The sequence below is a fragment of the Mesorhizobium sp. WSM4850 genome (assembly GCF_055811735.1).
The window spans coordinates 1-40547 of record NZ_JBVVPV010000053.1 but is presented as its reverse complement, the minus strand read 5'-3'; the positions used below and the strand labels follow the sequence as shown (position 1 = coordinate 40547).

Sequence of the window (40547 nt, the reverse complement as noted above, 5' to 3'; positions counted from 1 at the left end):
CTCCTTCCTCGTCAGCTCCCGATTCTCATAACAGTGGGCAGTGGGCAGTGGGCAGTGGGCAGTGGGCAGTGGGCAGTGGGCAGTGGGCAGTGGGCAGTGGGCAAGAAGGGGCCATTCCAAGGGCCATTCCCCTATTCCCCTACTCCCCTACAGTTCCTTCTCGGCCAACTCGCGAAACGCGTCAGGAACCGATCGCGACTGCCCGAGCGTGACCGAGGCGTAGCCGACCGCCTCCCAGCCAAAACGGTCGCGGATCTTGTCGACGGCGCGGTCGGCGATCCAGCGCGCCGCGCCCTTGCTGGTGCCGGGGCGGTGGCTGTCGTCATCGAGGCCGAGCGGCAGTTCCAACTGCAGGGCCGGTTGCTTCTCCAGATGCGACACGGCGATCGCCAGCAGCGAAATGGTCTTTTCGTGCGGATGGTCGACAAGCACCTTGCGCACCAGCGTCTCGGCGATCTCGGCCAGCATCGCGGTTGCCGAAATCGGCTGGTCGAGCGTGATCGAACGCGTCACCGAGCGCAGATCGGCAAAGCGGACGCGGACCGTCACCGTGCGGCCGGGCCGGGATTTCGCCCGCAGCCTGGTGGCGACCCTGTCGGCCAGATGCAGGAGGGTGGGCACGAAGATTTTTGCCTCGGCCGGTTTCCTGCCGAGCGCCGATTGCGCGCCGGCCGATCGTGCCCGACGCTGCGTCTCGAGTTTTCGTGGATCGCGGTTCCAGGCCAGCGCGTTGAGCTTTTCGCCCGCCGCCGGCCCGAGCAGGCGCTCCAGCGATTTGGCGTTAAACTTCGCCAACTCGCCTATGGTGCGCACGCCAATGCCGGCCAGCCGCTCCCTGGTGACCGGACCGACGCCCCACATCAGCTCGACCGGCAACTCGTGAAGAAACTCCAGCTCGTGGCGCGGATCGACCACCACCAGCCCGTCGGGCTTGGCCACCTGCGAAGCGATCTTGGCCAGATGCTTGGTGCGCGCCACGCCGACCGAGATCGGCAAGCCAAGCTCAGCCCGCACGCGGCGGCGGATGGTTGTCGCGATCTCGGTCGGCGGGCCGAACAGATGGGTGCAGCCGGCTACGTCGGCAAAGGCCTCGTCGATGGAAATCCGCTCGACCACCGGCGTGAAATCGCCGAGCACTTGAATAGCCGCATCGCCGAGCCGCTGATAATCCTTGAAATGGCCGCCGACGAAAATCAGCCGGGGGCAGAGCTCACGCGCGCGCCGGCCCGGCATGCCGCCACGCACGCCAAAAGCCCTGGCCTCGTAGGACGCGGCCAAGACGACGCCGCCGCCGACGGCGATCGGCTTGCCGCGCAGGGCGGGGTCGAGCAACTGTTCGACCGAGGCATAGAAAGCGTCCAGATCAGCGTGGAGGATGTTGGCTTCCATCCGGCCCGTTCGCCCGCGGCGGTTCGAACGCCGCATTGTCTTGAGGGTGGGTTTTTGTGGAACATAAAGAGAACAAACAGGGCGGATTGTCAAGGAGGTGGAGGGTAGTCGCTTCAGGTTTGCGCTGCCCCTCATCGCCCTGCCGGGCACTTCTCCCCGTATAGGGACGTATAGGGACGGGGAGAAGGACAGTCTTCGCAAAGGGTTTCGCCAATCTCCAGCGATGCAGAAAAGGTGCCGAGGTTGCGGCCAGCCACCTTCGCCCCGTCACTATACGGGGAGAAGGTGCCGGCAGGCGGATGAGGGGCGGCGCCGACTTCGGCAATCAGCCCAATCGAGCGCTACAGCGCCATCTTGTAGCCGAGATGGCTGGCGATGAAACCGAGGCCCTCGTAGAAAGCGTGCGCCTTCCGTCGACTCTTGTCGGTCGTGAGCTGAACGAAGCTGCAGTTGCGCGAACGGCATTCTTCAACCGCCCATTCGATCATCTGCTTGCCGACGCCGCGAGACCGCCATTGCTGCGCGACGCGAACGCCTTCGATCTGGCCGCGCCAGGCGCCTCTCCTGGATATACCCGGAACGAAGCTGAGCTGCAGGGTTCCAATCACTTGCCCGGCTTCGACGGCCACGGCCAGCAGTTGGTTGGGATCGGAATCGATTGCGCTGAATGCATCGAGGTAGGACGGCACGAGCGGCGTCGACGGGTCTTCGCGGCCGGCGCCGAGCGCATCGTCGGCAAGCAGTGCGACAATTGCCGGCAGATCGGGCGCTTGCGCGCGACGGAATTTGATCTCGCTCATCGAGTGGACATACGGTGTGGATTAGTGACGGCACGTGCGGTCCAGCCATTCGCGATATGTGCGTCGCGGTGCGGGCGACCGGCGCTAGGCATTCCCAGCTGATGGCCTCGCCGACCTCCAGCTTACGCCGCCTGCCGTGACCAGAGGCGGTGGCCGTAGCGGCGGAAGAAGCGCGCCAGCAGAAGCTGCTGCCTGGCGCGGGCGAGATCGGCGCCGCGCCTTTCCTGGCGCCAGCGCGGCATATTGCGATAACAGGCAATGAAGCGGGCGGCGTCCTCGAGCGCCTCCTCAGCCGACTGCGCCGGGCGGATCGCCGCTAGGAACAAGGCCTCGCCGAGCTTCAGCCGGTCGACCAGCGCCTTGCTGGCCATGGCCGAGGCGCGCCCGGCCTATGCCGTCGAGGCGGATAGCCGCGAGGGCGGCGAGCATGGCCGGGCTGTCGCCGGTATAGCCGCAATCGCGGGCGAACTGGGCGGAGAGGGCGTCCATCTTCGTCTCCTTGGCTGGCGGCGGCGCGACGGAGACCCGGTCCCGTCGCCCATTCATCTGGGATACCGCATGTAAGCATAACTCAAAAAATGGCACAAGTTAAACTTTTTCATGGGTTGAACGGAACCGACTCGACTCTTCGGGAAAAACCCCTAATGTTGTGAACAAAACAGGAACTGAGGCATCAGGGACGATGGCATTGCCGGGCAAGGAAGCAACGATCGCCGAGGTCGTCTCGATCGCGGTCGAGTGTATCGCTTGCGGTCGAAACAGATGGTGGAAGCCGGCGGAGCTGAGGCGATTCGGGGTGAGCGCGCAGACGCCGCTGGCGGCGCTCTCGGGGCGGCTTCGCTGCTCGGCCTGTCGCGCCGATGGCCTGCCGGGCGCGGCGGTCTCGATCCAGGCGGCGTTCATCGACGAGCGGCAGCAGCGCCGCGCCGAGGCGCGGATGCTTGGCGAGCGCGAGGTTCCGCTGGAGAGATCCAGGCGGGCTTGATGGGGAGTGGCGATTCCTTCTCCCCTTGTGGGAGAAGGTGGCCTCGCGAAGCGAGGTCGGATGAGGGGTGTTGGACGGATCGCCAACGCCTGCCTTTGCTCCAGGGAAGTGAAGCGAAGGCGACGGATTGCCGATGCCTCATTCCGTCCAGCACCCCTCATCCGGCTCGGCGCTACGCGCCGATCCACCTTCTCCCACAAGGGGAGAAGGGCGCGCTCCGCCGCCGCCCTAGTACCCCAGCAGTTCCTTGAGCGGGATGACGCGCCAGACGTGTTTTATCGCGTAGCGGTTGAAGGTCAGCGACTTCGGCGGATTGTACTGCTCGACGACCAACTCGGCGGCGGTCCGCTTGACCAGCTTTTTGATGAAGGCCTTACCGTTGCGCTCGTTTTCCTCGGGAAACATCTCGATCACCACGTGGTCGCCGGGCACAGCGTCGCGGCCGCCGCAATAGAGCATCTCGCCGGGCTCGTAGCGCGGCACCATCGAGTCGGAGAGCACGTGCAGCGCGAACACCTTGCGCAGATGGGCGATGCCGGGCGGGCGCTGGACATAGCCGGCGACCTCGCCGTTGAAGGTGAAGTCACCGTCGTCGCCGCCGACCGCGGCACCCAGAAGCTCGATGTCCATCGGGCCGGCGGGCAGGGGGGCGGCGTCGGTGACGATCTCGGCGTCGGCGACATTGTCGGCGTCGTCGAGGAAGACGACCTCGCCCTTGCCGAGCGCCACCGGGTCGACGCGCAGGAAGGCGGCGGTCTTCAAAAGGTTCTCGGTTTTCGGGAGGTTGCGGCCGGTTTCCCAATTGCCGACAGCGGCGACGTCGGTGTCGTTGTGCTCGGCAATATGGCGCATCACCAGGCCGCGCTGCTTGCGCGCCTTGCGGATCGCCGCCCCGACCTTGATCGACAATGAGGTTTTCGCCATGGCGCCATCTGAAACATAAGAATCGGTTTCGTCCATGAAAGAATGGCTTGCATATTTCTTGAGTTATGCTTACATATAGCCATGCACAAGCCACGCTCCATCTCGCTTTCCCATCCGTCCCGGCTGTCCTCCTCCCCGGCCGGGACGAAGCCCGAGGCTCGCGCCTCGGATCCGGTGGCCCTGCCGTCAGCGGCGGCGACCGGAACGGCCGGAGCCGTCCCCTCACGGCTCCGGCCCCGAATTTCGGCGCGTGCAATGCGGCCTTTCGTGCAGCCGCACCGAGGACGGCACGGTCATCGTCTTCGACCGGCGCACGGGCAGGGCGGTTTCCCCTGGGAGAGGTAATCGGCGACGCCGCGCCGCCCCTCACCTGCCTGCCGGCATCGTCTCCCCGTGAACGGGGAGAGGGGGCAGCTTCGGCATCTACGCAACCCTTTCGATCTCGATGGAAGAACATCATGCCCGCCTATACCGACACAAAATTGCAAAGCATCGCCCGCACGCCGGCCAGGCTGGCGCCGCCGGTCTGGCTGCCGCAGCGCCCGTTGGTGCGCGAGATCCAAGGGCCCGACGGCGAGGCCCTCAAGCTGCCGTCGCCGCGCCCCGCTGCCGCCGTCGGGCGCCAGCCGCATGTCGCGGCCATGCGCTTCATCGACTGCCTGTTCAACCGCTGCCGCGCACCGCTCGACCTGACGCTCGAGCAAAATCCCGAAAACGACGCGCCCGGCAGCCGGCCGGCACTGGCGATGCTGTGCTGCGGCTTGCGCACGCGGCCGCTGAAAAGCTACTGCGCCTATCACGCGGCGCGGTTCTGCGACCATCGCCGTACGGCTCTCGCGGACGCAGCGTGAGCGGCATCGGTCGAGAGTCTTCTCGCCAAGCACGGCGGCCCGGTTCCTCGCCCCCGCTGAGCGGAGGAGCCCAGCGAGGAGCCACAGATGAGCAAGAAGACCGCCCAAAAGGCCAAACCGCCCAAATTACCCACGGGCGAGGCCGAGCAGGTGCGCATCCGCAAGCAGGTCGGTCATGATTTCGCGCTGAAGGACGATGCCTTTGGCCGCAAGCGGCTGGCGACCGGCACGCTGGAGGCGAGGCGCGTCTATGAGGTGTCCAATAACGGCCACACCGCGACCGGCGGGATTGTGCGGGTGCGCAATGTCGACCCGCTGACCGGCATCACCTCGCTGTCGCGCCAGCAGCGCGAGGCGGGCATGCGCTACCGCGAGGATTTTCGCGTCTCGGCACAGGACGGCGTCAAGCCGATGGCGCTGATCGAGCGCGTCGACGGCGGACGCATCGGCGGCGGCGTTGCCGACCGCATCCTGTCCGCCGGCCGCGCCTATGCCGACGCCACCAGGGCGCTTGCGCATTGGGAGGTGTCGGTCGTGGTGCAAAAAGTCTGCTGCGCCGGCGAAACGGTGAAGAGCCTGGCCGAACAGACCGGCGAGCCGCGGGATGTGCTGTCGAAACTGCTCAAAATCGGGCTGGACTTGCTGGCGGTGCATTACGGCATGATGCTGATGCGGCGGCCGTGGTGAAGGGGCAAACGGGGCGTTTGGCAATGCGTTTTGGCCAGCGTCCTCCAATTGAAGGGCGCGGGTTTCCCGACGGCCTGTTACGCTGCGCCATTGCTGGTAGATCACAATGCCAAAGATGCCGCAAAACGCTCATTTCGCAGATACGGCGCCGACGTCTTCGGCGCTGACCGCGTATGACGAGCACTGCATGCTGACTTACATCCGGCTGCTCGATGCTTCGGCGGACAGCGCCGATTGGCGTGAGGTCGCCCACACCGTCCTGCACATTGACCCGGAGCAGGAGCCAGAACGGGCATTCCGCGCCTGGGCGACGCATCTGGCGCGTGCCCGCTGGATGACCGAGGTTCGTGTCGATCGGCATGATCGTGGCACGGAATGACGCGGGAGATTTTTCGTGGAACTGCCATCCCGGTCTGACCGTTTAGACAGGAAACCAACTGGGAAGCGCCCGATGAACTCTTGGCAAATCAACACCTTGGAGGCCTGCTGCCTGCTTGCCGTCCCGCTGTCGATGATCCTTACGGTTCTGGTGGCGGGTTTCATCCTTGGCTGAATCTGCACTGTTCAGTGAAGGAGACGGCACGCATGGCGGCACCGGCGTGAGTTGCGCCTTGGCATTCATCGCGCGCGACACCTTCAGCGACGACAAAAATGATCCTGCCTCTCAGTCCTTGGCGCGCTCCACATAGGCGCCATCAGCCGTCATCACCACCACGCGGGTGCCGGCGGTGATGTGCGGCGGAACCAGCGTGCGCACGCCGTTGGACAGCGTCGCCGGCTTGTAGGACGAGGACGCCGTCTGGCCCTTGGTCACCGGCTCGGTCTCGACCACCTCGAAGGTGGCGCGCTGCGGCAGCACCAGCGAGATGGCGATGCCGTTGTACTGTGAAATCTGCACCGCCATGCCTTCCTTGAGATAGGGCGCCATCTCGCCGACCACGCTTTCCGGCACCGCGACCTGGTCATAGCTTTCCGGGTTCATGAAATGATAGCCTTCGGCGTCGTGGTAGAGGAAGGTATGCTCGCGCTCCTCGACATAGGCGCGCTCGACCTGCTCGGTGGTGCGGTAGCGCTCCGAAACCTTCACCCCGTCGGAGATGCGGCGCATGTCGAGCTGGGTCACCGGCGTGCCCTTGCCCGGATGGATGTTTTCGGCAAAGAGGATCACATAGAGCTTGCCGTCCTTTTCGACGACATTGCCTTTGCGTAGGGAACTGGCGATGACCTTCACGGGCTTTATTCCTAACAGCGTTGACTGGCCTGGGAGCGCCGAATGGCGCAAATCGGCTGCGGGAGCCGTTCGGTGCGGCCTAGCGCATCTTGGCGGCAATCGCCAGTCCTCGATGCAAATCCTGTCGCCATGACCGCCGCCTCGCCCTGGTGGACGCCTGATGTTCACGCCGACCGGCGGCCGCGGTTGATCCTGCGCAACGCCATCACCGCGGCCGTGCGCGACTGGTTTGCCCGCCGCGACTTCGTCGAAGTCGAGACCGCGGCGCTGCAGGTCTCGCCCGGCAACGAGGCGCATCTGTCGGCCTTCGCCACCGAGGCGCTCGGCCCAGATGGGCGGCACCAGCCGCTCTATTTGCACACCTCGCCGGAATTCGCCTGCAAGAAGCTGCTCGCCGCCGGCGAGAAACGCATCTTCAGCCTGAGTGCCGTCTATCGCAACCGCGAGCGCGGCCCATTGCACCATCCGTCCTTCACCATGCTCGAATGGTACCGGGCCGATGAGACCTACGACAGCCTGATGCAGGATTGCGCCGGGCTTGTCGCGCTGGCCGCCGAGCGCGCCGGCACGAAACGCTTCGCCTTTCGCGGCCGCGAGGCCGATCCGTTCGCCGAGCCGGAACGGTTGAGCGTCGCCGAGGCTTTTATCCGCTATGCCGGTATCGATCTGTTGGTCACGGTCGCCGCCGACGGCAGCACCGATCGCGAGGCGCTGCATGCGGCTCTGGTCCAGGCGGGCTTGCGCACCGCGCCCGACGACAATTGGGCCGATCTGTTCAGCCGGGTGATGGTGGAAAAGATCGAGCCGGCGCTGGGGCAGGGGCGCGCCACCATTCTTTACGGCTATCCGATCTCGGAGGCCGCCCTTGCCCGGCCGAGCGCCGATGACCCGAGGACCGCCGAGCGCTTCGAGCTCTATTGCTGCGGCGTCGAGCTGGCCAATGCGTTCGGCGAGCTGACCGACGCCGACGAGCAGCGCCGGCGCTTCATCCTCGAAATGGACGAGAAGCAGCGCATCTACGGCGAACGCTATCCGATCGACGAGGATTTCCTCGCCGCACTGGCCATCATGCCGCAGGCAAGCGGCGCCGCACTCGGCTTCGACCGGCTGGTGATGCTGGCGACGGGGGCGATGCGGGTCGAGGATGTGATGTGGACGCCGGTGACGGGGTGAGGCGAGGCCTGCACTCTACGGCGCCCCCTCTGTCCTGCCGGGCATCTCCCCCTCAAAGGGGGAGATTGGCTGACCGCAACGCCGCACCTCGTCCTTCAACATCGGCGATTGAGGCCGGAGCGACGCGAAGGCGCAATCTCCCCCCTTGAGGGGGAGATGCCCGGCAGGGCAGAGGGGGGTGCCTCGCTCAGGCGTCACAATACTACCGCCCCATCAGCAAAGCGACGATCAGCCGCTGCAGATTGCCGCGCGGGGCGAATTCTACCCGGTCGAAATCGCGGCTTGCCTGCCGCTGCGCCTGGGAGAGTTCGGCAAGCCGCGTGGTCATTTCGGTCCTGATCTTTTTGCAGCCGGGATCGTCGGCGACGGACAGGCCGATGGTCGCCGTCTCGATCTTGCGGACCATGTCGACGATGATGTCGCCATGCACCTTTTCGTGGGCGGCGAGGCCAGCGGCGAAAACGTCCCAGCTCTTCTGCACGGCGGCCGGCACCGGCCCGGACGCTTTGGGCAAGGTATAGGTTATGATGAGTTTTGGGCGCGCCGACACCAGCACACAGGCATTGCCTTGCCGCTGATAGTCCCTGACCCAGGTCAGCTTGAAGTTGGTATAGGCCATGGCGCGGACCCTGCTTTTGCCGATCGTCGGCCCGCGTTCGCCCATCGAGGCATGGAGCTGGGGACCGGTCTGCCCTGAAACGGCGTAGGTCTCGACCTTCTCGACCGGCTTCCAGCCCGCCTGCGCCGGCGACGCCAGCAAAATGGCCAGGAGCAGGTAGGTCAGAACGGCTGTTTTCATGCGAATCCTCCGGGGCGATGCCTTTGGTGTGAGATCATCAACGCATGGCCGGAATGCGGTCAAGGCGCCGTTGCCGAACTCGCCGTTCGCATTTCGCGTCGAAAGAACCAATCAACGGCGATGTGCCGCAAACTCAATCCGCTTGGCGGGCTCGTTTTGAAATCTTCTTTCTCATTAAACTCTATAAACTTAGTAGAGTTAATGCACACAAGCGTTTTGCGAGGAGCCCAAATGTCGAAAAATCTGGTGGTGGGGCTGTCGGGCAACCTGACCCGTCCGTCGAAGACCAAGGCGTTCATCAGCCACATCGTTGCGGAGGTGGCGAGCAGCACCGGTGCAGCCTCGACCGTTTTCGACATCGAGGATCTCGGTCGGTCGTTTCCGCTGGCAAGGCGCATTGGCGATCTGGATCCATCGGCCAGGAACATCGTCGAGCGATTGCTGGGCGCCGACGTTCTGGTGGTTGGCTCGCCGACTTTCAAAGGCAGCTACACCGGGCTTTTCAAGCATTTCTTCGACCTGCTCGACCCGTCATCCCTGCGGGGAAAGCCGGTGATCCTTGCTGCAACCGGCGGCGGCGATCGTCATTCGCTGGTGGTCGAACATCAGCTGCGGCCGCTGTTCGGCTTCTTCGAGGCTTTGACCCTGCCGACCGCGATCTACGCCTCCGACAAGGACTTCGCCAACGGCGTGCTGGTGTCCGAAGCCATCCATGCTCGCGCCAGCCAAGCGGTCGCCGAAGCATGCCGTGCGGTGCCACGCAGCGTCGGTCTTGCCGCCTGAATACCGGCCCCGTGTCCTCAATTCGCTTCCCGCACAGCTCAGAAGGAGCCCGCAATGACCAGACCCAGCAAGTCGAGGCAGATCAAGCTTGGTGCTTTCCTGCCCGGTGGCGGACAGCATATCGCAGCCTGGCGCCATCCTGACGCGCCGGCCGACGGCGCGACGAATTTCGAGTTCCACAGGCAGCTCGCGCTGACCGCCGAGCGCGGCCTGTTCGACGCCTATTTCCTGGCCGACAATCTGACCGTCGGCCTCGGCGCCCGCGAAGGCGGCAATGCCAAGATCGCCGGGTTCGAGCCGGTGACGCTGTTTGCCGCATTGGCGCCGCTCACCACGCATCTGGGCTTCATCGCCACCGCCTCCACCACCTATGAGGAGCCCTATACGCTCGCCCGCAAGTTCGCCTCGCTCGACCTGCTGTCGAACGGCCGGGCCGGCTGGAATGTGGTGACCTCGGCGGGTGACGAGACCGCGCGCAATTTCAATCGCGAGACGCAGCCTGCCCACGCCGAGCGTTATGCCCGCGCGCATGAACATGTCGAGACGGTCAAGGCGCTATGGGACAGCTGGGAAGACGATGCCTTCATCCGCGACAAGAAGTCGGGGCGCTTCTACGACAAGGACAAGCTTCACGACATCGACCACAAGGGCCGGCATTTCAGCATCAAAGGTCCGCTCAATGTGCCGCGCCCGGTTCAGGGCCACCCGGTGGTGGTGCAGGCCGGGCAGTCGGAGGACGGACGCAAGCTCGCCGCCCAGTCGGCTGAGGTCATCTTCACCGCCCATCAGAACCTGGCCTCGGCGCAAGAATTCTACCGCGATATCAAGGCGCGCGTGGCGGCAGTCCGCCGCGATCCCGGGCAGGTGCTGATCATGCCGGGCGTAGCCCCCTTCGTCGGCCGCACCGAAGAGGAAGCCCGCGCCAAGTACCAGCAGCTGAACGAGCTGATCCTGCCCGAGGATGGCGTGGCCCTGCTCAATGGGCTGGCCGGCCAGACGCTCGACATCAGGGGTTACCCGCTCGACGGACCGCTGCCGCCGAGCCGGGAAACCGAAGGCATGAAGAGCCGCCAGGCGCTGATCCGCCAGATTGCCGACGAGCACAACTTCACCATCCGCCAGCTCTACCAGTGGGTGGCGACGGCCCGCGGCCACTACACCGTGATCGGCAGCGCGGCGCAGGTTGCCGATCAGCTGGAGGAATGGTTCGGCAATGACGCCGCCGACGGCTTCAACATCCTGCCGCCGTGGCTGCCCGGCGGGCTCGACGATTTCGTCGACCTGGTGATCCCCGAGCTGCAGCGTCGCGGCCTGTTCCGCACCGCCTACGAGGGCAGGACGCTGCGCGAGAATCTCGGCCTCAGGCGGCCGGAAAACCCCTGGACCGCCGCCCGCTCCAAGGTGCTGGCCGCCGAATAGATTCTCTTGAAGCAAAGGGCAAGACGATGAGTTTGCAACACATCGAGCAGCGGGTGACGATCGATGCACATGACGGCAGAACCGGCCTTGGCGCCGATTTCCCGCGCCTGGCCAACCGCACTGTCATCCGCTTCCTGTCCCGCTACGGCATCCTGATCGGCTTCCTCGCGATCTGGCAGGTGTCGAGCAGCGCGGGATGGGTCAACGCCGCGGTGCTGCCGCCGGTCGACACGATCGTCTCCGCACTGTGGAATGGTCTGGCCGGCGGCACCTTGCTTGGCGATATCGCCATCAGCCTGCAGCGCGCCGGCCTCGCCTTCGCGGCGGCGGGGGCGGTTGCCATCCCGCTTGGTCTGTTCATGGGCCAGGTGCGCGCCGTCGAAACCGCGCTTGACCCGATCCTGCAGGTTTTCCGGCAGACCTCGGCGCTTGCGCTCTATCCGGTGTTCATCCTGCTGCTCGGGTTGGGGGAGGCATCAAAGGTCTTCGTCATCTTCTGGGCGACGCTGTTTCCGCTGCTGCTCAACACCATCAGCGGCGTCAAGCAAGTCGATCCGAAACTGCTCGAGATGGCCCGGGTCTACGGCGCCACGCGGGTCACCGCGTTTCGCCGGGTCGTGCTTCCGGGGGCCGTCCCTTCGATCTTCGTCGGCTTGAGGCTGAGTGCGACCACGGCGCTCTTGTTGCTGATCGCATCCGAAATGATCGGCGCCAACAAGGGCATCGGCTTCCAGGTGATGAACGCGCAGTACAACTTCCAGATCCCGCTGATGTTTGCAGCGATCGTCATCCTTGCCGGCCTCGGCCTGATCGCCAACCAGGCGCTGGTCGGCCTGCAGCGGCGGCTCTGCCGCTGGAGCAATCCCATCGACTGACCAGCTTTCAACCATCCTCTCCAACAGGCCCGATCCTCCAACACGAAAGTCCGGACCATGCCAATCACTCGCCGTTCCCTGCTTGCAGGCGCTCCCTTTGCCGCCGGCATCATCGCCTCCGGCCTGCCTCGCTTTGCCGTTGCGCAAGCCGCGCCGGTCACGTTGCGCTACCTCGCCAGCCGTGGCAGCATCTCGCCGCATGAGCTGGCGGACGCGCTCGGCTATTTCAAGGACGTCGGCGTCAAGCTTGAGAATGTCGGGTACTCCAGCGGCGGCCCGGAATCGCTGTTCGCGCTCGCCTCCGGCAGCGTCGATCTCGGCTCGGCCGCAACCGCTGCGGTGATCAATTCGATCTCCGGCGGCAACGACTTCGTCGCTGCCTATCCAAGCAACGGCATCAACGGCCAAGTGCGCAGCATCTTCTACGTGCTGGAAGACAGCCCGATCAAATCGATTGCCGACATCGCCGGCAACACCATTGCGGTCAACACGCTCGGCGCCCATCTCGACTATACCGTCCGCGAGGCGCTGCACGGCGTCGGCCTGCCGCCTGATGCCGCCAACCTCGTCGTCGTGCCCGGGCCGCAGCTTGAACAGACCTTGCGGTCACGCCAGGTCGATATCGCGGCACTGGGCTACTGGCAGGCGACGTTTGCCGGCGCGCTGGTCGACAAGGGCGGTGTGCGCGGCGTGTTCAACGACACCGACGTGCTGGGCGAACTGGCCGGCGGCTTCATTGTCCTGCGGCGCGACTTCATCGCGGCGCATCCGGATGGCGCCCGCAATTTCGTCGAACAGTCGGCCCGCGCCGCCGACTGGTCGCGCCAGAACCCGAACGAGGCGCGCAAGGTGCTTGCGGAGATCCTCGATAAACGCGGCGAAAATGGCGAGCTGGCGCGCTACTGGACCGGCTTCGGGCTGCGCGAAGGGGCGAAGGCCGACGACCGCGACATAGACTTCTGGATCGGCGTGCTCGAGCGCGACGGCCGGCTGCCCAAGGGCAGGCTGAAAGCCGCGGATATTCTTTACGGGCGCGGCGAAACGAAAACCAATTGATCGGGAGACGGCCATGGCCAGCACAAGCGGCGGCGAGGGTCACGATACGCGACCTCTCCAAATCCTTCACCCTCGGCGGGCGCCTGCTTGCCGTGCTGAGGGCGCCATGGACCGGCCTGCCGTCGATCGCGACACCGCCGCTGTCGGCGGCCTCAAGACCGGCAAGGATGCGCAGCAGCGTGGTCTTGCCCGATCCGCTGACGCCGACGATGACGAGACATTCGCCGGAGCGGATGTCGAGGTTGAGCGTCGGCGCCGAGCGCGCGGTCATCTTCCAGGAACCGCGCCTGCTGCCCTGGCTGACGGTGCTCGGCAACGTCGCCTTTGGCCTCGAAGTGCGGGGCGTGCCCAAGGCGGAGGCCGAGGACAAGGCCCGCTTCTATACCGCGCTCGTCGGCCTGGCCGAATTCAGCGATGCCTATCCCAGGCAGCTTTCGGGCGGCATGGCACAGCGCGTCGGCATTGCCCGGGCCTTGACCGTGCAACCTGAAATCCTGCTGCTCGACGAGCCGCTAGGCGCGCTCGACGCCATGACCAAGATCGGCATGCAGGAGGAACTGGCACGCATCTGGAGCGAGGAGAACGTCACCATGGTCATGGTCACCCATGATCTGGAAGAAGCGATCTATCTTGCCGACAGGGTGCTGATCCTGCCCAGGGAGAAGGGCGGCACAGCACGGCTGGTCGAGGTTGAACTGCCGCGCCCCCGCGATCGCAGCGAGAGCCGGTTCGTGCGCTACCGCGAAGAACTGCTGCGCGAGTTTGGCTTGCACTGAGACTGGGGGCACCGAGACGCTGGTGAAAGGCGCGTCTTGCGCGCCTTACTTCCCGGCCGCCCCGGTCGAGAACAGCGCGCGCTCGACCGTCGGCTCCAGTGTTTGCGCAAAGGGCGTCGCCATGTGGTGGCGGTCGCGATAGGCCAGCTTGCCATCGATGAAGACATGGCAGGTCTTGGCGTCGCAGAACCGGTCGGTCATGTCGATGTAGGTCGCGTTGGGGACGGCGCGCACGATGTCACGCTCCACCGCGGCCATGGCGTCGTTGGCGGCGTCGGTTCGCGGCGCGTCACATACCGATGGCGTCTGTCCACGCCACAGCGCGCGGGCCACGCAGGTGTCGACAAACAGGGTGTTGAACGGCACATCGCGGATGAAGGCGACTTTCAGCCCGGCCTGGCTGAACGCCTCCAGCGTTGCGCGCAGGCCGCCCTGCCAGTCCTGATCGAGGCTTTCGGATTGCCGGGCGTCGGGCGACAGTTTGCGCGAACTGGTCAGCGAGATTTCCGAGATCACCACCAAGCTCGGGCGCAGGGCGATGATCTCCTTGATCGATTGCTCGCGCCATTGATCGCACTCGGTGTAGTCACGCTTCAGCTTCGAGCTCCAGACCGTCAGCCGCGATGCCCGGCAGGCGGCTTTGAGCCAGGTGACGACCTTGTAGTCGTTCTTCTTCGCCGCCTCGATCAGCGGCGTCGACCAGTGATCGGCATGCGAATCGCCGAACAGCGCGATCGAGCGCTCGGCATTCTTGGCGCCGAACTCGCAGGCCCTCGGCGTCACTGTCTCGTAGTCGACAACGCAGCCTACCTTGGCGCGCGCGGTAGAGGGCTGCGCGGCAGTTTCGGCAACGATGCGTTGCGAGGGGTCGAGGCCGTCCACGGCAAGGCGCGCATTGGCGTAAGTCGCCACGACGCCGGCGCCGGTCAGCATTGCGGCGGGGATTAGCGCGCGCGCCGCGTTCGCCATCAGCCAGCCATTGCGACGGATCGGGTTTTCGATGAAATTATAGGTGAAGAGCGACATCGCCAGCGTCAATGCGGCGCAGGCAAGCCGCCCCGGCCAGGCCAGGTCGGGCACCATCATCGTCGCATAGACGATGACCGGCCAGTGCCAGAGGTAAAGTGAGTAGGAAAGTTTCCCCACCCATTGCAGGGGCGGCAGCGCCAGCATGGCGCTCGGCCCTCTTTGGACATTGCCGGAGCCGCTGAGCAGCAGGAGCACGGTGCCGGCCACCGGCACCACCGCCGCAAAGCCGGGGAAGGGGGTGTCCTGCTCGCTGAAGGTCAGATAGGCACCGGCGATCAGCGCCAGGCCAAGCCATGCCAGTGCTGCGCCCAGTTGCGGGCGCTCTCGCCAGAATTTTACCGGTGCCATCGTCGCCAGGCCGCCGGCGGCGAATTCCCAGGCCCTGAGCGGCGAGAAATAGAAGGCCCAGGGCTGCGCCACGGTGGTGAGCCAGGCGCAGACGGCGAACGACACCGCGCCGGTGAGGCCGATCACCAGGATCGCCGTGCGCTTGCCCGGGCGCAGCCATGCCGCCAGCAGAAGCAGCCCCGGCCATACGAAATAGAACTGCTCCTCGACCGAGAGCGACCAGAAGTGGATGAAGGGGTTGTTCGCCGCATCGGGGGCGAAATAGTCGAACGACCAGCGTATCAGCCAGAAATTGATCGCATAGGCCGAGGCGAACATGGCGCCTTTCGAATAGAGCGACTGTTCGTCCGGCGACAGGATGAAGTAGCCGGCGACCAGCGTGGCGAAGATGACGAACAGCGAGGCCGGCAGCAGGCGCCGGGCGCGCCTTGCATAGAACCGCCACAGGTCCAGCCTGCCGTCCTCGGCGATTTCCCGCAGCAGCTGGCCGGTGATCAGGTAGCCGGAGATGACGAAGAAGATGTCGACGCCGGTGAAGCCGCCAGGCAGGTCCGACAGACCAAAATGGAACGCGACGACGCCGGACACCGCCAACGCACGCAGCCCTTCGATATCAGGCCGAAACGATGCTGACACGGCAAAACCTCGCGAAGTCGTTGAAAAGCCACCCGTGCGAAGACTCGACGCAATGCATGGATATTGCAATGCAACAAATCTAACGCAGTGCAACATAAGTGGAAGTTTGCCGGGTGCAGTGCGGCATGCTCGTGGGTGCGTCCTCAGCGAACGCCGCGCCAGCGCTGCCATCCGCATCCGCGGCGGCGGACTTTGGGCGGCGGGATTTTGGAGCACAAAAAGACAATTTGGCCGGGATACGGCGGGCGGGAGGCGTGCGAATTTGACTGGCGTCCGCTCTATCTGTTCGTTTTAGCCGCATTTCCGCAACGCCAGATTCCTCCTGGCTGCAAAAACACTCTAGCGGGCCCGATCTCAGGCTTTAGAAGGAGCCCGCCGCTCGCGCGCCGCGCTCCTCCCTTAAGCGCCTCGCGTTCGAAAGGAAATCGACGCGCTTTAAGTCTTTGTTTCTGTGCCTGTCGTTACCCCCAAAACCGCTGCGCACCCTCGGGTCAGGCCCGAGGGCATGCTTTTGGGCGACAAGCATCAGTCGTCACCGATCACGCATGCGCTGGCGGATGATGACGGGAGTCCCAGACTGCCCAGGCCGATGCCGCAACCACCAGCACGCCGAGGACAACGTGGGTCGCCATTGCGTTGCCGTTTGCCACGAAGCCGAGCAGCCAGGGCGACGCGATCAGCCAGAGCCCGACGACAAGGTTCACCCACTCTTCCCATTCGGCGAATACTGAAAGCGCCGCGAGCGCCAAGGCGCCGAGCACGACCGCGGCAATCCAGGCGTTCCAGGCAGCAGCGGTTTCAGCAGCGAAGCCGATAACCCAGGGTGAGATGAACAGGCATGCCGCAAGGATCAGGTTGATCCAATCCTGGGCCTTCTTTCCTTCCATCAGATCGTTTGCCATGACAACCTCCACAGATGAAGCTTGACCAAAGCACTACGTCGCGTGCAACGCACGCTTAGTCATTGATATATCGCAGTTTCGCGCGCTTTCAAGGAGTGGCGCCGGGGGCGGCCGGTTACGCACCTGAGTGCCGGGCGCGATCACGCCTTTTTCAGGAACTCGGTCTTCAGCACCAGGCCCTTGACCTGCTTGGTGCTGCACTCGATCTCGCCGGGATTGGCGGTGAGGCGGATGTTCTTCACCAGCGTGCCGCGCTTGATCGTCTCCGACGTGCCCTTGACCTTCAAATCCTTGATCAGGGTGACGGAATCGCCCTCGTTCAACTGGGCGCCGTTGCTGTCTCTTGCGATCGCGTCTGTCATATCAGGGTCTTTCATCGAAGGGGATAGCGCACTATCCGGCGGATGGGGGCAAGGTCAAGCGTGCTGGCAACTGTGCCATCGCTGGCGCGTGAAGCGGGCAGGGCACCCTTGTTGCTCATGTCAGGAGGCCGTATCGCCCGTCGAAGTCGGCGATGCCTCGTGGTTGAAGCCGATTTCACCGGAAGGTGGAGGATCACAGCCTGGCGCGCCGCCGGCTAAGCCTGTCGATCAAGTGGCCTGTCGAACAAGTGACTTGTCGAACAGGTGACCTGTCGAAATGCAGACCCGTCGATCGCGGACACCGCAAGCGGCGTACGGCCGGTTAAAGATTGAGCCCCACAACGGATGGAGGGACTCTAGAAATTGAAATAGATCGCCGGCGGATACAGACTGGATCCATTGTTGTCGGCTGGCGCCGCCGTCGCATCAGACGACGTGATCCCGCTGGTGGACTTGTTGTCGAGCGGCGGCCGGTTTTTCTCGGCTGAGGACGCTTTGGCATCGGTGGCAACGGCTTTCGTCTTGGCCTCCACGGCTTGCGAAAGTGCGAGCACGGTGAGAAGTGCAGACAGGGCAAGTTTCATGACGAGGTCCCTCCATGGTTAACGTAAGGTTAACCGCGGCCGCCGGCCCGAACACGGCCGCTGTGTGGAAGGACGTGGAATTCTCCGGAATTTCTGGAATATTAGCTTGTGGAAAAGTACAATGTGAGCAGTTGCCGGCACGTGTAGGCTTGCAGCCGCATCAGGCCGAAGCTTGGAGCGGCCGCGACAGAACCCAGACATCCAGTTGCGCTTGGCCGCTCAATGTCGCGGCCAACGCTGGTGTTAAGATCAATCCCTGAAGCCGTTCGAGTCGAGCAGGGCGACCTGCTTGCCGTCGATGAAAAAGCGTATCACGTGCGCGCCGCCGTCGACTTCGATGCGCGTCGGATCGATGACCGGCGCCGCAGGAGCCGCCTTGCCATATGTCGCTGCCGCGCGCGAGCCGGCAGCGGCACGCGACGGTCCATCCGGCCCGAAGGTCAGCAGCAGCAGTGCAGCGGATCCAGCCGCAACCGCGGTGAAAGGGATTTTGGGGGAGGCAATCCAGGACATCGAATTATTCCTTCCTTGTTGAGGCGGCATCTACGCTGGTTTGTGCCGGTGCCGAGAGCTCGGCTTCGCCGTCGTTCAAATGACTGAGGAAGGGTGTTGGTATTCAGGCCTAAATAGCGTGAGTTTCATAACTTGCCCCTGCCCTGCGCGACCTTAGCGCCGCCCGGCGGGGCGAAAAGCGCAGGCGCGTGGAGGGGCGTGGAATTCTCCGGAATTTCTGGAATATTAGCTTGTGGAAAAGTATAGCCGGCGCGTGCTATCCTCGCGGCGGCATAAAGGGGCGGGTAGGATGGCACAGCATATCGCGCAGAAATTGCGGCTGACCGCGGCCGTGCTGGGGACCGTCACCCGCAAGGACCTTGCGGCGGCGTTCCGGGGCGTCAACCCGAAGACGGCGTTCGACCTCGGCCGCGCCGATAAATGGCTGCAGGGGCGCTCCCAGCCACGCGAGCTCAGCGTCTACGACGACTGGACGAAGCTGCTCAAGCTGGAGCAGCCCGGCGCCTGGATCGCCGAGAGCGACCTGCCAGGTTTTACCGCGGCGATCTGTGCCCGCCACGGCATCGACAGGGCCGAACTGGAGCGCCGCGCCAATGCGCATTTCGAAACCGCTGCCGGGCATGAGGAGCGGAGCCCTGGATTGGCCCTTGCCGGAACCTACGCCTGTTATTCGAGCGCCTTGTCGCCCTACTATCGCGGCCAGCTGATCAGGGGCAGCCTGTCGATTGAGGTCGGGCCGGGGGCGAACGGCCTGACCGCCGCCTATCGCGAGGCCTTGCCGACCGGGCAGCTGCTGCTCGGTGGGCAGATGACGTCGGCAAAACGCGGGCTTTATGCGCATCTGAAGGAAGCCAGCGGCGAAGCGCAATTCTTCTTGTGCCTGTTTCCGCACTCGCGGCCGGGAAGCGTGCTTGGCGGCTATTTGTGCGGCACCACCATCATCGGCCCGGAGCCGCAGCCGTCGCTGACCCGAATCCTGATGGTCCGCTTGCGCAATCCGGCGCCCCAGGCATGGGGCGGATATCTGCCGCCCGACGGATCGATCGCCGCCGATCTGGCATCGCTTGGCCTGTCCGTCGAGCAGACGGAAGCGGTTGACCGGCAGCTGGCGCAATTCCTCGTCGGAGACAGCGACGGCGGCGCCAGCCAGATCCCGCCGGCCGAATTCCGCGCCATCGTCGACGTGTTCGACCGTCATTGGCTGAGCCATTCCGCCTGACACCGGGCCGTCTGACCCCGGGCTGAGCGAGAGACGAAGACCGCTTGTCGCTCGCGCGGGGCTCGCTGGCACGAAGGTGGGGACGTTGCATGCCGGCTCAATATGCCCGATCATGGTCATGGCAGGGTGGAGGCATCAAGTGGCGGCCAATCGGCGAAACGGCATGCATCCGTCGGAGCCCGGGCTGGTGGGCGTTGTTTCGGCTGCCATGGCCCTGCCGCGCATGTCGCTGCCCACCGTCGCGACCGTCGTGGCGGCGGTTGCGGCCCTGTATTTCGGGCGCGAGGTTTTCCTGCCGATCGCAATCGCGCTGCTGCTGACCTTTGCGCTTGCACCCTTGGTTTCGGCACTCAAACGGGTCGGCATTCCCCGTCTTCCTGCGGTCATCGCCAGTGTGCTGGGCGCATTCACCGTCCTTGCGCTGTTCTCCTTCATTGTCGCCACGCAGGTCAGCGAACTGGCGCAGAACATCCCGCTTTACCAGTCAAATATCCTGACCAAAGTCCGATCCCTGAAGGAGACCGGCGTCGGCGGCGGCGTCATCGCCAGGCTGAGCGAGGCGATCGAACGCGTTGGCCAGGAACTCGACAGGCAGGAAACCTCACCGCCCGCTGCGGATCAGCCACGGCGCGATCCGGTGCCTGTCGAGATCATCGCACGCGAAAGGCCGCTGCAGGTTCTGCAGAACCTGATCGGCCCGCTGATCAGCCCGCTGGCGTCGGCAGGCCTGATCGTCGTCGTCGTCATATTCATGCTGCTCGAGCGCGAGGACCTGCGCGACCGTTTCATACGCCTCGTCGGCTATGGTGATCTTCATCGAACTACCGAGGCGCTCCAGGATGCCGGCAAGCGGGTCGGCCGGTATCTTCTCATGCAGTTGGTCGTGAATATCGTCTATGCCATACCGGTTACAGCAGGGCTTTGGATTCTGGGGATACCCAATGCGCTGCTGTGGGGCTTGCTGGCGCTGGCGCTGCGCTTTGTTCCCTATATCGGCCCGATCATTGGTGCGCTGCTGCCGCTGTTCCTGGCGCTTGCCGTGGCGCCTGGCTGGTCGCTCGTGCTGTGGACCGCCGGTCTGTTCGTGGTCATGGAATTGATCACCGGCAATGTCGTCGAACCGTGGCTCTACGGTTCACGAACGGGGCTTTCGCCATTGGCCATCATCGTTGCGGCGATCTTCTGGACCTGGCTCTGGGGCCCGCTGGGCCTGGTCCTGTCGACGCCGCTCACGGTCTGCCTCGTCGTGCTCGGCAGGCACGTGCCGCAATTCGAATTCCTCGACGTCCTGTTCGGCAACGAACCGGTGCTCGAACCCCACGCCCGGCTCTACCAACGGCTGCTGGCCGGCGATCCAGAGGAAGCCACGGATCACGCCGAGGAGATGCTGGAGGAAAAATATCTGTTCGAATTCTATGACAAGGTCGCCATTGCCGCACTGCTGCTCGGCGAGCAGGATCGGGTGCGCGGCGTCATGGGCGATGAGCAAAGACGGCGGGTGGCGGCCAGCGCGCAGATGCTGGTGGCGAACCTCGACGACAGCGCACGGGAGGAAGCGGAGGAGGACGATGATCCGGCCACAGCCGAACCTGCGCCGGCGGACAAGGACAAGGACAAGGACAGGGACAGGGACAGGGACAGGGACAGGGATAGGGACAGGGACAGGGACAGGGACAGGGACAGGGACAGGGACAAGCAGGCTCAAGCGGAGGGCGAGGACGACACTGAGCTGCCGGATGGCACTGACATGTCGGTGCTGTGTGCCGGCGGCCGCGGCGAACTCGACGATGCCGCCGCCGCCATGCTGGCGCAGGTGCTCGAAGTCCAGGGGGCGACGGTCTCGAAGGCGAGCTTTGCCGATATGGATCCGACTGGCATTCGCCGGCTCGAGCTCGACGCTGTCGACACCGTTGTGGTCGGATTCCTGAACCGCGACTCGGTCAAGCACGCCCGTTTTCTTGTTCGTCGGCTGAAACGTGCCAGGTCGGCGCTGCGGGTAGGGATCGTGTTCTGGTCGAAGGACGGCGACGACAAAAAGACAGAAGTCGAATGGACCAATGACATCAACGCCGATTTTGTGGCGTTTGGCATGGTCGAAGCCGTTCTGGGCGCATTGTCGAGCGATCCGCCGGTTGCGCTGAAGATCGCTGCCAAGCGCCGCATGCGCCGCCGGCCGCGCCCGGCCAGGAAGGCGCCGCTTGCGGCTGCAAAGTAAGAGACTGTTTGGAAACTCTACTCCGGCGGCCATCTGATGGCGTTTTCTGTGCTTCCGGTGCTCACGGACCCAAATGTCCGCTGCGCTCCGGTTCTCGAAACCACCACCATATGACTCGCCGGAGCGACTTTCGAAACAGCCTCTGAGGTCGTAGCTCGCCCTCACGTCCAGAAATAGCGCACCGTGTGAAAGAAAACCGGGGCGGCGAAGACCAGGCTGTCGGCGCGGTCCATCATGCCGCCATGGCCCTCGATCAGATGGCCCCAGTCCTTCACCCCCTGGTCGCGCTTGATGGCGGAGGCGACCAGCCCGCCGAGGAAGCCCATCAGGCAGGCGATGAAGGCGACACCCGCCGCCTGCAGCGGCGAAAACGGCGTCAGGAACGACAGCAGCGCGCCAAGCAGGCTCGACGTCGCCAGCCCGCCGACCAGCCCTTCCCAGGTCTTCGACGGCGAAACCTTGGGCGACATCAGGTGCCTGCCGAACAGCTTGCCAAAGATGTATTGCAGCACGTCGCTGCCTTGCACGGTGATGATCAGGAAAGCGACCAGCAACAAGTTGCGGCCGTCGAAGCCGGGCACGTCGAGCGTCAGCAGCGCCGGCACGTGGCTGACGCAGTAGACCGAGATCATGACCGCCCATTGCTGCGCCGAGACGCGCTCGAGAAAGCGCTCGGTGTCGCCGTGCAGCGCGGTGATCGCCGGCATCAGCAGGAAGCAGTAGACCGGGATGAAGATGGTGAAGAGGCCGTACCAGGCGGTCCACACCAGCCAGTACTGGAACGGGATGATGAGGCCGAACATGCCGAGCAGCACCCAATGGTCGCTGCGGCGGCTGTGCGTCAGCGTCACGAATTCGCGCAAGGCGGCAAACGAGATCAGCGCGAACAGGATGGTCATGCCGGCGCGGCCGAAGAAGAAGGCGACGGTGATCGCCACCACCATCACCCACCAGGCGTTGATGCGCTGGTTGAGATTGACCAGCGTCGACGACAGCGGCTTCGGCGCGCGCCACGACAGGATGCCGGCGACCAGGCTTGCCGTGGTCAGCACCGCAGTGAGGCCGACAACTATGATAAGGGTCTCGTGCATTGGCATGTTGTGCTAGTCGTCTCTTGGAGCATCGTGGCTGTGAGGATCGTGCCGGATATCGGATCCGGCACGATCTCTAGCTCTTTCGGCTCTACGCTCTTTGGGCTCCACGCTGTTTTGGCCGCATGATGTTTTCCGGAAAACCGGATTCCACTTTTCCGCATCATGCGTTGGCGGGCGGGGGTTCAGCGCCAGCAGCGTTTGGCGGGCGCGGTCGAGAAAGGCGCGGCGTTCCTCGCCGGGCGCAATGGCGATCGGCGCGCCGAAGACCACCCGGCAGAGCAGCGGCACCGGCACGAACTGGCCCTTGGGCAGCACCCGCGACATGTTCTCGATCCAGCACGGGATGAGTTCGACGTCGGGCCGCGCCATCGACAGATTGTAAAGGCCGGAGCGGAACGGCAGCAGCGGCTGGTCGGTCATGTTGCGCGTGCCCTCGGGGAAGATGATCAGCGAATGGCCCTCATCGAGCACCGACAGCATGACCGAGATCGGGTTCTGCGCCTCATCGGTCCACTGCCGGTGGATCAGCACGGAGGACAGCATGTCCTGCGCGATGAACCGGCGCAGCCGCGATTTTCCCCAATAGTCGGCGGCAGCGACCGCATGGGTGCGGGCGCGCTGCTTCTCGCTGAGGCAGGCCGACAGCAGGATGAAATCGCCGTGGCTGGCATGATTGGCGAAGTAGATGCGCTGCCGGTCCGACGGCTGGCTGCCGTTCCAGATCGGCCGGACGCCGGTCACCGCCCAGGCCAGCGCCGACAGGCCGACCGAGGTCACGGTCTGCAGCAGGGTGAAGGTCCTTGTGCCGAGCTTGCTCATCGTCGGGCTCAGAACGACAAGGCGACGAGGGACGCCGCCACGAACAGGCCGAGTGCGATGCGCTGCTTCATCAGCAGGCGTTGCGTGCCCGCGATGCGCCGGTCGAGCGAGCGGATGCCGGCAGCGGCCGGTTTGACGCGCATGCGCGCCAGCACGTCGTCGACCGAGGCACCACCGGCGGCCTCGCTGATGTGGCTGGCCATCAGCCGGAACAGCAACGCGTCGAAGGCAAGCAGGGCCGAGACGGCGAGAGTGACCACGCCGCTCGCTGCCGCGACCAGCCACGCCGCTGCCGCCAGCGTGGTCGCCTGCGGCTGCGCTGCCACGGCAATGACCGGCGCGGCCGCCAACGCGGCCAGCACAAAAAACAGCGGCCACACCGCCTGCGTCATCAGCCCGGCGGCGAACGCTTCGGCTTGGTCTCGATGGGCACTCATGCCGGAATAATCGCTTCAGGTTTGGTGCCGCCCTTTTCCAAGCGCCTGCGCCGCCCCTCATCGCCCTGCCGGGCACTTCTCCCCGTATAGTGACGGGGAGAAGAGGCTGGCCGCGGTGTCGGCGCCATTTCTAAAACGCTGGTGATTGGCGAAACCGCTGATGACGGCGCCCCTCTCCCCGTCACTATACGGGGAGAGGATGCCGGCAGGCAGGTGAGGGGCAGCGCCGACTTTGGCAAGTGGCTTCGTCTATTGCTCGAACTGTTCATGCCGGCTCGTCCATCGCGATCCGAAGATGCACCGGCCGGCCCGATGCTGCGAGCTTGGTTCGCGCTTGCGCCAGCGTGTCGGCGCGGCCGGTGGCAACCAGCCAGGCGGCGACGGCGCCGGCGCTGCGCTGGAAGCCGAGCGCGCAGCAGACAAGCACCGTGCCGTAGCTGCGCGCGTCCTCGATCGCCGCCACCGCTTGCGCCTGCGCCTCGGGCGAGGGCGGCAAAAGATCGACCATGGCGACAGCCGTCCAGCGGCAGGCGACGCCGCGCGGCCGCTCCAACTCGCCGGCAAGGTCGATCACCGTGCCGAATGCGCCAGCCTCGGCGACGGTGGGAAAGCGGCCGAGGAAGACACCGTCGGCAATGGCGACATGCGGCGGCAGCTTGCGCGTCCATATCCATGCATTGATCGTGGCGCCAAGCCGGTGGGGCAGCAGCAAGACACGGCTGGCCAGCGAGACGCTGCCGTCGGCCGTTTTCTGGAACACTTTGGCGCCGGCTCCGGCATAGGCGAAGGCAACGATGGCCAGCGCCAGCGCCGGCCACAGCAGGATGAGCCACAGCGCCAAAACGAAGGCGCCGGCAGCGGCGCCGGCAAGCGCCAGCGCTGCAACCAGCGCGTAGAACAGCGCCAGCCGCCGCGCGCCGGCATCAGCGGTCAGTCGGAAGCCGGCGAACGGCAATTCGCCGTGGCGCGGAAACAGCCACAGGGCGAAGAAGCCGAGCAAAGCGCCGGTCGGGATATCGATGACATGGTGCTGCCACGTCGTCAGCACCGAGGCGCCGATCAGCAAACACCAGGCATGCCAGACGACGCCGGCCATGCCTTTCAGCCGATAGCGCCAATGATCCCAGATGATGACCAGCAGCGCGATGTGCAGCGACGGCGCCTGGTTGAACGGCTTGTCGAAGCCGCCGAGGACCGCGAACATGAAGCCTGGCAGGCCCGATGTCTGCGGCCGCACGAAGGTCGCCGTCAGCGGGAACAGGATGAAACAGGCGACGGCGACGATCTGCGCCGTCAGATAGCGGCCGGCAAGCCGATCGACGCCGCGCTTGGTATCGTTGAGCAGCAGCGACAGGCCGTAGAACAGATTGATCGACCAGTAGGGCACGATCGTCCAGGCGATGAACGGGATGTTGTGCTCCCAGGCGAAGACGATGCTGCCGACATCGTCGCGCTGCGACGCCAGCCAGTTGGCGAAGCCGTAGCTCGCGTAGAAGAACGGCGCCAGAAAGACCAGCCACAGCGCCGCCCGCAGCGCGATTCCAGCGTACGGCTCGCGCGCAGGGGCAGAAGGGGCGGCAGGGCCAAGGACAGGCAAGACCATGCTCAGACGCGCCGCGCGACCGATACGGTGAAGATCCCCCACTGGTCGATGCGCTGGTCGAGCTTCTCGAAGCCGGCCGCCGCCACCAGCTGGTCCATCTCGCCTTGCGTGCGCCGGCGCATCACCCAGGCCTGGCCGCCGCGATGCGAGGTCAGGCTGCGGGCGATCATTTCGAGCTGCGGATGCCAGGGCTGGTTGGTGTAGACAAGCAGGCTGCCGGGCTGCATCGCCCTGGCCAGCCCGCCGAGCGAGCGGATGATCATGGCGTTGTCGGCAAACAATTCGTAAAGCCCGGAGACGATGGCCAGGTCCGGCGCCGGATCGAGCCCGGCAAGCATCTCGGCGTCGAAGGCGTCGGCCTGGTGGAACGAGACATCGGTCGGCAGGGGCCGCTCGGCGATCAGCTTGCAGCCGAGCGAAACGTTGAGCTCGGAAAAATCCTGCAACCGCACGCTGGCCGGCGGCTCGGTGCATTTGGCGACGGCGTCGAGCACGTAGCGGCCGTGGCCGGCAGCGATATCGACGATATGGACCGTGCGGCCGGCGGCCTTCAGCGTGCGAGTGGCGCTGCTGATCAGCTCTTCGAGATGCAGCTTGCGCTGGCGGATGCCGCGCCAGCCGATGGCGTCGAGAAAGGTGCGGTCGATCATGCGGCCGAGCGGACCGGCGCCCCGCGCCTGGTTCTCGTAGACATAGTCGAGGGTCGAGCCGGAATCGAAGCCGGTGGCGATCCCGGTCTTCATGCCTGACGAAAGCCAGGCGCCCCCGCGGATCGAGGCGCGGCTCATTGCCCAGTAGAGGCCTTTCGGTGACAGCAAAGCGAGCGGCGAGGCCAGCCGGTCGGCCTCGTCGCGTGTGTAGCCGGCGCGGTCGGCCGCGGTCAGGTCGACCGGCTTCTGTGGCGTCGAGAACTGTCTTTCGAGGAACGGCTTGATCAGGTCGAGTGCCTTGCGGCGGTCGCGTTCGCCCAGCGTGTCGTGGAAGAAGCCCGGCAGCACATGCCGCTGCTTGGCCGGGCTGGCGAGATTGACGAAGAATTCGTGCTGCGGTCCATGCCGCACAACCCAGTCGCTGCCGGAGATCAGCAATTGCGTCGGCACGGTGATGGCGCGGGCATCCGAGACGATGCGGGCGGCGTGGTCGTAGAGCTCGACCAGGATGTTGGAAGCGATCGGCCGCGTGATCAGCGGGTCGGCCTCGAAGGAGGCGATGCGCTCGGGATCCTGCGTCAGGAACTTGGCCTTGACGTAGGAATTGACGAAGAAGCGGCCCTTGATCTTCTGCCACAGCGCAATGCCTTGCCTGGCGAATGGCACGTAGAGCTTGACCGAGAAGGCCGGCGAGGCCAGTACCAAGGCGCGAATCTGCGGTGCATAATCATGCACCCAGGCGGCCGCGAGCACCGCGCCGAAAGATTGCGCGATCAGCGCGATGTCGCGCTGGGAAAAACCGTCTCTGCCGATCTCGCGCACCAAACAATCGATGTCGCGCACAAGTGCGGCAAAAGACGGCGCATAGCCGCGCTCGCCGGCCGAGCGGCCATTGCCGCGCGCGTCCCAGGCGTAGAAGGCATGGCCGGGCATATCGAGTTCGTCGACCAGATGCGCCATGCGGCCGCCATGCTCGTGGCCGCGGTGGAACAGCACAACCGCGCCCCTGGCGGGTTGCCCGACCGCCGGCCAGTAGCGGTAGAAGATCTCGGTGCCGTCATGGCTGCGGAAGCTGCGCTCCTGCGCCACCCGCTGCTCAATTGCGGAAGCAGCAATCGTCGGTTCGTGAAGCATTTTTTTCCCCAGGCGGATGCGACCGGAATTTCAGTCGCCGCTCCCGTTAAGGCCGCTGCGTATCCGGTTGATGGCGGTCACCAGCGAGAGTGTAGCCATCGCCGGAAACACAAACGGCGTGATGGCTTCCACCCACAGGCCGCAGGCGATGAGAAAGGCGACGATGCCGAGCGCCAGCGCCCGATCGCTCTTGCCGAACGGCCCGGCATAATTGCGCCCGGTGCCTGCCGCGATGCCGAGCACGCCGGCGAACTCCACAAGCATTGCTGTGACGGCAAAGGCGACGACCCCCCAGGCAGGGAAGAGAGCGGCAAAGGCCAGGATCAGCGCCAGGTCGGAGACGGCGTCGCAGAGTTCGTTGAGATACATGCCGAGTGTTGAGGCCTGACCATGTTCGCGCGCAAGCATGCCGTCGATGGCGTTGAGCGCCATGCGCGCAAACAGCACCACCGGCATAAGCAGCAAGACCGCGCGATGGCCGGCAAGGGCTGCGACCACAACGCCGGTGGCAACCGACAGGGCGGCAGCCAGCAGCGTGATCTGGTTGGCGGTGACGCCGGCCGCGGCCAGCCGGTCGGCGAGCGGCCGCAGCCTGGCCTGGAAGGCCGGTTTCAGCGCATAAAGCGTCGGCATGTGCGAACCCCCCGGCCGCGGTGCAACTGCGGCGAGAATGATCAATTGGCGCGCAAGACGCAAGGGCGGCCAGCGGTTGTACAGGGTTGCGATCAGCAGCGCCCGCCCGGAACCTTACCATGCGCAGGCCCTACGGTTTGGCGGCGCCGCCTCAAGGTCGAATTCCCTAGAGCTCTCAAATGAGGACTTTACAAATTCTCGTATACATGTGAAGTTATGTTCACCAAAGGGTCATCCATGACAGCCAATCGTTTCGCCACACGCCTCAATTCCTTTGCCTCGCGGCCGCAGGCCGAATGGCCGGATCTTGTCGGCAAGCCGTCCATGCTGCAGATGGCGGCGCGTGCGGCGAAGGTTGCGGGGCTGACCGACCTCGACCTCAACTTTCCCGATCATGTCGATGAAAAACCTGCGGAAATGGCACAAAACCTCGGCGATCTTGGGCTTTCCATCAATGGTTTTGCCATGCGCTACTACTCCAATCCCGCCTTCAAGCTCGGCGCCTTCACCAATCCGGATCCGGCAGTTCGCCGCGAAGCCATCGACCTGACCAAGGCCGGCATCGACGCCGTGCGTGAGGCGGGCGCCAATCTGATGACGCTGTGGCTCGGCCAGGATGGCTTCGACTATGCCTTCCAGGCCGATTACGCGACGCTGTGGCAACACGAAATAGATGGTATTCGTGAAGTGGCGGCGCATGATCCCGACTGCGAGATCAGCCTGGAATACAAGCCCAACGAGCCGCGTTCCTACAGCCTGATGCCCGACGCGGCGACGACATTGCTGGCGATCCGCGAGATCGGCCTGCCCAATCTCGGCGTGACGCTCGATTTCGCCCATGTGCTCTATGCCGACGAGCAGCCGGCCTTTGCCGCAGCACTGGTGGCGCGCCACAGCAAGCTCCTGGGCGTGCATCTCAACGACGGCTATGCCAAGCGCGACGACGGCCTGATGGTCGGCGCAGTGCACACGCTGCAGACGATCGAGCTGCTCCGCCAGATCCGCCGCGACGGCTACGCCGGCGCCATCTACTTCGACACCTTCCCCGACATGACCGGCCTCGATCCGGTCCACGAATGCGAAGTCAACATCGCCACCGTCAAGCGCATGCTGCGCGTCGTCGACCGTCTGGAGAAGGACAATCGCCTGTCCACCGCCATCGACCGCCAGGACGCGGTCGCGTCGCAAGCCATCATCCAGGAAGCCATGCTCGGGCCGGAGAACTGAGGCCGGCGCCGTTTTCAACAAGGGAGGAAAGACCATGAAATTTCTGCTTGCCACCGCCACCGCTGCGCTGATGGCGCTGTCCATCGGCTCGGCCTTTTCCGCGGAACTCGCGCCGCTCAATTCCGATACCGAGAAGGACCGCATCGACTGGTCGCAGCTCGAGGCCAAGTTCGGCGCGTTGCCCAAGCTGCCCGACGGCACCAGGGCGGGCGCCGTCTCCAAGACGCTGACCAACGAATACTGGCGCTCGCTGGGTGAGGGCTACAAGTCGTTCGGCGATCGCGTCGGCGTGCCGGTCGTCTACCAGGCGGCGCAGAGCGAGGGCGACCAGCTCGGCCAGCTGACAATCGCCGAAGGCCTGGTCACGCAGGGCTACAACGTGCTGCTCGTCTCGCCGCAGACCGACTCCAACCTGCAGCCGATCATGGAACAGGCCAGGGCCGCCAACGTGCCGGTGGTCAACGTCAACGACGCGGTCATCCCGCAGGCCGAGCACTATGTCGGCAATGTCCAGCGCGACAATGGGGTGCGCGTCGCCAAATGGTTCATCAAGAACCGGCCGGATGGCGGCAAGATCGCCATCGTCGAAGGCCAGGCCGGCGTCTATGCCGCCGTCCAGCGCACCGATGGCTTCAAGACCACGATCACCGAAGCCGGCAAGTTCGAGGTCGTCGCCAGCGTGCCCGGCAACTGGGACCGCCAGACCTCCTTCGACGCGGCCAGCAACATCCTGCAGCAGCACCCCGACCTGATCGGCTTCTATGCCAACAATGACGGCATGGCGCTGGGCATCGTCGAGGCGGTCAAGGCCGCCGGCCTGCAGGACAAGGTCGCCGTCTTCGGCACCGACGGCATCTCCGACGCCTATGCCTCGATCCGCGCCGGCGAACTGACCGGCACTGTCGACAGCTTCCCGGTGCTGACCGGCGAGGTGGCGCTGGAATCGGCGCTGCGGCTGGTGGCCGGGCAGAAGCTGCCGCGCGTCGTCGCCACGCCGCAGGCGCTTATCACCAAGGACAATGCCGACCGCTATTCCGGCGCCGGCGACGCCGTGCGCAAGGCGCTGCTCGAGGACGCGGCAGCGGGCAATTAAGGGCAGGACTGCGGGTGCCGGCCGGGCTGGCGCCCTTTGCCTGGAGAATAGAACCAATGTCTGTCCCGCGGCTGCAATTCGAGGGCGTTTCCAAGGTGTTTCCGGCGGTGCGAGCGCTGAGCGATGTGTCCTTTTCCGTCGGCGCCGGCGAAATCCATGGCCTGCTCGGTGAGAACGGCGCCGGCAAATCGACGCTGCTGCGCATCCTGTCGGGGGTCTACAGGCCGACCGCCGGAAGCGTGCTGATCGACGGCAGACCGGTGGCGCTGAACAATCCGGTCGCGGCGCGCGCCGCGGGCGTCGCCATGATCCATCAGGAATTGCAGCAGGTGCCGCATCTCAGCGTCGCCCAGAACATGTTCCTCGGCCATCCGCTGACGCGCGGCGGCATCTTCGTCGCCCGCCGCGAGCAGGAACGCCGCGCCGCGGAAGCCCTTGCCGCCCTCGATCCGACCATCGATCCGGCAGTCCCGCTCGGCAGCCTGAAGGTTGCGCAGCGGCAGATCGTCGAGATCGCCCGGGCGCTGCTCGATCGGGCGCGCGTCGTGGCGATGGACGAGCCGACATCGAGCCTGACGCCGAGCGAGTTCGAGCGGCTGGCCGAAGTCATTGCCGGGCTGGCGCGCGACGGTGTCGCGGTCGTCTATGTCTCGCACAAGCTGGACGAGGTGTTCGGCATCTGCCAGCGCGCCACAATCATGCGCGACGGCGTCGTGGTCGGATCCGTCGATCTGGCGCAAATGTCGGAAAAAGCCGTCGTTTCGATGATGGTCGGCCGCGAGCTCGCCCAGGAACAGCACCGCTCCCACACCTCGAGCGAGGTCAGGCTGAGCGTGCGTGGCCTCGCCTCGGCGACAAAAGTCCGTAACGTCTCGTTCGACCTGCACCGCGGCGAGGTGCTGGGCATTGCCGGCCTGGTCGGCTCGGGCCGTACCGAACTGCTGCGGCTGGTGGCCGGCGCCGACCGCGCCTCGTCGGGCAGGGTCGAGATCGACGGCAAGGCGATAAAACTTTCCGGTCCGCGCGAAGCCATCGCCGCCGGCATCGGCCTGGTGCCGGAGGAGCGCAAGCGCGAAGGCATCGTGCCGCTGCGGTCGATCTCCAGCAATATGGCGTTGGCCTCGATGGGCGTGTTCGCACCGTGCGGCGTCATCGATCACGCCAGGCTGAAACGGGTCGCGGCCGAGAAGATGAAGCGGGTCAATTTGCGCCCGTTCCTGCTCGACCGGCCGATCCGGCTGTTCAGCGGCGGCAACCAGCAGAAGGCGATCATCGGCCGCTGGTTGGCGGCGGGAACGCGCATCCTTTTGTTCGATGAGCCGACGCGCGGCATCGACGTCGGCGCCAAGGCGGAGATCTACCATTTGATCGAGGAGCTCGCCGCCGAAGGGCATTCGGTCGTCGTCGTGTCGTCCGAGCTTCCCGAGGTGATCCGGCTCGCCGACCGCGTGCTGGTCATGCGCGACGGCACGGTCGCCGCCGAACTCGACCGGGCCGATCTCAGCGAACAGGCGATCGCGGCGCACGCCATACCCCAATCGGAGACGCAAGGCCGGCAAGGCGCAAGGCCATCGGGCCGGCAAGGCATAACGGACAGGACCAGCGTATGACTGATGTAACCGAACACACAGCAGCGCGCCCACGGGCTGAATTCCTGCACCGGTTTTCGCTGCGCGATGCCGGCACGCTGATCGGCCTGGTGGTGATCCTCGCCGTCTTCGGCGCGCTGGTCCCGGGCTTCTTTGCCGAGCGCAACTTGATCAACATCCTGCAGCAGTCGAGCATCAACGCCTGCCTGGCGTTGGGCATGACGCTGGTGATCATCTCGGGCGGCATCGATCTGTCGGTCGGGCCGACGGCAGCCCTTTCGGCCGTCATCTCGGCCTCGATGCTGATTGCCGGCGTGCCGTTTCCGCTGGCCATCGCCGCCGGCTTCGCTATCGGCCTCGTCTGCGGCCTGCTCAATGGCGTGCTGGTCGCCTATGTCGGGCTGCAGCCTTTCATCGTCACACTGGGAACGCTCAGCACCTACCGGGCGCTGGCGCTGATCTATACCGGCGGCAATCCGGTGCTCGGCCTGCCTGCCGGCTTCCGCGCCATCTTCAACGGCTCGCTGTTCGGGCTGCCATTGGCGGTCATCATCGTGGCCGTGGTCGCGCTGATCGCCTGGATCATCCTCAAGAAGACGCCTTTCGGCGAATATCTGCTCGCCGTCGGCGGCAATGAGGAGGCAGCCTACATAGCCGGCGTGCCGATCGCTCGCACCAAGATCGCCGCCTACATGATCTCGGGCCTGCTGGCGGCCCTTGCCGCGCAGATCCTGATCGGACGGCTGGGTGCCGCCGAACCCATTCTCGGCAATCTCTGGGAGCTCGATGCCATTGCCGCGGCGGCCATCGGCGGCGCCTCGCTGATGGGCGGCAAGGGCAGCGTCGTCGGCACCATCCTGGGCGCCGTCATCCTCGGCACCATGCGCAACGGCCTGACGCTGATGAATGTCCAGTCCTTCTATCAGCTCTTGGCAACTGGCCTTATAATCCTCGCCGCGATGCTCATCGATCGCGTGACGAGGGGACGTGGATGACCTTGACCAGCCTGGATCTGAAAGCAGTAGGACCGCGGATCCGCATGATGATGCCGCATTTGACGCCGCTCGAGGCGAAGGTGGTGGAAACCGTGTTCGGACGGCGCGGCTTCGACGAGACCATTCCGCTCAAGCAGATCGCCGAAGAAGCCGGCGTGTCGGAGGCGATGGTGGTGAAGATCGCCAAGAAACTGGGCTTTTCCGGCTATCGCGACTTCCGCACCGCGGTTTACGAATACAGCCGCCTGCCGACCGCCGAAATGCACCAGGAACTGTCGGTCGACGACAGTTCGGCCGAGATCGTCCAAAAAGTGTTCCGCACCTCGATCCAGGCGCTGGAGGAGACGCTGGCGATCCTCGACATGGACGATTTCGACCGCGCCGCCGATCTTTTGTACCGCGCCAGGAACCGCGATTTCTATGGCGTCGGCGGTTCGGCGCAGATCGCGCGCGACGTCTCGCACAAATTCCTGCGCATCGGCATCCGCGCATCGGTCTACGACGATTCGCACATGATGCTGATGTCGGCCTCGCTGCTCGGCGCTGACGACATCGCCGTCGGCTTCTCGCATTCCGGCAACACCAGCGCCGTGATCGATGCCATCCATCTCGCCCGCAAGAGCGGTGCGCGGACGCTGGCGATCACCAATTACGACAACTCGCCGCTGGCCGCCGTCGCCGACATCGTGCTGTGCTCGACCGCGCAGGGCTCGCCATTGATGGGCGAGAACGCGGCGGCGCGCATCGCCCAGCTCAACATTCTCGACGCGCTGTTCGTCGCGGTGGCGCAGCGCGACTACCAGGCGGCGGAGCGCAATCTCGGCCGCACGATGTCGGCGGTGACGTCGAAACGCCGGGACAAGGGCGGTTCATGAAAGATTGGGGCGGCTCATGAAAGATCGGGGCACATGACGGCTCCGCTGGTCACCGTGTTCGGCAGCCTGCATTACGACATCATGGTCGAAGCGCCTGACCGCCCGCGCAAGGGCGAAACCGTAACCGGCCATGCCTGGCAGCCGAAATGCGGCGGCAAGGGCGGCAACCAGGCGGTCTCGGCGGCGCGGGCCGGCGTGCGCTCGGCAATGATCGGCGCCGTCGGCGATGACGATTTCGGCCGCGCGCTTGTCAGCAATCTCGCGCGCCGCGGCGTCGACAGCCGCTTCGTGCGGGTCGCACCTGGCGCCGGCTCGGGCATGAGCGTGGCGATCTTCGACGCCGGCGGCGATTATGGCGCGGTGATCGTCTCGGGCAGCAATCTCACCTTGGGCGAGAAGGACATCGTGGCCGCGACCGAGATGGTTGCGCAAACGGCGGTGCTGCTGCTGCAGAACGAGGTGCCGGAAGCCGCCAACATTGCCGCAGCGCGGGCGGTGAAGGCGCATGGCGGCCGCGTCGTGCTCAACGCCGCCCCCGCGCGAAAACTGTCCGGCGAATTGATCGCACTCACCGATATCGTCATCGTCAACGCCATCGAGGCGGAATTTTTGGCCGGCGTTGCGGTCGTCGATACGCTCGAGGGTGCTGCCGAGGCGGCACGCATGCTGATCGATTTCTACCCGGCGGCGATCGTCACGGCCGGCGGGGAGGGCGTTGCCTATTGCGGCCGCGACGGCCAGGCGTTCGCGCGGGCCGCCCTTCCGGTGAAGGTGGTCAGCACCCATGGCGCCGGCGACGAGTTCGTCGGCGCGTTCGCGGCAGGCCTTGCCCGCGGGCATCGGGTCGAGGCCGCACTTGCTGCCGCCAACGCCGCCGCGGCCTTGCTGGTCGCCACGCCGGAACGGCAGCGCGAGGCGATCTGAGACGGGTGGCTGCCTCCGCCCGCGATCGTGACACGAAGCGGATGGCGAGGACTTTTCACAGGCCGATAAAGCCGACAATTGATACGAAAGCCCGCCACCCCAAGGGATGACGGGCTCCGTAGCCTGTGCGCCAGGAACGCCACGGTAGCGACGCTGCTACTCAATGCTCCGTAGATACTCACTATGCGGCCTTCGCGCCGTCAGGCGCATCGGCCGAACAAATGAAGCCCGTGCCTTTGGGCGGAGCGCGCGGGCCGATCGGGATGCAGCCCGATCTGCAGCCGGGCGCGGCTGGCGCGTCCGGCTGCCGATGTCGTCAGTGCTTGCTCTTGCCGGGGCTGGCGGCACTGCCACTGATGGCGATGCGCTTGGCTTTCGTCCGTGCGCGCTCCGTCTTGGGCAGCGTCACGGTGAGCACGCCGTTATGGAAGGCGGCGTTCACCTTGTCCTCCTCGACCTCGTAGCCGAGCGGGATGCGGCGCTCGAAGCGGCCGTAGAACCGCTCGGAGAACTGCCTGTCCTTGTCTTCGGTCTCGGAGCGCTTCTCGCCACGCAGCGTCAGCACGCCGTCATCGAGCATCACCTCGACGTCCTTTTCGTCCATGCCGGGAATTTCCGCGGTCACGCGGATCTCCTTCTCGCCGTCGGCGATTTCAACGCTCGGCCAGCTGCCGCGCGCCGACGAAAATCCGCTGAGCATCGGCATGCGCGTTTCGAAGCCGCGGAAGGCGTCGTCGATCAGGCGGTTCATCTCGCGATGCAACGCCATGAACGGGTCGCGGTCCTCGTCACGATAGAAGCTGGGAACCGGACTGTTCTCCCGGCCCCAGGGTATGAGATCACGAATAGCCATTGCTGTTCTCCTTTCTCGACTGGTTGTGTCAAAGGCGAACGCCAGAGATCGCCTTCGCTCAGGCGGCCTGCTTCGGCTTCTCGACCTGTCCGGCCTTCGGCGCGCCGTCTTGCTTGGCGATCGTGATGCGACGCGGCTTCATCTCTTCGGGCACTTGGCGCACGAGGTCGATCGTCAGCAGGCCGTTATTAAGCGAGGCGCCGGTGACCGTCATGTGATCGGCAAGCTCGAAGCGCCGTGTGAACGGTCGCACCGGAAGGCCGCGATGGAGATATTCCACCTCGTCCTGTTCCTTGCGCTCGCCCGAGACGATGAGAAGGTTCGGCTCGTGGCTGATGTCGAGGTCGTTCTCGGAAAAGCCGGCGACGGCGATCCTCACCCGATAGGTGTTCTCGTCGCTTCGCGCGATGTCATAGGGCGGCCAGGTTTCGACTGCCTGAGGCGCGTTTTCCAGCAAGTTGAAGATGCGGTCGAAACCGATGCTCGACCGATAGAGCGGGGAAAAGTCGAATGCGGTTCTCATAGCTACATCCTCCGTGGAGCAACATAGTACGAGGGACGCCAAAGAGCTTGGCGCTCCCTGGGTTCTGCCGGTCCCATTCGGCAACCGGCAATTTTCATTTGGTTATTGTCAGGCCGAAATCAAGACCCAGATTCTGTCCCGCTGCCAGAATTTTTGTTGCCAGATTGTACTGGCCCCGATTGTGCTGGCAATGCCGGTTTCAACCGACGTTTGAGGGTCGCGCCGGCACGCCGCATGGAGGACATCATGACCATGACACGCGACGACATCATTTCGGTGCTGGGCCCGGTCGACGACGCCGTGATCGCCGACATCGCCTCGACCGGCGCGACGATCGAAGAGTTGCGCGAGGCCTTTGCCTGGGTCGGCGCCGATGAGGCGCTGGTCAACGAGGGCCGCCCGCTGCCGTCGGCAAGGGTGGCGACGCTGATCGGGCTTCTCGAACCGCCGGACGACGACATATAGCGCCGGGTTTCGGCAAGCAGACTGGGAGACGGGGGAGGTCTTGAAGCGTGCAGCCATACGAACCATCTCGTCAGTCGGGCGCCGATCGGGCCGCCTTCCTGGTTATTCTCAAAAAGAAAAAAGGAGGAAGTGATGAACGACGTCCCATTCTCCGAGCCGATCACGCTCAAGCTCCAATCCGTCGGAGAGCGCAAGGTCGCCAGCAGCTGGGAAGCCATCGAATGCATGCAGCGATGGCCGGACCGGGCGCGCGGCCGGAGCTGGCGCGCAGCCTATCGCGCCTGCCGCGACGCGCTCGACGGCTGGCGCACCGCCCGCGAGGCGCGAACCGCCTTCGTCAAGGCGGCGCGCACCGCCGGACTGCTGGTCACGGGACGTAAATCCACCTGAACGCCAATCCACCTGAACGCCAATGAACCTGAAGCCGGGGAACCTGAAGCCGGGGCGGACGCGCTGTGCTGCAGAGGCGGCGCCATTCATTAAAAGCGCCGCCTTTTTTCTATTTCACTGCAGCGTAATGACGCCGTCCACCGCCCGCCATTCGGAGGGCTGAATCAGACGGTGATGGGCGACGCGCACAGAATGCAGCGGGCCCTCGATCTCACGTTCCCAAAATTCAAGGAAATGCTTCAGCGTCGGGAAATCCGGGGCGATGTCGTATTGCTGCCAGATGAAGAGCTGGAGCAGGTCCCGATAGTCGGGAAGACGATAATGGATCTCTGCCGTCGTCAGGCCAAAACCCTGCATCTGGAGCCGGAACTCGTTGCTGACCTGGAACTCATTACCGACCATGCCCGTCTCCTTTCCGAACGATCAGGCGTCCATCCTCCGCGGGGGAAAACGCTTCCACTTCCTCATCGGTTCCGGCCGCCGGCAGACGGTGCCGGGATCGACGATGATGTCGGAAGGTTGCGCCCCGATTTCAAGCCGCATCCGTCGTTTCAAATCCTGGAATAGCGCCATTATTACAGTGTGTTATTACGGTGCGTTGGCACTCGACAACGGCGAGTGCTAAAATTTTTTCGGCGTCCTCTTGAAAGGCTGGATAGGCAGACTAATTCGATAGGCGCGTGATGCCTGAGCAGGGGTCGCGCACCGTCGCACCGACCCATTGGTCGGCTGCGAAGGGAGGTCCAAGAAAATCTGTTTGTCCTATGAGGAGAACGACATGGCGTTCCGTCCATTGCATGACCGTATCCTGGTCCGCCGCATCGAGGTCGACGAGAAGACCGCGGGCGGCATCATCATTCCTGACACAGCCAAGGAGAAGCCGCAGGAAGGCGAGGTCATCGCCGCCGGCCCCGGCGCGCGCGACGATAGCGGACAGCTGCAGCCGCTGGACGTCAAGGTCGGCGACCGCATCCTGTTCGGCAAATGGTCGGGCACCGAGATCAAGCTCAATGGCGAGGACCTGCTCATCATGAAGGAAAGCGATGTGCTGGGCGTGATTGAAATGACCGACCAGATAAAAAAGAAGGCCGCCTGAGCGGGGCCTGAACAAGCCATCAGTCAACGTAAGCTGCCTATTTGAAGGAGTTATCCAATGGCTGCCAAGGATGTGAAATTCCATACCGAAGCCCGCGAGAAGATGTTGCGCGGTGTCAACATCCTCGCCGACGCGGTGAAGGTGACGCTCGGTCCCAAGGGCCGCAATGTCATCCTCGACAAGTCATTCGGCGCCCCGCGCATCACCAAGGACGGCGTTACCGTCGCCAAGGAAATCGAGCTTGAGGACAAGTTCGAGAACATGGGTGCGCAGATGGTGCGTGAGGTCGCCTCGAAGACCAGCGACGTCGCCGGCGACGGCACGACGACCGCTACCGTTCTGGCGCAGTCGATCGTCCAGGAAGGCGCCAAGGCGGTTGCCGCCGGCATGAACCCGATGGACCTGAAGCGCGGCATCGACAAGGCGGTCGACGCCATCGTCGCCGAACTCAAGGCCAATGCCCGCAAGGTGACAAGGAACGACGAGATCGCCCAGGTCGGCGCCATCTCGGCCAATGGCGATGTGGAGATCGGCCGCTTCCTCGCCGAAGCGATGGAAAAGGTCGGCAATGAGGGCGTCATCACGGTCGAGGAGGCCAAGACCGCCGAGACTGAACTCGAAGTGGTTGAGGGCATGCAATTCGATCGCGGCTATCTCAGCCCTTATTTCATCACCAACCAGGACAAGATGCGCGTCGAGCTCGAAGAGCCCTATGTGCTGATCCACGAGAAGAAGCTGTCCAACCTGCAGGCCATGCTGCCGGTGCTCGAAGCCGCAGTGCAATCGAGCAAGCCGCTGCTGATCATCGCCGAGGATGTCGAAGGCGAGGCGCTGGCGACGCTGGTCGTCAACAAGCTGCGCGGCGGCCTGAAGGTTGCCGCCGTCAAGGCGCCGGGTTTTGGTGACCGCCGCAAGGCGATGCTGGAAGACATTGCCATCCTGACCGGCGGCACGGCCATCAGCGAGGATCTCGGCATCAAGCTCGAAAACGTCACGCTGGAGATGCTCGGCCGCGCCAAGAAGGTGCTGATCGAGAAGGAGAACACCACGATCGTCGATGGTGCCGGCCGCAAGGACGAGATCCAGGCACGCATCAGCCAGATCAAGGCGCAGATCGAGGAGACCACCTCCGACTATGACCGCGAGAAGCTGCAGGAGCGGCTGGCCAAGCTCGCCGGCGGCGTCGCCGTCATCCGCGTCGGCGGCTCGACCGAGGTCGAGGTCAAGGAGCGCAAGGACCGCGTCGACGACGCCATGCACGCCACCCGCGCTGCGGTCGAGGAAGGCATACTGCCTGGCGGCGGCGTGGCGCTGCTCAGGGCAGCGAAGGCGCTCGACAATGTCGCCGTCGACAACCCCGACCAGAGGACCGGCGTCGAGATCGTGCGTCGGGCCATCGAGCAGCCGGTGCGCCAGATCGCCGAGAACGCCGGTGCGGAAGGCTCGATCATCGTCGGCAAGCTGCGCGAGAAGACCGAATTCGGCTATGGCTGGAACGCCCAGACCAATGAGTTCGGTGATCTCTACGCGCAGGGCGTGATCGACCCGGCCAAGGTGGTGCGCGCCGCTCTGCAGGACGCCGCGTCGGTGGCCGGCCTGCTGGTAACCACCGAGGCGATGGTGGCCGAGAAGCCGAAGAAGGAAGCTGCCGCACCGGCAATGCCCGGCGGTGGCGGCATGGACTACTAAGGTCAGGCCTCCAAAGCGAGGCTTCTGAACGGCAGATGGACCGTGTCCGCCAAAGCGGGCACGGTCTTGCCGGTCCGGGATTAATGCGGAGCAGGTGTTGCGATGGATGTGATGGACAGTTTTGGAAAGATCGCGGCGCCGACCCGCCCGAAGAACGATTTCAACTATGAAACCGATTGCAGGGCGGCGCTGGCGCCCCTGGTCGACGGCTTGCTGGGCATGGCCGAGCAGGCCGGCTGGGATCGCCGCAAGGCGGCCTATACGCTGATGTTCCTGTCGGCCCAACGCGTCGGGGCCGGCCAGGAGGAGCGTAAATGATGGTCGCGCGGGCGCGCATGCCTGCGCCTGTTGGAGACAGTTGAACCGGAAAGGAGAGTGTCATGGACCGTTCTTCTTTTGAAAAGCCGGTCACCATCCTTACCGGCCTCGGCACGCCGACCAGGATAGAAAGCGCGGCTGAGGCCTATGCGCTGCTTGCTGACTGGCCGCGGGCGAGCCGGACGGCCGCGCATGACATCGCCGCCAACGCCTGCCGGGCGGCGATGGACGGAGAGATCGACGCCGAGACGGCGCGGGCGACCTTCGTGGCGTTCGCCCGCCGCAACGATCTTCTCGCGCCGCTGACGAGTTCTACCGTTGCCGGCGGGACAGTCATCGATTGGGCAACGCGTTCGCAGCGTCTCAACGCACCGGCATGAACGCGGCTTTTCCCCAAGTTGGAGAATGGCGAAAGCCGCAGCAACATCCAATCTCCCCCTCAAGGGGGGAGATTGGCAGCTTCGCCGGTAGCGCTTATTCTGAGATTGGCGAAAGCCGAAGCGACATCCAATCTCCCCCTTGAGGGCATATGCGCTAAGATAGTTTTGGCATGGACTGAAATTTGCGCTTTCGTGGTGGCTCAC

Annotated in this window: 42 protein-coding genes and 3 pseudogenes; 24 read left to right on the top strand and 21 right to left on the bottom strand. The window is 64.8% G+C overall.

Going from position 1 to position 40547, the window contains the following annotated elements:
• Positions 1 to 147: 147 nt before the first annotated feature.
• From dinB to AC0L2Z_RS30840, 3 genes are all read right to left on the bottom strand, one after another.
• A complete protein-coding gene (gene dinB, locus AC0L2Z_RS30850) occupies positions 148 to 1389 on the bottom strand; it encodes a DNA polymerase IV (protein ID WP_287259847.1) in 1242 nt (413 codons plus the stop codon).
• A gap of 341 nt (positions 1390 to 1730) precedes the next feature.
• Entirely contained in the window at positions 1731 to 2189 is a 459-nt protein-coding gene (locus AC0L2Z_RS30845; RefSeq protein ID WP_287259849.1) for a GNAT family N-acetyltransferase, read from the bottom strand.
• A 122-nt stretch (positions 2190 to 2311) separates the two neighbouring features.
• Complete coding sequence (locus AC0L2Z_RS30840; RefSeq protein ID WP_287259851.1) at positions 2312 to 2560, bottom strand: hypothetical protein; 249 nt, start codon at positions 2558 to 2560, stop codon at positions 2312 to 2314.
• 311 nt (positions 2561 to 2871) lie between these two features.
• Between AC0L2Z_RS30840 and AC0L2Z_RS30835 the strand changes: the two genes are divergently transcribed.
• Entirely contained in the window at positions 2872 to 3174 is a 303-nt protein-coding gene (locus tag AC0L2Z_RS30835; protein ID WP_473630124.1) for a hypothetical protein, read from the top strand.
• Positions 3175 to 3402: 228 nt separating this feature from the next.
• Here the strand turns inward: AC0L2Z_RS30835 and AC0L2Z_RS30830 are convergent, their stop codons facing one another.
• Positions 3403 to 4098, bottom strand: coding sequence for an XRE family transcriptional regulator (locus tag AC0L2Z_RS30830; protein ID WP_023799071.1), 696 nt, complete (start codon positions 4096 to 4098; stop codon positions 3403 to 3405).
• Between the two features lie 458 nt (positions 4099 to 4556).
• On the opposite strand from AC0L2Z_RS30830, the gene AC0L2Z_RS30825 reads away from it, so the two are divergent.
• The 3 genes from AC0L2Z_RS30825 (at position 4557) to AC0L2Z_RS30815 (ending at position 6015) form a co-directional block, all read left to right on the top strand.
• Positions 4557 to 4949: a hypothetical protein gene (locus AC0L2Z_RS30825; protein ID WP_051407815.1), complete on the top strand. Its 393-nt coding sequence runs from the start codon at positions 4557 to 4559 to the stop codon at positions 4947 to 4949.
• Between the two features lie 87 nt (positions 4950 to 5036).
• Positions 5037 to 5636, top strand: coding sequence for a DUF6456 domain-containing protein (locus AC0L2Z_RS30820; RefSeq protein ID WP_287259855.1), 600 nt, complete (start codon positions 5037 to 5039; stop codon positions 5634 to 5636).
• 106 nt (positions 5637 to 5742) lie between these two features.
• Entirely contained in the window at positions 5743 to 6015 is a 273-nt protein-coding gene (locus AC0L2Z_RS30815; RefSeq protein ID WP_023799068.1) for a hypothetical protein, read from the top strand.
• A gap of 285 nt (positions 6016 to 6300) precedes the next feature.
• On the opposite strand, the gene efp is transcribed toward AC0L2Z_RS30815, so the two are convergent.
• Positions 6301 to 6867, bottom strand: coding sequence for an elongation factor P (gene efp, locus AC0L2Z_RS30810; RefSeq protein ID WP_128170705.1), 567 nt, complete (start codon positions 6865 to 6867; stop codon positions 6301 to 6303).
• A gap of 129 nt (positions 6868 to 6996) precedes the next feature.
• Here efp and epmA point away from each other — a divergent pair, with 129 nt between their 5' ends.
• Positions 6997 to 8040, top strand: a complete 1044-nt coding sequence (epmA, locus tag AC0L2Z_RS30805; RefSeq protein WP_287259983.1) for an EF-P lysine aminoacylase EpmA — start codon at positions 6997 to 6999, stop codon at positions 8038 to 8040.
• Positions 8041 to 8242: 202 nt separating this feature from the next.
• Here the strand turns inward: epmA and AC0L2Z_RS30800 are convergent, their stop codons facing one another.
• Positions 8243 to 8839 carry a DUF922 domain-containing Zn-dependent protease gene (locus AC0L2Z_RS30800; protein WP_023799064.1) on the bottom strand — a complete coding sequence of 199 codons (597 nt, stop codon included), beginning with the start codon at positions 8837 to 8839 and terminating at the stop codon, positions 8243 to 8245.
• 231 nt (positions 8840 to 9070) lie between these two features.
• Here AC0L2Z_RS30800 and msuE point away from each other — a divergent pair, with 231 nt between their 5' ends.
• Genes msuE through AC0L2Z_RS30780 form a run of 4 tightly spaced genes read left to right on the top strand, consistent with a single transcriptional unit; the run spans position 9071 to position 12972 of the window.
• Complete coding sequence (gene msuE / locus AC0L2Z_RS30795; protein ID WP_128246992.1) at positions 9071 to 9622, top strand: FMN reductase; 552 nt, start codon at positions 9071 to 9073, stop codon at positions 9620 to 9622.
• Positions 9623 to 9676: 54 nt separating this feature from the next.
• On the top strand, positions 9677 to 11041 hold the full coding sequence (locus tag AC0L2Z_RS30790; RefSeq protein WP_287259857.1) for an LLM class flavin-dependent oxidoreductase: 1365 nt from the start codon (positions 9677 to 9679) through the stop codon (positions 11039 to 11041).
• A gap of 26 nt (positions 11042 to 11067) precedes the next feature.
• The gene (locus AC0L2Z_RS30785) at positions 11068 to 11916 is read left to right on the top strand and encodes an ABC transporter permease (protein WP_128246994.1); all 849 of its coding nucleotides are present in this window, start codon (positions 11068 to 11070) and stop codon (positions 11914 to 11916) included.
• Between the two features lie 57 nt (positions 11917 to 11973).
• The gene (locus tag AC0L2Z_RS30780) at positions 11974 to 12972 is read left to right on the top strand and encodes an ABC transporter substrate-binding protein (RefSeq protein ID WP_128246995.1); all 999 of its coding nucleotides are present in this window, start codon (positions 11974 to 11976) and stop codon (positions 12970 to 12972) included.
• A gap of 154 nt (positions 12973 to 13126) precedes the next feature.
• Here AC0L2Z_RS30780 and AC0L2Z_RS30775 read toward each other — a convergent pair.
• A pseudogene (locus AC0L2Z_RS30775) lies at positions 13127 to 13243 on the bottom strand (ATP-binding cassette domain-containing protein); the annotation flags it as partial.
• Here AC0L2Z_RS30775 and AC0L2Z_RS30770 point away from each other — a divergent pair.
• Positions 13221 to 13748: pseudogene (locus tag AC0L2Z_RS30770) on the top strand (ABC transporter ATP-binding protein); the annotation flags it as partial. The pseudogenes AC0L2Z_RS30775 and AC0L2Z_RS30770 sit on opposite strands and share 23 nt — an antisense overlap.
• A 45-nt stretch (positions 13749 to 13793) precedes the next feature.
• Here AC0L2Z_RS30770 and AC0L2Z_RS30765 read toward each other — a convergent pair.
• The 5 genes from AC0L2Z_RS30765 to AC0L2Z_RS30745 all read right to left on the bottom strand — a co-directional run bounded on the left by AC0L2Z_RS30765 (position 13794) and on the right by AC0L2Z_RS30745 (position 18122).
• Positions 13794 to 15761 carry an acyltransferase family protein gene (locus AC0L2Z_RS30765; RefSeq protein WP_287259859.1) on the bottom strand — a complete coding sequence of 656 codons (1968 nt, stop codon included), beginning with the start codon at positions 15759 to 15761 and terminating at the stop codon, positions 13794 to 13796.
• Positions 15762 to 16300: 539 nt separating this feature from the next.
• Positions 16301 to 16663 (bottom strand): SPW repeat protein, encoded by a 363-nt coding sequence (locus AC0L2Z_RS30760; RefSeq protein ID WP_287259862.1) that lies wholly within the window; start codon positions 16661 to 16663, stop codon positions 16301 to 16303.
• A 140-nt stretch (positions 16664 to 16803) separates the two neighbouring features.
• Positions 16804 to 17025 (bottom strand): alkylphosphonate utilization protein, encoded by a 222-nt coding sequence (locus AC0L2Z_RS30755; RefSeq protein WP_023799061.1) that lies wholly within the window; start codon positions 17023 to 17025, stop codon positions 16804 to 16806.
• A 356-nt stretch (positions 17026 to 17381) separates the two neighbouring features.
• On the bottom strand, positions 17382 to 17609 hold the full coding sequence (locus AC0L2Z_RS30750; protein WP_027154287.1) for a hypothetical protein: 228 nt from the start codon (positions 17607 to 17609) through the stop codon (positions 17382 to 17384).
• A gap of 249 nt (positions 17610 to 17858) precedes the next feature.
• Positions 17859 to 18122 (bottom strand): hypothetical protein, encoded by a 264-nt coding sequence (locus AC0L2Z_RS30745; protein ID WP_023799059.1) that lies wholly within the window; start codon positions 18120 to 18122, stop codon positions 17859 to 17861.
• Between the two features lie 289 nt (positions 18123 to 18411).
• Here AC0L2Z_RS30745 and AC0L2Z_RS30740 point away from each other — a divergent pair, with 289 nt between their 5' ends.
• Together AC0L2Z_RS30740 and AC0L2Z_RS30735 are read left to right on the top strand one after the other, a co-directional pair.
• Positions 18412 to 19341, top strand: coding sequence for a hypothetical protein (locus AC0L2Z_RS30740; protein ID WP_023799058.1), 930 nt, complete (start codon positions 18412 to 18414; stop codon positions 19339 to 19341).
• Positions 19342 to 19480: 139 nt separating this feature from the next.
• A complete protein-coding gene (locus AC0L2Z_RS30735; RefSeq protein WP_473630123.1) occupies positions 19481 to 21556 on the top strand; it encodes an AI-2E family transporter in 2076 nt (691 codons plus the stop codon).
• A gap of 161 nt (positions 21557 to 21717) precedes the next feature.
• Here the strand turns inward: AC0L2Z_RS30735 and AC0L2Z_RS30730 are convergent, their stop codons facing one another.
• The 6 genes and pseudogenes from AC0L2Z_RS30730 to AC0L2Z_RS30705 all read right to left on the bottom strand — a co-directional run bounded on the left by AC0L2Z_RS30730 (position 21718) and on the right by AC0L2Z_RS30705 (position 27926).
• Entirely contained in the window at positions 21718 to 22647 is a 930-nt protein-coding gene (locus AC0L2Z_RS30730) for a phosphatidate cytidylyltransferase (RefSeq protein WP_128170716.1), read from the bottom strand.
• Between the two features lie 162 nt (positions 22648 to 22809).
• Positions 22810 to 23469, bottom strand: a pseudogene (locus AC0L2Z_RS30725) (lysophospholipid acyltransferase family protein); the annotation flags it as partial.
• Between the two features lie 8 nt (positions 23470 to 23477).
• On the bottom strand, positions 23478 to 23906 hold the full coding sequence (locus AC0L2Z_RS30720) for a hypothetical protein (protein ID WP_287230031.1): 429 nt from the start codon (positions 23904 to 23906) through the stop codon (positions 23478 to 23480).
• Positions 23907 to 24171: 265 nt separating this feature from the next.
• The gene (locus tag AC0L2Z_RS30715; RefSeq protein WP_023799053.1) at positions 24172 to 25509 is read right to left on the bottom strand and encodes a phosphatase PAP2/dual specificity phosphatase family protein; all 1338 of its coding nucleotides are present in this window, start codon (positions 25507 to 25509) and stop codon (positions 24172 to 24174) included.
• Positions 25510 to 25511: 2 nt separating this feature from the next.
• Positions 25512 to 27293: a bifunctional alpha/beta hydrolase/class I SAM-dependent methyltransferase gene (locus tag AC0L2Z_RS30710; protein WP_473630122.1), complete on the bottom strand. Its 1782-nt coding sequence runs from the start codon at positions 27291 to 27293 to the stop codon at positions 25512 to 25514.
• A 30-nt stretch (positions 27294 to 27323) separates the two neighbouring features.
• A complete protein-coding gene (locus AC0L2Z_RS30705; protein WP_128170721.1) occupies positions 27324 to 27926 on the bottom strand; it encodes a CDP-alcohol phosphatidyltransferase family protein in 603 nt (200 codons plus the stop codon).
• Between the two features lie 237 nt (positions 27927 to 28163).
• Between AC0L2Z_RS30705 and AC0L2Z_RS30700 the strand changes: the two genes are divergently transcribed.
• From AC0L2Z_RS30700 to AC0L2Z_RS30675, 6 genes are read left to right on the top strand one after another with little or no spacing between them, the layout of a single operon-like run.
• Positions 28164 to 29153: a TIM barrel protein gene (locus AC0L2Z_RS30700; RefSeq protein WP_128247003.1), complete on the top strand. Its 990-nt coding sequence runs from the start codon at positions 28164 to 28166 to the stop codon at positions 29151 to 29153.
• Positions 29154 to 29187: 34 nt separating this feature from the next.
• Positions 29188 to 30246 carry a sugar ABC transporter substrate-binding protein gene (locus AC0L2Z_RS30695; protein WP_128247004.1) on the top strand — a complete coding sequence of 353 codons (1059 nt, stop codon included), beginning with the start codon at positions 29188 to 29190 and terminating at the stop codon, positions 30244 to 30246.
• Positions 30247 to 30302: 56 nt separating this feature from the next.
• The gene (locus AC0L2Z_RS30690) at positions 30303 to 31856 is read left to right on the top strand and encodes a sugar ABC transporter ATP-binding protein (protein WP_128170724.1); all 1554 of its coding nucleotides are present in this window, start codon (positions 30303 to 30305) and stop codon (positions 31854 to 31856) included.
• Complete coding sequence (locus AC0L2Z_RS30685; protein ID WP_128170725.1) at positions 31853 to 32830, top strand: ABC transporter permease; 978 nt, start codon at positions 31853 to 31855, stop codon at positions 32828 to 32830. Before AC0L2Z_RS30690 ends, AC0L2Z_RS30685 begins: the two co-directional genes overlap by 4 nt.
• The gene (locus AC0L2Z_RS30680; protein WP_091598869.1) at positions 32827 to 33705 is read left to right on the top strand and encodes a MurR/RpiR family transcriptional regulator; all 879 of its coding nucleotides are present in this window, start codon (positions 32827 to 32829) and stop codon (positions 33703 to 33705) included. Before AC0L2Z_RS30685 ends, AC0L2Z_RS30680 begins: the two co-directional genes overlap by 4 nt.
• Before the next feature lie 33 nt (positions 33706 to 33738).
• Positions 33739 to 34629: a ribokinase gene (locus AC0L2Z_RS30675; RefSeq protein ID WP_128173005.1), complete on the top strand. Its 891-nt coding sequence runs from the start codon at positions 33739 to 33741 to the stop codon at positions 34627 to 34629.
• A gap of 316 nt (positions 34630 to 34945) precedes the next feature.
• Here AC0L2Z_RS30675 and AC0L2Z_RS30670 read toward each other — a convergent pair whose 3' ends face one another.
• Together AC0L2Z_RS30670 and AC0L2Z_RS30665 are read right to left on the bottom strand one after the other, a co-directional pair.
• Entirely contained in the window at positions 34946 to 35482 is a 537-nt protein-coding gene (locus AC0L2Z_RS30670) for an Hsp20/alpha crystallin family protein (protein ID WP_023799044.1), read from the bottom strand.
• A gap of 58 nt (positions 35483 to 35540) precedes the next feature.
• Entirely contained in the window at positions 35541 to 36005 is a 465-nt protein-coding gene (locus tag AC0L2Z_RS30665) for an Hsp20 family protein (RefSeq protein WP_473524592.1), read from the bottom strand.
• 246 nt (positions 36006 to 36251) lie between these two features.
• Between AC0L2Z_RS30665 and AC0L2Z_RS30660 the strand changes: the two genes are divergently transcribed.
• Together AC0L2Z_RS30660 and AC0L2Z_RS30655 are read left to right on the top strand one after the other, a co-directional pair.
• A complete protein-coding gene (locus AC0L2Z_RS30660; protein WP_023799042.1) occupies positions 36252 to 36470 on the top strand; it encodes a hypothetical protein in 219 nt (72 codons plus the stop codon).
• Between the two features lie 132 nt (positions 36471 to 36602).
• Positions 36603 to 36860: a DUF982 domain-containing protein gene (locus AC0L2Z_RS30655; RefSeq protein ID WP_473524593.1), complete on the top strand. Its 258-nt coding sequence runs from the start codon at positions 36603 to 36605 to the stop codon at positions 36858 to 36860.
• 114 nt (positions 36861 to 36974) lie between these two features.
• Here AC0L2Z_RS30655 and AC0L2Z_RS30650 read toward each other — a convergent pair whose 3' ends face one another.
• A complete protein-coding gene (locus tag AC0L2Z_RS30650) occupies positions 36975 to 37262 on the bottom strand; it encodes an usg protein (RefSeq protein ID WP_091598882.1) in 288 nt (95 codons plus the stop codon).
• Between the two features lie 376 nt (positions 37263 to 37638).
• Between AC0L2Z_RS30650 and AC0L2Z_RS30645 the strand changes: the two genes are divergently transcribed.
• The 4 genes from AC0L2Z_RS30645 to AC0L2Z_RS30630 all read left to right on the top strand — a co-directional run bounded on the left by AC0L2Z_RS30645 (position 37639) and on the right by AC0L2Z_RS30630 (position 40343).
• Positions 37639 to 37956: a co-chaperone GroES gene (locus AC0L2Z_RS30645; protein ID WP_023799038.1), complete on the top strand. Its 318-nt coding sequence runs from the start codon at positions 37639 to 37641 to the stop codon at positions 37954 to 37956.
• Positions 37957 to 38013: 57 nt separating this feature from the next.
• The gene (gene groL, locus AC0L2Z_RS30640) at positions 38014 to 39645 is read left to right on the top strand and encodes a chaperonin GroEL (RefSeq protein WP_091598885.1); all 1632 of its coding nucleotides are present in this window, start codon (positions 38014 to 38016) and stop codon (positions 39643 to 39645) included.
• 111 nt (positions 39646 to 39756) lie between these two features.
• Positions 39757 to 39963, top strand: a complete 207-nt coding sequence (locus AC0L2Z_RS30635; RefSeq protein ID WP_473480833.1) for a hypothetical protein — start codon at positions 39757 to 39759, stop codon at positions 39961 to 39963.
• Between the two features lie 62 nt (positions 39964 to 40025).
• On the top strand, positions 40026 to 40343 hold the full coding sequence (locus AC0L2Z_RS30630) for a DUF982 domain-containing protein (RefSeq protein WP_473524594.1): 318 nt from the start codon (positions 40026 to 40028) through the stop codon (positions 40341 to 40343).
• Positions 40344 to 40547: the final 204 nt, after the last annotated feature.

Excerpts from the sequence above, each read along its gene's own strand:
- dinB (WP_287259847.1), bottom strand. The coding sequence starts at position 1,389 with ATGGAAGCCAACATCCTCCACGCTGATCTGGACGCTTTCTATGCCTCG.
- AC0L2Z_RS30845 (WP_287259849.1), bottom strand. The coding sequence starts at position 2,189 with ATGAGCGAGATCAAATTCCGTCGCGCGCAAGCGCCCGATCTGCCGGCA.
- AC0L2Z_RS30840 (WP_287259851.1), bottom strand. The coding sequence starts at position 2,560 with ATGGCCAGCAAGGCGCTGGTCGACCGGCTGAAGCTCGGCGAGGCCTTG.
- AC0L2Z_RS30835 (WP_473630124.1), top strand. The coding sequence starts at position 2,872 with ATGGCATTGCCGGGCAAGGAAGCAACGATCGCCGAGGTCGTCTCGATC.
- AC0L2Z_RS30830 (WP_023799071.1), bottom strand. The coding sequence starts at position 4,098 with ATGGCGAAAACCTCATTGTCGATCAAGGTCGGGGCGGCGATCCGCAAG.
- AC0L2Z_RS30825 (WP_051407815.1), top strand. The coding sequence starts at position 4,557 with ATGCCCGCCTATACCGACACAAAATTGCAAAGCATCGCCCGCACGCCG.
- AC0L2Z_RS30820 (WP_287259855.1), top strand. The coding sequence starts at position 5,037 with ATGAGCAAGAAGACCGCCCAAAAGGCCAAACCGCCCAAATTACCCACG.
- AC0L2Z_RS30815 (WP_023799068.1), top strand. The coding sequence starts at position 5,743 with ATGCCAAAGATGCCGCAAAACGCTCATTTCGCAGATACGGCGCCGACG.
- epmA (WP_287259983.1), top strand. The coding sequence starts at position 6,997 with ATGACCGCCGCCTCGCCCTGGTGGACGCCTGATGTTCACGCCGACCGG.
- AC0L2Z_RS30800 (WP_023799064.1), bottom strand. The coding sequence starts at position 8,839 with ATGAAAACAGCCGTTCTGACCTACCTGCTCCTGGCCATTTTGCTGGCG.
- msuE (WP_128246992.1), top strand. The coding sequence starts at position 9,071 with ATGTCGAAAAATCTGGTGGTGGGGCTGTCGGGCAACCTGACCCGTCCG.
- AC0L2Z_RS30790 (WP_287259857.1), top strand. The coding sequence starts at position 9,677 with ATGACCAGACCCAGCAAGTCGAGGCAGATCAAGCTTGGTGCTTTCCTG.
- AC0L2Z_RS30785 (WP_128246994.1), top strand. The coding sequence starts at position 11,068 with ATGAGTTTGCAACACATCGAGCAGCGGGTGACGATCGATGCACATGAC.
- AC0L2Z_RS30780 (WP_128246995.1), top strand. The coding sequence starts at position 11,974 with ATGCCAATCACTCGCCGTTCCCTGCTTGCAGGCGCTCCCTTTGCCGCC.
- AC0L2Z_RS30760 (WP_287259862.1), bottom strand. The coding sequence starts at position 16,663 with ATGGCAAACGATCTGATGGAAGGAAAGAAGGCCCAGGATTGGATCAAC.
- AC0L2Z_RS30755 (WP_023799061.1), bottom strand. The coding sequence starts at position 17,025 with ATGACAGACGCGATCGCAAGAGACAGCAACGGCGCCCAGTTGAACGAG.
- AC0L2Z_RS30750 (WP_027154287.1), bottom strand. The coding sequence starts at position 17,609 with ATGAAACTTGCCCTGTCTGCACTTCTCACCGTGCTCGCACTTTCGCAA.
- AC0L2Z_RS30745 (WP_023799059.1), bottom strand. The coding sequence starts at position 18,122 with ATGTCCTGGATTGCCTCCCCCAAAATCCCTTTCACCGCGGTTGCGGCT.
- AC0L2Z_RS30740 (WP_023799058.1), top strand. The coding sequence starts at position 18,412 with ATGGCACAGCATATCGCGCAGAAATTGCGGCTGACCGCGGCCGTGCTG.
- AC0L2Z_RS30730 (WP_128170716.1), bottom strand. The coding sequence starts at position 22,647 with ATGCACGAGACCCTTATCATAGTTGTCGGCCTCACTGCGGTGCTGACC.
- AC0L2Z_RS30720 (WP_287230031.1), bottom strand. The coding sequence starts at position 23,906 with ATGAGTGCCCATCGAGACCAAGCCGAAGCGTTCGCCGCCGGGCTGATG.
- AC0L2Z_RS30715 (WP_023799053.1), bottom strand. The coding sequence starts at position 25,509 with ATGGTCTTGCCTGTCCTTGGCCCTGCCGCCCCTTCTGCCCCTGCGCGC.
- AC0L2Z_RS30710 (WP_473630122.1), bottom strand. The coding sequence starts at position 27,293 with ATGCTTCACGAACCGACGATTGCTGCTTCCGCAATTGAGCAGCGGGTG.
- AC0L2Z_RS30705 (WP_128170721.1), bottom strand. The coding sequence starts at position 27,926 with ATGCCGACGCTTTATGCGCTGAAACCGGCCTTCCAGGCCAGGCTGCGG.
- AC0L2Z_RS30700 (WP_128247003.1), top strand. The coding sequence starts at position 28,164 with ATGACAGCCAATCGTTTCGCCACACGCCTCAATTCCTTTGCCTCGCGG.
- AC0L2Z_RS30695 (WP_128247004.1), top strand. The coding sequence starts at position 29,188 with ATGAAATTTCTGCTTGCCACCGCCACCGCTGCGCTGATGGCGCTGTCC.
- AC0L2Z_RS30690 (WP_128170724.1), top strand. The coding sequence starts at position 30,303 with ATGTCTGTCCCGCGGCTGCAATTCGAGGGCGTTTCCAAGGTGTTTCCG.
- AC0L2Z_RS30685 (WP_128170725.1), top strand. The coding sequence starts at position 31,853 with ATGACTGATGTAACCGAACACACAGCAGCGCGCCCACGGGCTGAATTC.
- AC0L2Z_RS30680 (WP_091598869.1), top strand. The coding sequence starts at position 32,827 with ATGACCTTGACCAGCCTGGATCTGAAAGCAGTAGGACCGCGGATCCGC.
- AC0L2Z_RS30675 (WP_128173005.1), top strand. The coding sequence starts at position 33,739 with ATGACGGCTCCGCTGGTCACCGTGTTCGGCAGCCTGCATTACGACATC.
- AC0L2Z_RS30670 (WP_023799044.1), bottom strand. The coding sequence starts at position 35,482 with ATGGCTATTCGTGATCTCATACCCTGGGGCCGGGAGAACAGTCCGGTT.
- AC0L2Z_RS30665 (WP_473524592.1), bottom strand. The coding sequence starts at position 36,005 with ATGAGAACCGCATTCGACTTTTCCCCGCTCTATCGGTCGAGCATCGGT.
- AC0L2Z_RS30660 (WP_023799042.1), top strand. The coding sequence starts at position 36,252 with ATGACCATGACACGCGACGACATCATTTCGGTGCTGGGCCCGGTCGAC.
- AC0L2Z_RS30655 (WP_473524593.1), top strand. The coding sequence starts at position 36,603 with ATGAACGACGTCCCATTCTCCGAGCCGATCACGCTCAAGCTCCAATCC.
- AC0L2Z_RS30650 (WP_091598882.1), bottom strand. The coding sequence starts at position 37,262 with ATGGTCGGTAATGAGTTCCAGGTCAGCAACGAGTTCCGGCTCCAGATG.
- AC0L2Z_RS30645 (WP_023799038.1), top strand. The coding sequence starts at position 37,639 with ATGGCGTTCCGTCCATTGCATGACCGTATCCTGGTCCGCCGCATCGAG.
- groL (WP_091598885.1), top strand. The coding sequence starts at position 38,014 with ATGGCTGCCAAGGATGTGAAATTCCATACCGAAGCCCGCGAGAAGATG.
- AC0L2Z_RS30635 (WP_473480833.1), top strand. The coding sequence starts at position 39,757 with ATGGACAGTTTTGGAAAGATCGCGGCGCCGACCCGCCCGAAGAACGAT.
- AC0L2Z_RS30630 (WP_473524594.1), top strand. The coding sequence starts at position 40,026 with ATGGACCGTTCTTCTTTTGAAAAGCCGGTCACCATCCTTACCGGCCTC.